Consider the following 55,999-nt stretch of genomic DNA (forward strand, 5'->3'; position numbering starts at 1 on the left):
GCGTCCATACGCCGGATCGTAATGACGGTCGATCAGTTCGGCGAAAAGCTCCGCGCGCGCGTTGTCATCGATCAGCCGATGCCAGTGCGCGACGCGCTCCCGGCTATGCAGCGCGACGAGCTTCGACAATTGCGCCTTGAAAAACGCGGGATCGTCGAAAAGATGCGCGTAATCCTGCAGCAAGAACGCGATGCGGTCCTCGCGCCGCGCCTCGACTTCCACGCACGACGCCGCGTGCAGATTGTCGAGGATGGCGTCGGGCATCGTGATCGATCCGATGCGCCGCCCTTCCGCTTCGACAAAAACCGGTTTCGCCGGATCGAAGCCCGAAAGCGTCTTCAGGAGCGCCGAATCGAACGCTTTTTGCGTCGGCTGCGGGCGTCCCGGCAGCGCGCCGAGCAAGGAACCGCGATGCGCGGCGAGTCCTTCGAGATCGAGCGTCTGCGCGCCCGCCGCGTCGAGCGCCTTCAGCAGCCGCGTCTTGCCGCTGCCCGTATGGCCGATCAGCGCGACATAGCGAAAACGTCCGGGCAGCGTGCCGAGCCGCTCGATCACGTCGCGCCGATAGCTCTTGTAGCCGCCGTCGAGTTGCCGGGCCTGCCAGCCGATCATGTTGAGCCACGTCGTCATTGAGCCGGAGCGCTTGCCGCCGCGCCAGCAATAGACGAGCGGACGCCAGTTGCGCGGCTTGTCGGCGAAGATCGTGTCCAGATGCATCGCGATATTGCGCGCGACCATCGCCGCGCCGACGCGCGTCGCCTCGAACGGCGAGACCTGCTTGTACATCGTCCCGACGATCACGCGCTCTTCGTTGCTGAGCACGGGCGCGTTGATCGCGCCGGGAATGTGATCCTCGGCGAATTCGAGCGGTGTGCGGACGTCGACGATTTCATCGAACTCGCTCAGGCGATCGATGGGAACGAGCAGGTTTTTCACGGGCTTGCGGGCGGGTTTTGGCTGAATCGAGCGAAAAATTATCGCATGCGGGCGGATTTCGGCCCGGACGCGCTTTTTTTGACCGACGCGCGATGCCCGCGAAAGCGGCTAAAGTGCATGAATCGATGCTTCCGAGAGGAAAGCAATGAGCTTTCACGAGACGATTGGCGCGCGCCGCTACCGCTTCGACGATCTGAAGACGCTGCTCGCGCGCGCCAGCCCGCGGCGCTCCGGCGACGAACTCGCGGGCATCGCGGCCGCCACCGAGGAAGAACGCGTGGCCGCGAAAATGGCGCTCGCGCAGGTGCCGCTCGCCGCGTTTCTCGACGAGCCGCTCATTCCCTACGAGGACGACGAAGTCACGCGCCTCATCGTCGATACGCATTCGCGCGAAGCGTTCGCGCCGATCGCGCACCTGACGGTCGGCGAATTCCGCGAGTGGCTGCTCGCCGATACCACCGACACCGCCGCGCTCGAACGCATCACGATGGGCGTGACGCCGGAGATGGCCGCCGCCGTTTCCAAGCTGATGCGCAATCAGGATCTGATCCTCGCTGCCAGAAAACGCCCGGTCGTCACGCGCTTTCGCACGACGATCGGCCTGCCGGGGCATCTCTCGGTGCGCCTGCAGCCGAATCATCCGACCGACGATCCGAAGGGCATCGCCGCATCGATGCTCGACGGCCTGTTGTACGGCTGCGGCGATGCCGTCATCGGCGTGAATCCCGCATCGGATTCGCCCGCCGCCATCGGCAAGCTGCTCGCGATGATGGACGATTTCCGCCAGCGCTACGACGTGCCGATGCAGTCGTGCATCCTCACGCACGTCACCAACACGCTCGCCGCCATCGAGCAAGGCGCGCCCGTCGATCTCGTGTTCCAGTCCGTCGCGGGCACGGAGCGCGCGAACGCGAGCTTCGGCGTGTCGCTCGCGTTGCTGGAGGAAGCGCGCGACGCGGCGCTCTCGCTCAAACGCGGGACCGTCGGCGATAACGTCATGTACTTCGAGACGGGGCAAGGCAGCGCGCTGTCGGCGAACGCGCATCACGGCGTCGATCAGCAGACCTGCGAAGCGCGCGCGTACGCGGTCGCGCGCCGCTTCCAACCGCTTCTGACGAACACGGTGGTCGGCTTCATCGGCCCGGAATATCTCTATGACGGACGGCAGATCATCCGCGCGGGACTCGAAGACCACTTCTGCGGCAAGCTGCTCGGCGTGCCGATGGGCTGCGACATCTGCTACACGAATCACGCCGAAGCCGATCAGGACGACATGGACACGCTCCTCACGCTGCTCGGCGTGGCGAACGTCAACTTCATCATGGGCGTGCCGGGCGCGGACGACGTGATGCTCAACTATCAAAGCACGTCGTTCCATGACGCGCTCTATATCCGCCGCGCGCTGAACCTGAAACGCGCGCCGGAATTCGAAGCGTGGCTCGCGAAGATGCGCGTCACCGATGGCCGCGGCAATCTGCTCGCCGCGCCCACGCAACCTTTGCTCGACTGGATCGACTCATGACGAACGCCGATGCCTGGGACGCGCTGCGGCGCTTCACCAACGCGCGCATCGCGCTCGGCCGCGCGGGCAGCAGCCTGCCGACCGCGCCCTTGCTCGCATTCGAACTCGCGCATGCGCAAGCGCGCGACGCGGTGCATCAGCCGCTCGATACCGTCGCGTTGCGCGAAGCCGTTCGCGCCGCCGGCTTCGATACGCTCGATGCGCAAAGCGCCGCGCCCGATCGCGATCGCTATCTGCGTCGGCCGGATCTGGGCCGCGTGCTGAACGATGAAAGCGCGCAACGGCTTGCAGCGCACGCATCCGAAAGCGATATCGTTTTCGTCGCCGCCGATGGCTTGTCGGCCTTCGCCGCGCAACGTCACGTCGCGCCCTTGCTCGCGACATTGCGTGCGCGGCTCGACGGCTGGAACGTCGGTCCCGTCGTGATCGCGACGCAGGCGCGCGTCGCCCTCGGCGATCGCATCGGTGAGCTTTTGCGGGCGCAGATCGTCGTCGTAATGATCGGCGAACGGCCGGGGCTCAGTTCGCCCGACAGCCTCGGTCTTTACGTGACCTACGCGCCGCGCGCCGGACGCAACGACGCCGAGCGCAACTGCATATCGAATGTGCGGCCCGAAGGACTCGACTACGAAATCGCCGCATTCAAGCTGATGTGGCTGCTGAACGAAGCGCGCCGCCTGAAGCTCACCGGCGTCGGGCTGAAGGATCACAGCGGCGCGTTGCCCGCGTCCGACGCGAAATTGCCAGCCGATTAAACGCGCAACTTCCGATACAGCGTCGTGCGCGATATGCCGAGCGCGCGCGCCGTCGCGGATACATTGCCGCCGTGCGCCTTGAGCGCGGCGCTCACCGCGCTCGCTTCGATGTCGACAAGACGCGCGCCGTTCGCGGGCGGCGTTGCGTTATCGAATGTGGGCTGTTCGCCGAGTTCATCGACGAAATCGTGCGGAAGATGTTCGATGCGGATATGCGTGTCGTGATCGTCGAGCATCGCGGACGCCGTGCGCAGGACGTTGCTCAACTGCCGTATGTTGCCCGGCCACGGATGACGCGCGAAGAGCGCGAGCACGTCGTCGTCGACGTGCACGACGCGCCCGGCGAAACGCTCGTGCCGCAGAATCTTGTCGACGACCGCGCGCAGGTCGGAGCGCGCGGCAAGCGGCGGCAGCGTCACCGAAAGACCGTTGATCCGGTAATACAAATCTTCGCGGAATTCGCCCTGCGCGACGCGCTCGCGCAGCTTGCGATTGCTCGCGCAGACGAGCATGAAATCGACCGGCACCGCGCGCGCGGCGCCGAGCGGCTCGACGACGCGTTCCTGCAGCACGCGCAGCAGACGGCTTTGCATCGCGAGCGGCATGTCGCCGATTTCATCGAGAAAGAGCGTGCCGCCGTTCGCCTGCACGATCTTGCCGATCGCGCCGCGCTTCGCCGCGCCCGTGAACGCGCCCTGCGCATAGCCGAAAAGCTCCGATTCGATCAGCGTCTCCGGCAGCGATGCGCAGTTCACCGCAACGAACGGCCCCGCGCGGCGCGGCGAATCGTCGTGGATCGCGCGCGCGAGCATTTCCTTGCCCGCGCCCGTTTCACCGCCGATCAGAATCGGTATGTTCTTGCCGATGACCTTGCGCACGCGCGCGACGATGTCGTTCATCTGCGCATCGCCGGTACAGAGATCGGCGAGGCTCGAACCGGCGCGCTCGCGTGCGGGGATCGTGCTCGTCGTGCTCGGGACGCTCGACATGTTCCGCGCGTGAAAATCGACGCTCGCGAACACCGCGACGCCGCTATGCAGTTCGAGCCGGCAAGGCGCATCGCCCGCGCGCGCGATGAGTTCATCGACGCGCTCGCCGAACAGCGCATCGAGCGTCTGCGAACGCAAAGCGCCGAGTTCGAGACCGAGCTGAAACTGCGCGCTGCGGTTCGCGCAGAGCAGGCGCCCGTCGAGATCGAATACGGCGATGCCTTCCATCAACGTGCCGATGAACTCGGGCCGGCTATGGAAACGGATGCGCAGGCCGTCGCTGAAGCCGCTCGCGATCAGGCGGTTCTCGATCATCTGCGCGGACATTTTCACGAGCGCCATCGTGTGCTGGTGATAGCCGCGTCGGTCGCCGGTGACATCGAGCACGCCGGAGAGATTGCCGTGCGGATCGAGGATCGGCACGCTGGAACACGTCAGAAAGTGATTGGCGCGCAGGTAGTGCTGGTCGCCGTGCACGGTGACGGCCGTGCGCTCGGCGATCGTCGTGCCGATCGCGTTCGTGCCCTGATGCTCCTCGCTCCAGAGCGCGCCCGCGCGCAGCGCGACTTTTTCGGCGCGCGCGAGGAAGTCGTCGTCGCCGAGTGAATGCAGGATCAATCCGCTCGCGTCGGTGAGCGCGATCATGCTGTGCGTATTGGCGATCTGCGCGTACAGCGTTTCCATCACCGGCAGCGCGTGAGCGAAGAGCGCACGGCTTTCATCGAGCTTGACGGCGAACTCCGTGCCCGACAGCACGGCGTAATCCGGGCGCATCCTCTCGCACAGCCCGAACGTGGCCGAGCGCTCGTGCGAATGACGGATGACGTCGCGTTGCGCCGGCTGCAAGGCCGCGCCGATGGCATGCTGCATCGCCTCCTCCTTTTCGATTCACGGTCGCGTGAATGTCTTCTCGGGGCAATGTAACACCGTCGCCGCACGCGGGTCGATGCGAGGAACCACGCGGTACGGCGCCCGGCGCTTTCCCGCGCTACAGCACGAGCGAGCCCGCCGAAATCGCGACGACGAGGAATATGACGAACAGAATCAGGAAGATGAAGAAGCAGATCTTCGCGATGCCCGCCGCACCCGACGATACGCGCGTAAAGCCGAAGAATCCGGCGACGACAGAAATAATCGCGAAAAGAATGGCGAGCTTGAGCATGGCAGGTCCGATTTTTGTGTTGTGTTCGGTGACTGCTTGCAAGACCTGTGCCTCGGTTCTTCGCGGGCGGTGCTTATCGGAGTCGGCGGCAAAATCAGACCGTTAGTTGCAATGAAAGCGCGATAAAAAAGCGGGCAGTTCGACTGCCCGCTTCGAAGAGATCACCGTATGCCGCGCCCCCGATTGTCGGCTGCGGCGACCGTCGCGGGTGCGGCGGCGGCCGTCGCCGGGACAGGCTGACGGGTGCCGAGCCAGTTCGAGATCCGCTGATGCACATGCGGCACGGCAAGCAGCGCGCCGATCGCGATGGCGTCGGCGGCGAGTCCGGCAGGCACGTTGATGAGGCCATCGGTCAACGTGAACAGGATCGAATCGACGACGAGCGAAATCACCGTTCCCGCCACGAATGACACCATGCCCGCGCGTCCCAATGCGCCGACCCACGGCAGGCGCGTCGCCACCGCCTTGACGACGCCGTAGCGCGCCAGATTCGCCGCGATCCACGCGATGGCGAGGAAATTCACGACGCGCGGACCAGCAAGGTCGCGCTTGAAGGCGCTGTCCAGCACCGGCGGCAGCACGAGCAGCTTGTAATACGCCATGCCGGCGATCAGCGCCACGGCGCCCGCGCTCACGATCCAGCCGAAGCGGTTCGCGCTCACGCGTTGATAGATCGGCTGGCAGCGCGCCAGCACGCCGAGCACGAACATCAACTGCCAGGCGGCGGGATTGAAGTCCCACAGATTGTCGTCGACGGACGGCATGAATTCGCCGATCTGCGCCGCGAACGCCCACACCGCGAGGCTTAGACCGAGCAGCAGCCAAGGCTTGCTGCGCGCGAGCGGCAGCATGAGCGGCACGGCGAGTGCGAAGAGCGCGTACATCGGCAGGACGGCCGAGAGATAAGGCTGGCGCTCGAATGTGAGAATTTCCGCGATCGAGGAAACCGGCTGCGACATCAGCGTGTCCAGATCATGCAGCGCGAGATTCGGCGCGTGGCCAAAAAAGGGCCGCAGCAGGAACGATGCGACGAGCATCAGCGCCGCCGTGACGAGAAACGCCCGATAAAGCTCGAACGCGCGTTTCACGAAGCGCCTGCGCGCCGCGCTTTCGGAGCGGCGCTCCGCGAGCGACGCGTAGGCCGTCGCCGTGGCGAAGCCGCCGAGGAACACGAAGACTTCGGCGGCGTCATTGAGCGCGAAGGCATGCAGCGTGAAACGCGACACCATGCTGCCGCCGATATGATCGACGACGATGATCAGCAGTACCAGTCCCCGGAAGAAGTCCAGCTCGACGAGACGTTTTGATTTTTGCTGCATGCGGCTTGCTCAGTGTCCTTGCGGCGACAGTTAAACACGGCCGCGAACACGCGGCGCGAAAGCATTGGAGTTTACCCGTATTTGCGGCAGTGCATCACGCGAACAGATGCAAATAAGCGTTTCAAATCCGATATTTGTCGGTTTGAACAACATCTCGCGTCGGGGATTGTCACCGGCTGGTTTCGATCAGGCGCAAGCTTTCAAGTTCATTTCATTTTTCCCGCCGAACAGGCTAATATCTCGCCCTCATCTCGAACGCTCCCGAACCATGGACTATCTCGTTGCCCTTCTCGCCGATCCCGCCGCCTGGGCCGCACTCGCGACGCTCGTCGTCATGGAAGTCGTGCTCGGCATCGACAACCTGATCTTCATTTCGATCCTGACCAACAAGCTGCCCGCGGCGCACCGCGAACGCACGCAGCGCATCGGCATCGCGCTCGCGCTCGTGATGCGGCTCGGCCTGCTCGGCACGGTCGCGCTGATCGTCCGCCTCACCACGCCGATCTTCGAAGCGTTCGGGCACGGCTTTTCCTGGCGCGACCTGATTCTCATCGCGGGCGGCGTGTTTCTCGTCTGGAAGGCGACGACGGAAATCCGCCATCACGTCACGCACGACGCCGACGAACACGCCGGCCCCGCGTCGGGCAAGAGCCTGACGCCGCTGTCGGCGATCGGCCAGATCCTGCTGCTCGATCTCGTGTTTTCCATCGACAGCATCGTGACGGCGGTCGGCATGACCGAGCACATTCCGATCATGTTCGTCGCGGTGATCGCCGCCGTCACCGTGATGCTGTTCGCGGCCGGTCCGCTGTCGCGCTTCATCGAGCGCAATCCGACGATCGTCATGCTCGCGCTCGGCTTCCTGCTCGTGATCGGGATGACGCTGATCGCCGAAGGCTTCGGAACACACGTGCCGAAGGGCTACATCTATGCGGCGATGGCGTTCTCGGCGCTGGTCGAGGGCCTGAACATGCTCGCGCGGCGCGCCAAGGGACGCGTTCGCGAGTAGAGCGCGCGGGCGGACGTTCGCTAAAGTTTCGGCGCCATCCGGCCGATATCGGACGGATGAGCACCCAACCCGCTTCCACCGAACGCGCGCCCGGTCGGCGCTGGCTCAACGGCTCGCGCGTGAGCGCTTATTGCGCGACGATCCTCGTCGTGCTCCAGTGTTACGGGCTCGTTCTCGCCGTGCGCAGTGCCGTGGCGGAGAAAGGTCATCCGGCCGGCTGGGACTTTCTGACGTTCTGGTCGGCTGCGCGCCTCGCGCTCGCGGGGCATCCGCTCGACGCCTATTCGGCGGACGCGATCAAGCACGTCGCGCAGCAACTGGGGCCGCACATCATCCTGCCGGGGCCGTGGTTCTATCCGCCGAACTTTCTGCTGCTGGTGCAGCCGTTGGGCTTCCTGTCGGCGCCGCTTGCCTACGCGCTGTTCGCTTCGATTTCGTCGGTCGTCTTCGTGCTGCTGGCCCGCCGCGCGCTGCCGATCCCCGACATGATCATGTGGATCGTCGCGTTTCCCGGCATCTGGCTCAACGCGGCCCAGGGACAGAATGCCGCGCTCACCGCGAGTCTCGCGCTCGCCGCATTTCTCTCGATGCCAAAACGGCCGATGCTCGCGGGCGTCTTCATCGGCCTGCTTTCGATCAAGCCGCATCTGGCCATCCTGTTTCCGCTCGCGCTGGCGTGCGCGGGCATGTGGACGACCTTCATCGCCGCCGCGCTGACGACGATCCTGTTCACCACGGTTTCGGTCGCCGTCTTCGGCCTCGACATCCTGCCGGTCTTTCTCCACGGACTGCACGATGCCAACGGTTTCACCGCGAGCGGCAGTCTTCCTTGGTTCCAGATGGCGAGCCTCTTCGCGAGCCTGCGCATGGCGCACGTCGCGACCGGTCCCGCCTATGTCGCGCAGGCGTGTCAGGCGATCGTGGCGATCTGCGCCGTCGCGTGGGTATGGCGCAATGCGAAAGGACTGGAAGTTCGCGCGACGGCGCTCGTCGCCGCGACGTTCATGATCAGCCCCTACATCTATAACTACGACGGCGTGTGGCTCGGCATCCCGCTGGCACTCATCGCCGCGCGCGCGCTGCGCGACGGATGGCTGCGCGGCGAGCCCGCGATCCTGTTTTTCGCGTGGATCTATCCGCAGTTGGGAAATCAGTTGGCCAAGGACTGCGGCGTAGGTGTAGGACCGCTGGTTTTCGCGTTGCTGATTTTCGTGGCGGTGCGGCGCGCGCGTCTCGAAGCCGCGGGCGCCGATCCGTCGCGTTAAAGCGCGTCAGAAAGGCAGTTCGCGCTGCGGATTGTCGGGCGCGGGCTGGTTCGACGCCGCCGGCAGCGGTTGCGCGCGCAGCCAGCGTTCGATGGCATCGACGACATGTTGGCGCTCGGCGTCGTCGAGCGCTTTTCCCGCCGCGATGCCGTGCCATTTCGCGAGACACGAGCGGCAGCACGTCGCCGTCGCGTGCTGCGCGATGAAGACAGGATGCCCGCGAAACGGTGTCTGCTTGCCGTCGTTCAGCGGCGCTTGCGGCGCAAGCCGCTTGCCGATCAGCTCATGCGCCTGCGCGACGACCGTGTCGACGCCCTTCTCCCTTAAAACTTTCCCCTCACGCACGCCGAGCGCGAAACGGCGCCGGAATGCCGATTTCGCGAGCGCATCGAAGACGGCGTCGAGGTCGCGCATCGCGTCATCGATCCTTCGCGTAGAGCGTGGACTCCGCGAAGCCGTCGGCGGCCAGCACGCGTCCGACGAGAATCATCGCCGTGCGTTCCATGCCCGCCTCGCGCACTTTCGGCGCGATGTTCGCGAGCGTCCCTTCGACGCGCGTTTCGTCCGGCCAGCTCGCGCGAAATACGACCGCGACGGGACAGTCCGCGCCGTAATGCGGCACGAGCTCCGCGACGATGCGCTCGATATGCCGCACGCCCAGATGAATCGCGAGCGTCGCGCGATGACGCGCGAGATCGGCGAGGCTCTCGCCTTCGGGCATCGACGTCTTCGTCGCGTAGCGCGTGAAGATCACGGTCTGCGAGATGCCGGGCAGCGTCAGTTCGCGCTTTAGCGCCGCCGCCGATGCCGCCGTCGCCGTGACACCCGGCACCACTTCGTAGGGAATCGCGAGCGCGTCGAGCCGGCGAATCTGCTCGCCGATCGCGCCGTACAGCGACGGATCGCCCGAATGCACGCGCGCCACGTCGTGCCCGTTCGCGTGCGCTTCCTGCAGGAGCGCGACGATCGCGTCGAGATCGAGCTCGGCCGTGTCGATGCATTTCAGCGCGCGATGTCCGTCGAGGACTTGCGTCGGCACGAGCGAGCCGGCGTAGAGAATCACGGGACATGCGCGGATCAGCCGCTGCCCCTTTACTGTGATGAGTTCGGGATCGCCCGGTCCGGCGCCGATGAAATAAACGGTCATGGTCTGGTGAGCCAGTGTTGAAGCGCGTCGCGGGCGCTGGCGGCGTCGTCGAAAATACGGTCGGCGTCGGGAAGCGCGGGCCGCGTGAGCATGACGACGGCGATACCGCGTTCCCGCGCGACCGCGAGCTTCGCCTCGGTCGCCCGCCCGCCGCTGTTCTTGCTGACGACGACATCGATACGCGCCGCGTCGAACAAGGCGCGCTCGCCGGCGAGATCGAACGGACCGCGCGCATCGACAATGCTCGCGCGCGCGTTGCCCGGATGCGCGTCGAGACAGCGAATCGTCCAGTGCTGCGACGCGGGAATGTCGTGCAGATGCGCGAGCGCCTCGCGCCCGAGCGTGAAAAGCGGCCGATGAAACGGCGCGATGCATTCGACGATCTCGCGCCAGTCCGACGCCTCGCGCCAGTCGTCGCCCGCCTGCGGTTGCCATGCGGGACGGCGCACCGCCCAGAGCGGCACGTCGGCGAGCGCGCAGGCATCGAACGCGTGGCGGCTCATCTGCGCGGCATAGGGATGCGTCGCATCGACGACGAGCGTGATGTGCTCGTCGCGCAGATATCGCACGAGCCCGTCGATGCCGCCGAAACCGCCGACGCGCACCGTGCACGCCAGATCGCCCGGCACGCGCCCGAGGCCCGCGAGACTGTAGACGTGCGTCGCAGGAAGCGCACGCGCGATCGCGAGCGCATCGCCGGTGCCGCCGAGCAGCAGCACGCGCGTCATGCCGCGCTCCCGACGATATTGCCCTGCCGGTCGATCGCGAAGGTCTCGACTTCGATGCCTGGCGGCAGCGCGTCGAGCGCGACATCGCGCGCGCGTCGGCAGACGATATCGCCGAGCGCGATGCCTTCGGCGCGTGCGAGCTTGAGCGCTTCCTGACTCGTGTTGGCCGCGCGCATCGACGCCAGCAGTTCGGCGTTCGCGCCCGCATCGGCGGCCCAGACGGCGAGCAGCGGCAAGTCGATGCTCGAACTGCGGCTGTGCAGATCCATATGCCCCGCCGCGAGCTTGGACAGCTTGCCGAAGCCGCCGCACAGGCTCAGCTTGTCGACGCTCGCGCGGCGCAAATGCTTGAGCACCGCGCCCACGAAATCGCCCATTTCGATCAATGCGATGTCGGGCAGGCCGTAGCGCGCGCGCATCGCGTCCTCGCTCTGGTTGCCGGTGCACGCGGCGATATGCCGATACCCGTTCGCCCGCGCCACATCGATGCCCTGATGAATCGACGCGATGTACGCCGAGCACGAAAACGGTCTGACGATGCCGGTCGTGCCGAGTATCGACAATCCGCCGACGATGCCGAGGCGCGGATTCATCGTCTTCTGCGCGAGGGCTTCGCCGTTCTCCACGCCGATGGTCACGTCGAAACCGCCGCGATAGCCGACGCTTTTTGCGAGCGCGTCGAGATGCTCGGTCATCATCTTGCGCGGCATCGGATTGATCGCCGGTTCGCCGACGGCGAGCGCGAGGCCCGCGCGCGTCACCGTGCCGACGCCCGCGCCCGCATGAAAACGCACGCCCGGTTCCTCCGACAGTCGCACGCGCGCGAACACGAGCGCACCGTGCGTGACGTCGGGATCGTCGCCCGCATCCTTGATGACGCCGGCTTCGGCGGCGGCGCTTTCATCGGGTAAACGGCGGCAGAACGAAAGCATCATCGTCACGCGCTGGCCCTTCGGCAGGACGATCTCCGCGCGCTCGCTCGTCTCGCCGAGCAGCAAGAGGCGCGCGGCCGCGAGACTCGTCGCGGTCGCGCAGCTTCCTGTCGTGTAGCCGCTGCGCAGCGGCGCGGCTTTCTCCGGCGTCTCTTCACGCATGACGCATCACGGTTTGCTCGCGTGCAGGACGGTGATCGGCAGCGCCTGACGCCACGTGTCGAAGCTGCCGAGCGGTTCCGCCTGCGCGACGCCGATGCGCGTCAGCTCGCCGCCGTGGCGCGCGCGCCATTCGACGAGCGCCGCCTCGCTTTGCAGCGTCACCGCATTGGCGACGAGCCGCCCGCCCTGACGCAGACGCGCCCAGCACGCATCGAGCAGGCCCGGCACCGTCAATCCACCGCCGATGAACACCGCGTCCGGCGCGGGAAGGCCGTCGAGCGCGGCGGGCGCTTCGCCTCTGACGAGTTGCAGCGCGGGCACGCCGAGCGCATCGCGGTTGTATTCGATGAGACGCTGACGGCTCTCGTTCGCTTCGATCGCGATCGCCCGACACGCGCCATGCGCGCGCATCCATTCGATGCCGATCGAGCCGCAGCCCGCGCCGACGTCCCACAGCAGTTCGCCGGGCTGCGGCGCGAGGCGCGCGAGCGTCACGGCGCGCACGTCGCGCTTCGTCAACTGGCCGTCGTGGCGGTAGGCGTCGTCGGCGAGACCGGGCGTGAGCGGCGGCCCGGCGTGGCCGGCGTGCGTCCGGCACTCGATCGCGATGAGATTGAGCGCGGCAACGACGGGCTCGCGCCAGTCGTCGGCACGCTCGTCGATGCGGCGTTCGTCGCTGCCGCCGAGATGCTCGAAGACGGTCATGCGGCTCGCGCCGAAACCATGCGCGGTCAGAAGCGTGGCGACGGCGGCGGGCGTCGTGCCGTCCGCGCTCAGCACGATGAGGCGCACGCCGCGATGCAGATTCGCGAGCAGCGACGCCGCCGGCCGCCCGACGAGCGATACGCAGACGGCGTCTTGGAGCGCCCAGCACAGGCGCGCCGCCGCGAGCGACAGCGACGACGGCGCGGGAATGACGCGCATTTCGCCGTTGGCGACTTCGCGCGCGAGCGTCGCGCCGACGCCGAAGCACATCGGATCGCCGCTCGCGAGCACGCAGATGCGCGTCTTGCCGTCGCCGCGGTCGGCGAGCACGGCATCGAGCGAGAAGGGTTTCGGCCACGGCATGCGGCGCGCGGCGATGCGATCCGGCAGCAACGCGAGATGACGTTCGCCGCCGTGAATCGACTGGGCGTCGAGAAGCGCGCGACGCGCGGCGCGGGAAAGTCCGTGCCAGCCGTCTTCGCCGATGCCCACCACGGTCAGCCAGTTCGACATGCGCGGTCTCCTTGCTGCGATTCCGATCGCGTTCCCGGATACATGCCGGAAGCGCTCGGAGGGTCGATAAAAGCGGGCATAATACAGGTCCGTCGGCGCCCGGGGTCGTGAGACCGAGGGCTTAAAAGGGAACACAGCAAAACTGTGGCTGCCCCCGCAATTGTACGCAGCGAGTCCGCGCTCCACTGCCACTGGTTTTTACCGGGAAGGCCGGCGCGAATGTCGACCTGCCAGCCAAGAGACCTGCCGACCCAACGCATTCGCGCGACGCCGACCGGGCGGGGTGTACCGGTTCGCTCATCACGCGCGAAGCCCAACGGGTCACGCTTTTGAATTCTTTCGACCGCTCATCGCTCAACGCAACGCCGCGTGCTTCCGCATGCCCGGGCCTGATGCGCATCGTGCCCGCGTGCGATGGCGGCCTTGCGCGTCTGCGTCTCGCGGGCGGCGTGTTGAGCACGCGGGCGGCGCGGGCCGTCGCGCGCGCGGCTCGCGAGTGCGGCTCGGGCGTGATCGAAGTGACCAATCGCGCGAATCTGCAACTGCGCGGCATTCGCGACGATGCCCACGCCGCGCTCGTCGACATCGCCCTCGACGCGGGCCTCGGCCCGTCGACGGCGGGCGCAGACGACATCCGCAACGTAATGCTGAGCCCGCTCGCGGACCACGGCACGCGCGCGCTCGCCGCGCGGATCGTCGATGCGATGCAGGCCGATGCGTCGCTGCATGCGCTGTCGCCGAAATTCGCGCTCCAGCTCGACGCCGGCGAGCGCATCGCGATGCTCGATCATCCGCACGATCTTTGGCTTTCCGCCATCGAGGATGGCGCGCGCTTCGCATTCGGCCTCGCCGGAACGATGCGCGATCCGGCGCTCGGCGCGATCTCGCGCGACGATCTCGTGATGTTCGTCCTGAACGTGTTGCGCAGCTTTCTCGCGCTGGCGACGCCTGAAGAACATCGCATGCGCGATCTGCTTGCGCGTATCGGCGTTGCGCGCTTTCTCGACGCCTTGCGTTTCGACGCCGATATCGCGACATGGACACGCGCACCCGCCGATGCATCGCTGCGTCTCGGCGCGCACGAGGAGCCGCATCGCGCGACGTGGTACGCGGGTGCGCAAACGCCGCTGGGCCGTCTCGATGCGACGACGCTCGAAGCGCTCGCCAATCTCGCCGACGCACACGGCGCAAGCCGCCTGACGATGACGCCGTGGCAAAGCGTGCTGATTCCCGGCCTCGCGGCGCATTCAGCGCATGACGTGCTGCAAGGGCTGCACGCGCTCGGCCTTGCAACCGGCGCGCACGAACCGCTCGCGCGCCTCATCGCGTGCGCGGGTTCGGAAGGCTGCGCAAAGAGCCGTGCCGATACCAAAGCCGATGCTCACCGGCTCGCCGCGCTCCTGCCTTCGGATGACGGGACGCAGGTGCATCTGAGCGGCTGCGAGCGTTCGTGCGCGGCGGCGCATCCGGTTCCGGTCACGCTCTACGCAGTCGCGCCCGGACGATACGACTTACATCGCGACGCACGAGCCGTCGCGCGCAATCTGACCATCGAAGAGGCGGCCGAACGGCTCGCCCGGAGCCATGCCGATGCTTGACTACATCCGCGACGGCGCGGAGATTTATCGTCAGTCCTTTGCGACGATCCGCGCCGAAGCCGACCTCGCCGCCATTCCCGCCGATCTGGAGAAGCTCGCCGTGCGGCTGATCCATGCGTGCGGCATGGTGGATATCGTGAGCGATCTGCGCTTCTCGCCCGGCGCGGGCAGCATCGGAAGAAAGGCGCTTGCAGCAGGCGCGCCGATCCTGTGCGATGCGCGCATGGTCGCCGAGGGCATCACGCGCGCGCGCTTGCCCGCCGACAACCGCGTGATCTGCACCTTGAGCGATCCCTCGATTCCCGAGCGCGCCCGCGCGATGCGCAACACGCGCTCGGCCGCCGCGCTCGAACTATGGCGTGCGCAACTCGAAGGCGCGATCGTCGCGATAGGCAACGCGCCGACCGCGCTCTTCCATCTGCTCGACATGATCGATGCCGGCGCGCCGAAGCCCGCGCTCATTCTCGGCTTTCCGGTCGGTTTCATCGGCGCGGCGGAATCGAAAGCGATGCTCGCCGCCGATAGCCGCGGCGTGCCCTTCGTCGCGCTGCTCGGCCGGCGCGGGGGCAGCGCGATGGCAGCGGCCGCAGTGAACGCACTTGCTTCGGAGGCCGAATGATGCGCGGACGTCTCTTTGGATTAGGCGTCGGCCCGGGCGATCCGGAGCTGATCACCGTGAAGGCGCTGCGGCTTTTGAAGACCGCGCCGGTGGTCGCGTATTTCGTCGCAAAGGGCAAGAAGGGTAATGCGTTCGGCATCATCGAATCGCATCTCGACGATACGCAGATGCGCCTGCCGCTCGTCTATCCGGTGACGACCGAAGCGCTCGAACCGCCGCTCTGCTACGAGACGATCATCAGCGCGTTCTACGACGAAGCCGCGCTCACGATATCCGGTCATCTCGAATCCGGCCGCGATGTCGCCGTGATCTGCGAGGGCGATCCGTTTTTCTACGGCTCGTACATGTATCTGCACGATCGTCTCGCAGCACGCTTCGATGCAGAGGTCGTGCCGGGCGTGTGCTCGATGCTCGGCGGCGTGGCCGTGCTCGGCGTGCCGCTCGTGTATCGCAATCAGAGTCTGTCGGTGCTGTCGGGCGTGCTGCCTGAAGACGATCTGAAGCGCCGTCTCGAAGCAGCCGATGCGGCCGTCATCATGAAGCTCGGCCGCAACTTCGAGAAAGTGCGGCGCGTGCTGGGCGAACTCGGCCTCGACGATCGCGCGTTGTATGTCGAGCGCGCGACGATGGCCAACCAGCGCATCGTGCCGCTCGATGAAGTCGATCCGATGGCATCGCCGTATTTCTCGCTGCTCGTCGTGCCGGGGAAAAAATGGCGTGCATGAAGGCTTCCATGCCGATGGCGATCGTCGTGCTCGGCGCGGGCGCGCTCGATACCGCGCGTCGCATTCAGGCGCGCTTTCCGCAATCGCGCGTGCATGGACTGGCGAGCCGCGTGAGCGCGGACATCGCGTATGACGACTTCGGCGCGCACGTGCGTGGTCTGTATGCGTCGGGCGCGGCGATCGTCGCGCTGTGTTCCGCGGGCATCGTGATTCGCGCGCTTGCATCCTGTCTCGCCGACAAAGGCAACGAACCGCCCGTGCTCGCCATCGCGCAGGATGGCAGCGCCATCGTGCCGCTGCTCGGCGGCATGAGCGGCGTGAATGTGCTTGCGCGCGAGATCGGCGACGCCTTGCAAGTCGCACCCGCGATCACGACGAGCGGCGAATTGCGCTTCGGGAAATGTCTGCTGGCGCCGCCCGAAGGTTATGCACTTGCGGATATCGAGCAAGGCAAGCGTTTCGTGTCCGACCTGCTGGCGGGCGCGACGACGCGCATCGAAGGCCACGCGCCCTGGCTCGACGATGCCGCGCTGCCTCGCAACGACGATGCGCGTCTTGCCGTTCGCATCACGCCGCTTGCCACGCGCGATGAAAACAGCCTCGTGATTCATCCGCGTTGCGTGCTTGCGTGGATCGAAGATATTTCACACGACGATGACGTCGCCGAACGCGTGCGAGCTGCCTTGAACGAACGTGGTCTCGCACCGCTTGCGCTCGCGGCGTTGACCGCGCCCGCTCGCTACATGGCTTCGCGTCCGCTCGAAGATGCGGCGCGTGCGCTCGATGTGCCGTTGCGCTTCTGCGATGCCCCGCCATTCGCTCGCAACGATGCGCGAGGCGTTGCGCTGCACGTCAGCGATACGCCGATCGATGCGGGATCGATCGGCCATGCGCGCGGCACGCTGACGGTGATCGGCCTTGGTCCCGGCAAGGCGGAACTGATGACGCCCGCCGCAAGAAGCGCGCTTCACGACGCACAAGACGTGCTCGGTTACGAGACGTATGTGCGTATGGCGGGACCGTTTCGCGACGACCAGCGCGTGCACATCACCGACAATCGCGAGGAACTGCAGCGCGCGCGACACGCGTTCGAACTCGCGAGTGAAGGCCGACGCGTGATCGTGGTGTCATCGGGCGATCCCGGCGTGTTCGCGATGGCCGCAGCGGTGCTCGAAGCACTCGACGAAGGACGCGCCACGCATCCCGAATGGAATGCGGTGAAGCTTCAGATCGTGCCGGGCGTGTCGGCCTCGCTCGCGACGGCCGCGCGCGCGGGTGCGCCGCTCGGCCATGACTTCTGCGTGTTGTCGTTGTCGGATAACTTGAAGCCGTGGAGCGTGATCGAGAAGCGCATCGCGCATGCAGGCGAAGCGGATCTTGTGATGGCCTTCTATAACCCGCTGTCGAAGGCGCGGCCGTGGCAGTTCGATCGTGCGATCGACGTCGTGAAGCGATATCGGGACTCGGACACGCCGGTCGTGCTGGGAAGAGATATCGGACGTCCGGCGGAGGCTTTGCGCGTCATTGAGCTCGGTGAACTGAAGAGTGAGCTCGTCGACATGAGGACGATGGTCATCGTCGGATCATCGATGACGCGTGTCGTCGGGGATTGGGTTTATACGCCGCGGTGGTATGACTGAGGATGCGTCGAGAGTCAATGCTTGCCCGCTTTTGAACGCGAACGTACCGTCCAGTCAGGGTGCGCTACCCGTCGTTTGACCAGCCGCTCCAATTCCTTGCTGTGGTACAGGTCGAGGCACTTGAGAAAATCGAAGCGAATGTCCGTTCCCTTCGCTTCGGCCTCGACAAGCGGATTATAGTAATCGCGCCGTAGATACTTGCGCACTAGCGCCTCCACTTCCGCGGGACTTTTATCGAGGTCGTAATAAGTCCAGTCTCTCAGTGCGCTCGCGCTACTTCCGGCATCGACGGCTGCGTCGTTACTGCCTTTGTACGCTGTGGCGACGCATATGGCCAAGACCATGTCCTTGTAATTCTGGGCGTAGGTGCGCGATGGCGCTTCCGGAGAGTTTTCGTTGGGGGGAATGGTCTGTCCGCTTGCCGTAGCGCACGCCAGCGCGAGAATCACCAGGCTGGTCCATCGCTTCATGACAGGCTCCAAAAATGCGCCTGGTCGGTCCTGTTTCGAACCGCAGGTTCGTTGAAGTAACAACTGTCGTAGCAAACGATACCGTTGTACAAGGTGGCATGGCCTTGTGCGTCTCGCCATCCCGACGTTTCAAAGAGAATCACACCTTTTTTGCCTGCGAGCCTGCCGCCTCCCGAGGGCGGATATTCAATCGTTTCCGGCTTGCCCCAACGCTGTTTGAGAAATTCGATGAGGTCCACCACGCGAAAGAAGTAGCGTCGACGATCAGCGCCTGAAACCGTCTTCCCATCGATGGCTGGAATGGTCACGCCCGAGTGATTCAAGATATAGCTCATGCGAACCGCGCATGTGTTCTTCCACCTCGCTTCCGCACCCACCTCGTTGATGTTGGCGGCTACCTTCCCACCGATTACCGTCGCGATCTTCCCCTCGGATTCGATGGATCGAAGATTTCCATGGATGCCGACCACGCGGCCGCAAAGCTTGGTCTGTACATTTGTTATCCTAATTATTCATAGCCAAACAACTCCGAAACATGCAGGCGACTATAAAGTCGATATGGCTCGCTGAATCGCTGCAAGCCTGATCGCGCAAAATTCGGACAATCACCGTGGCAGTCGGCAATATTCGAATCGATTGCTCAACAATCCGAGATTCTTATCAGCGCATCCGCAAGCACATATCTCGCGCTCCACTCGCGCGCGAGCGCCTCGCCGCGCCCGACCCGAATCGCGCCTTCCTCGAAATCGACGACGACGATCTCATCCGCTGCGTGAGGTGCTTGCGGTTGCTCGTTCGTTCGCCCGTCGGTGAGCACCCACAAGCAGCGCCGTTGCACTGGTCTGCGCCGAGCCGCCCTTTCAAGCACCGTTCCCGCGCTCGCCAGCCCAAGCGCGAGGGGCGTGCCGCCACCGCCGCCGATCGGCGCGACCCACCGCTCATTGAACCAATGCGCCGCGCCCGGCTGACGACGCACTTCCGCGCGTGCACCGCCGAAACATATCAGCGCAATCTCCGCCCGCTCACGATAAGCGCGATCGAACAGCGCGACGAGCATGCCCTTCGCGCGCGCAAGGCGCTCGCCGGCGAGCATCGAGCCGGAGCAATCGAGCAGAAAACAATGCAGCACCGCACCGTCGCCCTGCGTGCGCCGATATCGCAAATGCTCCGTAGCAAAACGCGCGGAACGCTTTGCGCGCAATGTCGCCATCCAGTCGATCGACGCGCTGACTTCGCCCTCGCGCGTCGCGCTGCGGCTTTTCGCGAACGCTTCGTTCCATCGAAGACGATGCCTTGTGTCGAAGGCATTCGCGTCGCGCCTTCGATGGTTCAGGCTTTTTTTGCGGCGAGCGGCCTCACTTGCTTGACCTTCGCGGTTCCCGTCGGCTCCGGCGGCATGTAGCCCCAATCCGCTTGGTTCGAGCCTGCATCGGGCGACGTCGACTCGCGGCCTGCCGGTTCGCGTGAAGGCGCTTCCCCTTCTCTTCGCCGATGCTTAAGCACCGCATCGGCGACGCGTTCGACGTGCGTGACGTTCACGCCCGCTGCTTCCTCCAACGCAGCCAGCGCTCGCGCCGCGCGCAGCATGACGATGTCCGCACGCAAGCCGTCGACATGCGCCTCGATGCAAAGCTCGCTCACGCGCGCATGAACCGCATCATCGAAATCGAATGACGACAATGCCGCGCGCGCCGCGTGAATGCGCAATTCCAGCGAAGCCTGCTCGTCGCGATGCCGCGCGCGAAACGCATCAGGATCGGCATCGAATGCAAGACGCGCCTTGACGATACGTTGCCGCACGAGCGCATCGAAGCAATTGTTCATCTCCACGGCAAGACCGAAACGATCGAGCAATTGCGGCCGCAACTCGCCCTCTTCCGGATTCATCGTGCCGATCAGCACGAAGCGCGCGTCGTGCCGATGCGAAATGCCATCGCGCTCGACGATGTTCACGCCGCTCGCCGCGACATCGAGCAACTGATCGACGAGCGGATTCGGCAGGAGATTCACTTCATCGACATACAGCACGCCCCGATGCGCCTTCGCAAGCAGGCCCGGAGAAAACTTCACACCGCCGTCGCGCAATGCGCTTTGGATGTCGAGCGTGCCGATCAACTGTTCCTCGCTCGCGCCGAGCGGCAAGGTCACGAGCTTCCCTTCGGGCAGCAACTCCGCGAGTGCGCGCGTCGCGGTGGATTTCGCGGTGCCGCGCGGCCCGCTCACGAGCACGCCGCCGATCGAAGGATCGACGGCCGCGAGCAAAAGCGCCTGCTGCAAGGGCGCCTGTGCGACGAGCGCCGAAAAAGGAAACACGGCAGATGTGATGGATTCGTTCAAGAATGTCGGCCTTCGATGTGCTGTTCGACATCGAGCAGATGCCGTTCGACCTGCTCGCGATAGCCAGCGGGTTGCTGCCACAGACCGCGTTGCATCGCTTCGAGCAGACGCTCGCAGATCGATTGCAACGCGTGCGGATTGTGCTGCGCAATGAACTCGCGCGTGTCGGCATCGTTCACATAGGCATCGGTGACCAGCGCGTACTGATGATCCGACACGACGCGCGCGGTGGCGTCGTAGCCGAACAGGTAATCGACGGTCGCCGCGAGTTCGGACGCGCCCTTGTAACCGTGCCGCTTCACGCCATCGATCCACTTCGGATTGACCACGCGTGAACGCACCACGCGCGCAATCTCTTCGTTCAGCGTGCGAACGCGCGGCGCAGCGGGATTGCTGTGATCGGCGTTATACGTCTGCGGCTGCACGCCCGACAGATAGCGCACGGCCGCGACCATGCCGCCCTGGAACTGGTGATAGTCGTTCGAATCGAGCAGATCGTGTTCGCGATTGTCCTGGTTCTGCACGACGACATCGAGCGTCGATAGCCGCGCGCCGAAGCTCGCGCGTGCTTCGACGCCGTCGCCCGATTGCGAATACGCGTAGCCGCCCGCGCTTTGATACGCGGCGGAAAGATCCGCATCGGTCTGCCATTGCTTTGCGTCGATCAGTTCCTGCAGACCCGCGCCGTATGCGCCCGGCTTCGTGCTGAACACGCGCCAGCCCGCTCGACGCCGCGCGTCCTTCGTCTCGATGCCGCGCGCGATCAGCTCGTCGCGCTCACGAAGGATGCGCGCGCGGATCGGGTTGACATCGGCGGGCTCGTCGTCCAATTCGGCGACGGCCTGCACCGCCGCATCGAAGAGATGAATGAGATTCGCGAACGCATCGCGGAAGAAGCCCGATACGCGCAATGTCACATCGATGCGCGGCCGGTTGAAGATCGAGATCGGCAGAATCTCGAAGTCGGTCACGCGATGACTGCCCGCCGCCCACTTGGGCCGCACGCCGATCAACGCGAATGCCTGCGCGATATCGTCGCCGCCGGTCCGCATCGTCGCCGTGCCCCACACCGACAAGCCGATTGCCCGCGGAAAATCGCCGTGATCCTGCACATGGCGTTCGACCAAGGCGTTCGCCGACTTTACGCCGAGCGACCATGCGGCTTGCGTCGGCAATGCGCGCGTATCGACGGAATAGAAGTTGCGGCCGGTGGGCAGCACGTCCGGTCTGCCGCGCGAAGGCGAGCCGCTCGGACCCGGCGGCACGAAACGGCCTTCGAGACCTCGCTTCAGTTGCGTCAGCTCTTGCGGGCCGCACGCATCGAGCCGCGCGAGCACATCGCCACGCAGACGTTCGAGCACGAGCGATGCACGCGGTCCGGGCGCGGCTGCGTCAGCATCGGACAATAGTTGCATCGCTAACGATTCGAGGCGCTCGCGCGTATCGCCTTGATGACGCCACGGCGCTTCACTCACATCGGCAAGTGCTTGCGGACGCGGGCCGGTCCACGGCGCGGCCCAATCCGCATCGAGCGGATCAAAGATATCGGGCAATTGCAGATCCCGTGCGATCGCGACGATCAGGCTCGCGTTCGCGCCCTGGCCGTCGCCGATCGGAAAGCGGCCGAGCGCGAGCAGCGTGTCGCGTCGTTGCACGCCTTGCGGCGAGACACCGAATACATGCAGGCCGTCGCGAATCTGCGCTTCCTTCAGTTCGCAGAGATAGGCATCGGCGCGCGTGAGCAACGCGTCTTCACCCACGGTATCGCGTGGCGCATCCAGCCCGAGTTCCTCGTGCAGCCGGTTCTCGACGATGTTCGCGAGAATCGTCTTGCGCAGCAGCTTCGCGCGGCGCACATCGACCATCAACGCTTCGTAGTATTCGTCGACCTGACGCTCGAGATCCTGCAATGGCCCATAGTTCTCGGCGCGCGTGAGCGGCGGCATCAGATGATCGATGATCACGGCCTGCGCGCGGCGCTTCGCCTGACTGCCTTCGCCCGGATCGTTGACGATGAACGGATAGAGATGCGGCATCGGTCCGAGAATCGCATCCGGCCAGCACGATGACGACAACGCGACGCTCTTTCCCGGCAGCCATTCGAGATTGCCGTGCTTGCCGACATGCACGAGCGCATCCGCCTGAAAGCGCAGACGCAGCCAGAAGTAGAACGCGAGATAGGAATGCGGCGGCACGAGTTCGGCATCGTGATAGCTCGCGTAATCGTTGCGCTGCCGCGAACGCGAGGGCTGGATGCCGATGAACACTTCCCCGCAGCGATAGCCCGCGATCATGAAACGGCCGCGTCTGATCGTCGGGTCGTCTTCGGGTGCGCCCCAGGTTTTTTCGAGCGCGGCGCGCGCATCGGCGGGCAGCGTGCGATACGCGTCGAGATAGTCATCGAGCGAAAGACTCTGCAACGCAGGGCGCATATCGCGGACGACGGGATCGTTGGTCACGCCTTCCGTCAACGCGGCGATGAGCGCATCGCCGTTCGGCGGCATCGTGCCGACGCGATAGCCTTCTCGCGCGAGCATCGACAGAATGTTGATCGCGGATGCGGGCGTATCGAGTCCCACGCCATTGCCGATGCGCCCTTCGCTCGCCGGGTAGTTCGCCAGCACGAGCGCGATGCGCTTCTGCGCGTTCGGCGTATGACGCAGCTTGGTCCACCGCCGGCTCAGTTCGGCGACGAAGCGCACGCGCTCCGCGTCGGCCTGATAGCGCACGACATCCACCTGCGTATGCTTGCAGTGATATGCGAGCCCCTTGAAACTCACGGCGCGCGTGATGATGCGGCCATCGACTTCGGGAAGCGCGACATGCATGGCGACGTCGCGCGAATTCAGGCCGTGATTGTCCTTCTGCCAGTCATCGCGATTGCCGCCGCTCAGGATGACTTGCAGCACGGGCGCATCGCCCGCGACTTCGAACGCTTCGTCCTCGCCGATCACGCTCGCCGCAAAAGCCGTCGTGTTCAATACAAGCGATGCGCGATGCTGCGCGCACAAACGCTCGACCACTTCGCGGCTCACGCTTTCCTTGAGCGACGAAATCGCGATCGGCAACGGATTCATGCCTTCTTTTTCGAGCGCTTCGATGAGCGCATCGAACACGGCCGTATTGCCCGATTGCAAATGCGCGCGGTAAAACAGAATCGCGGCGACGCTCGCGCCTTCGGTCCAGCGCGCCTGCCAGTCGTCGATGACCGCGATTTCGCGCTCGGGATGATAGATCGCGACGGCGGGCAGCGGACTCGGCGGCTGCGGCTCGCGCCCGAAGCCGAACGCGCGATGCGCGATCGCGCGTAGAAACTCCTCGGCATTGCGCGCGCCGCCTTCGCGCAGATAGCGCGACAGCTCGCGGCAAAACGCTGCATCGGCCGTGCTCTTGCCGATAAGATTCGGGTCCTCGGTGAGATCGCCCGAAAACATCGCGAGCATCTGCTTGCGCTCTTTCGCGAGCGCGACGAGCCGCTCGATGCCGTACGGCCAGTACGATTCGCCGCCGAGATGATCGACGATCACGACCTTCGCGTGACGCAATACATCGTCGACATAGAAATCGACCGATGCGGGCTGACGCAGAAACGATTGATTCGCGAGCCGCACGTCGGGAAAGCCGGGCTCGAGACGCGGAAACGCGCTCGCGAGCAACGCGAGCGTCGTATCGGCGGAGCTGAGCACGACGATCGGCGCGCTCGTCTGATCGATACGCATGACGCCCTGCGCGTCGTCGACGAAGCCTCCCGGCGTCGTGCGGAGCAGATGCATCGCGGTTACGCCTGCACGGGCGCGCTCGCGAGCGCGGCGTCGAACGCGCGTTGCAGCGTCGCGCGTTCGAGGTCTTCGCCGATCAGCACGAAGCGGCTTTGGGTCTTCGCTTCGCCCGCTTCCCAGCGGCGGTCGAAGTAACTGTCGAAGCGTCGTCCGACGCCTTGCACGACGAGCCGCATCGCCGCGCCCGGCAACGCAGCGAAACCCTTCACGCGATAGATCGTGTGCTGCTCGACGAGCGCATGCAGCGCGGCCAGCGCCTGCTCGCGCGATTCGACGTTGCCATGCACGACGACCGAATCGAACTCGTCATGATGATGATCGGCGTGGCCTGCTTCATCGGGCGAACCGTGATGATCGTGCCGCAAATGAATCGTCTCTTCCGATGCCGATTCGAGACCGAGCAATGTATGCACATCGAGCCTGCCCATCTGCGCGGGCACGATCTTCACTTCGGGCGGAATCTCGGGCCGCACGAGCGCTTCGACCTTTCGCAGCGCTTCATCATCCATGAGATCGGTCTTGTTGACGATGACGAGGTCGGCAGACGAAAGCTGGTCCTCGAACAGTTCATGCAGCGGCGATTCGTGATCGAGATTGGGATCGGCCTTGCGTTGCGCATCGACGGCGACGGGATTCGCCGCGAACTGACCGCTCGCGGCAGCGGGTCCATCGACCACGGTCACGACGGCATCGACGGTGAATGCGTTCTTGATCGACGGCCAGTTGAACGCCTGCACGAGCGGCTTCGGCAAAGCGAGACCGGACGTTTCGATCAGCACGTGATCGATGCTCTCGCGCCGCTCGACGAGTTGTTCCATGACCGGATAGAACTCTTCCTGCACGGTGCAGCAGAGACAACCGTTCGCGAGCTCGTACAGATTGCGGTCTTTGGAGCCGGCTTCATCGTCGCAACCGATGCCGCAACCCTTCAAAATCTCCCCGTCGATGCCGAGCTCGCCGAACTCGTTGACGATCACCGCGATGCGCTTGCCTTGCGCATTGGAGAGGATATGCCGCATCAGTGTGGTCTTGCCGCTGCCGAGAAAGCCGGTCACGACCGTGACGGGAATCTTGCGGGTTTGCATCGTCGCTCCGTGGCTTCGGTTGCATGCGCTTCATGTCGCGCGATGCCTGGCAACGCGGCTGGATGAAAGGGAAACGCACGCTTTTATGGATCATGGGCCGCGCCGCATCCCCGCGACAGCAAGCCCCGCTCAAAGTCTGGCCGGTATCCGGGCTGACGACGACGCCGCTTCGCCTTCCCGCGCGTTTCTCACGCGCAGTGGCTTCGAAGCCGGCTTCCCGTACACGCGATGAAAATGCCGTGCGCGGTGAATCGCTTACCGTTGCGGGGGCAGCGCAGGTTGACGTGCGTTCGACGAATCGAAAGGAACGCGCCCTGCTTCCCGTTTAACTGCGCACGAGAGAATCCGCGCGCGAGCACCAAAACTGCGTGAAAGTCTAGGCCCGGCGGGCGCGAGCGTCAAGAAAGGTGGTAAGGTCGGCGCACATGGAATTCGTCATCGCCCACATGAATCAGCCCGCTGTCACGCGTCTTGCCGTGGGGATCGGCTGCACGCGGGGCGCGAGCGCCGACGCAATCGAGCACGCCGTGCGCGGCGCTTTGGGCACGCTTGCGTTCGGCGACATCGCCATCATCGCGAGCATCGACGCGAAACGGCACGAGGCGGGACTGCTCGCGTTCTGCGAGCGTCATCGTCTGACATTGCGCTTCTACGGCGCCGATGAAATCGCGCAAGCGCCGCGCACGGCGATATCGCATCATGCAATGGCGCATATGAACGTCGATGGCGTATGCGAGCCTTGCGCGCTGCTCGCGGGCAACGCGCGAACGCTCATCGTGCCAAAGACGATCGATTGTGGCGTAACCGTCGCGATCGCAGCGATGCATGCGCCCCGCGCGAACGGAACATGAATACCGGTCTTGCGGTCGTGCGCGGACGCGGCGTTTCGGCGAGCGGCTTCGCCACGACCGGTTTGAACTTGTCGCGGCAAAGCCAGACGAGAACGCCAAGCGCGACGAGTTCCAGATAGAGATAGAGCGCGTCCATTTGCTTGCTCCTCGAGTCGGTGATTACGTTGATTGCATGATGCCTGCCGTCTGTTAGCGCAGAATTAAGCCGCCGCCTGTTGTACGATACGGCCGTCTTTCTCTGGAGCTCCCGTGAAAACCGATACCGAATCGCATCTGCGCATGACCCAGCGCCGCAAGGAAGGCCACGAGAAAAAGCAGGCCGCCGCCGATCACGAGAAAGGCCTTTTGATCGTGAATACCGGCAACGGCAAGGGCAAGACAACGGCCGCGTTCGGCATGGCGGTGCGCGTGCTCGGACACGGCATGAAGCTCGGCGTCGTGCAGTTCATCAAGGGCGCGCTGCATACATCGGAGCGCGATTTCCTCGGCGCAATCGCGCATTGCGATTTCGTCACCATGGGAGATGGCTACACCTGGAACACGCAGAATCGCGAAGCCGACATGGCCACCGCGCGCAAGGGCTGGAACGAAGCGCGCCGCATGATCGAGAGCGGCGAATATCAGATGGTCGTGCTCGACGAACTCAACACCGTGCTCAAGTACGAGTATCTGCCGCTCGATGAAGTGCTCGACGTGCTGAAGGCGCGGCCCGCGATGCTGCATGTCGTCGTGACCGGTCGCCACGCGCCCGATGCGTTGATCGAACTTGCCGATCTCGTCACGGAAATGCGGCTCGTGAAGCATCCGTATCGCGAGCAAGGCGTGAAAGCGCAACGCGGCGTCGAGTTCTGAGCGATGCCCGACTGCCCCGCTCTCTTCATCGGCGCGAGTGCGTCGCATCAAGGCAAGACCACGGTGACGGCGGCGCTTGCGCGTCATCACGCGCGCCGAGGCCTGACGGTACGCGTGTTCAAGACCGGCCCGGATTTTCTCGATCCGATGATTCTCGAACGCGCATGCGGCGCGCCCGTTTATTCGCTGCATCTGTCGATGGTCGGGCTCGATGCGTGCCGCGCGTTGCTCGCCAAGGCCGCGCGCGAGGCCGATCTCATTCTCATCGAAGGCGTGATGGGTCTCTTCGACGGCACGCCGAGCAGCGCCGATCTGGCCGCCACGTTCAACGTACCGGTGCTCGCGGTGATCGGCGCGCACGGCATGGCGCAGACGTTCGGCGCCATCGCGTTCGGGCTCGCGCGTTATCGCGAAGATGTGCCCTTTCATGGCGTGCTCGCGAATCGCGTTGCATCGGCGCGTCATGCGCAGATGTTGTCGGAGACTATCCCCGTCGACTTGCGTTATTGCGGCCATCTGTCGAATGCGGACGATATCGCCTTGCCCGAGCGTCATCTCGGTCTCACGCAGCCCGATGAAATCGCGGGCCTCGACGCACGGCTCGACCGCGCCGCCGATGCAATCGCGCAAACGACGCTCGCCGATCTTCCGCCGCCCGTTCATTTCGACGATGCGACGCTGCCCGCGCCGCCGCGTCTGCTCGACGGCGCGCATATCGCCATCGCTCGCGATGCGGCGTTCTCGTTCGTGTATCCGGCGAATGTCGATGTGCTCATCGCCATGGGCGCGCGCATCAGCACGTTTTCTCCGCTCGCCGACGAACCCGCGCCGCACGATGCCGACGCGCTCTATCTTCCCGGCGGCTATCCCGAGCTGCATGCCGCGGCGCTCGCTTCGAACGAACGCGCGCGTGCATCGATCGTTGCGCACGTCGAGCGAGCGAAGCCCGTGGTCGCGGAATGCGGCGGCATGCTGTATCTGCTCGACACGCTGACCGACATCGAAGGCACGCGGCATGCGATGCTCGGCATCCTTCCCGGCGACGCGGCGATGCAACGCAAGCTGTCGCGCCTCGCGATGCAGCGCATCGACACGACGCATGGCGCGATGACCGGTCACACATTCCACTACTCGACGCTCGACACGCCGATGCAGCCGGCACTCAAGGCCGCTCATGCCACGACCGGCACCGAAGGCGAAGCGCTCTATCGGCATGGTTCGGTGTCGGCCACTTACATGCACGCTTACTGGCCGTCGAATCCGGCCGCGGCCGCTGCGCTCTTTCGCGGCGAATCACTATGACAACGACGCAAGACGATCTCGCTTTCACCATCGAACGCGCGAAAGCGCAGGAACCCATCGGCTCGCCATGCACCGATGTCTGCAAGCTCGATCAGGAAACGGGCCTGTGCCTCGGCTGCTTCCGAAGCCGCGAGGAAATCAAGACCTTCAGATCGATGGACGATGCCGCGAAGCTCGATCTGTTCGATGAATTGCTCAAGCGTCGTGCGGCGAAAGAGCAAACGAAAAGCCCGCGTTCCTGACGAAGCGCGGGCTTCATGAGCGACGCCGAACCGCTTACGCCGCAGCCATTCTTCTCACCGCCGGCCGCTCGAGTTCACGCGCTGCGAGCGCACCGAACACGAGACCGAGCGTCGTCCATAACAGCGCCTGCATGCCGATAGCGGCCACGCGGAAATTCCACAGCAGCGAAGCGGAGAAATCCGCGGGCACTTCATCGACGGACGGCAGCGCGACCTGCGCCGCCACGATCACGACGATATACGCAGCCGCCGCGATGAGCGTCGCGTTCCACCCGCCATGCCGCGCCACCATGCGCCGCTGCAAGCGCACGGCGAAGACGGCAGCCGCGATGGAAATCGCCACCATGCCGAAGAAAAGCGCCGTGCGCGGCCCGATGGTCTCGGCATTGCCGACAGCGGGCGGATTGGGCGGGTACTTCAGGAACGGCACGATGGCGACGCTCACGAAGCCGAACAGCGCGAGCAATGCCGACGTGCCGCGCGCGCGCAACGCGCCGAGCCGTCCATAAGCAAACGCGAACACGAGCGAGAAGAGACCGCCGAGCGCGGTGCCGAACACGGCGACGCCGGTCAGAAGGCCGAGGCCCGCTTGCGTATCGCGAGACACGAGCGCTTCGTCGCCGTGATCGTGCGAATGCGCTGGCGTGGCAGCCGCATCGGCATGACCGTGCTCATGTTCGTGTTCATGCTCGTGCTGTTCCTCGAACGCGATGGCGCGTGCCACCGACGGTTCACCGAACGCACGCGCGAAGCCGAAGCCGATCAGGCCCGCGACCAGTCCCGCGATCATGCCGCGTATCAGCAAAGTGCGAATCATGATGCTTCCTCAGTGGCACGGAAAGCCGAGCAAATGCCGGCCGTCATGCACGAATTCGTGGACGTACGTGCCCGAGAAAATCGACGTCGCGCCCTGTTCGGCGCCGACGAAATAGATTGCGATCAGCAGAATGAGGCCGATGAAGACGGCCCACGGCAACACTTCACGCACCGGAATGGGCACGGGTGCATCGAGTGACGGGGAAACCGGAGCGGAAAGGACCGGCGCGTTGGAAGCATTCATGGTGGTTCTCCAGGGAAAAGCGCGTCCCGATTGACGAAGAGCATGCAGCGGGGTCTGACTCGCGGCGCCGCGCTTTCGCGTTGACGTACCGCACACAGTGGCGCGACCGTGCCGGGTTTGCACCGGCTTCCTCGCACTGCAAGCTTGCCATTCTATGATGATCCGCTGCAAAGTAAAACGATTCCGATTCGACCGCCACCTGCCTTGGAACTCATTCTTCTCTGTCACGCCGCCACGCGCGCGATGAAAACCGGGCACTTTCCCACCGGCGACGAACCTCCCGAGCGCGATGCGCGCGCGCAGCTCGCGTCATTGCACGCCTTGCCCGACACGCGCGTGATTGCGAGTCCCGCGCGCGTCGCGCGTGAAACGGCGGCGTGGATCGCGGATGCATTCGAGATCGTTCCCGCGTTCGACGACATCGACTATGGCCGCTGGCGCGGGCATTCGATACGCGAAACGGGCGAGCGCGAACCGGAACATGTCGCTGCATGGCTCGCGGGTCCCGATGCGCGTTCGCACGGCGGCGAAAGCGTCGCCATGCTCGCTGCGCGCGTCGCCGAGGGCTTCGCTTCGATCGACCGGCTCGACGCGGGGCGCTGCATCGTCGTCACGCATGCGATCGTCGTGAAAGCGGCGCTCGCGCATGCGCTTCGCCTGCCGCTCGCATCGATCTATGGGATGAACTTCGCGCCGCTCTCGTCCACGGTGCTGGAACGCGCCTCGCCCGCCGATACGTGGACCGCCCTGAACTTCGCTGCATACGAATAGCTCAAAGCAGACAGCGCATCGCGTGCGCGGTGCGCGTTCGACTCAACCAGGAGACTCAGATGGCGCACTACGTGGATGGATTCGTCGTACCCGTACCGATCGACAAGGTCGACGCTTATCGCCGCATGGCCGAAGCCGCCGGCAAGATCTGGCTGGAACACGGCGCACTGGAGTTCGTGGAAACCATCGCCGACGACGTGAAGCCCGGCAAGCTCACATCGTTTCCACAGAGCGTGCAGATGAAGGAAGGCGAGACCGTCGCGTTCTCGTATATCGTCTACGAATCGCGCGAGCAGCGCGATAGCGTCAACGCCAAAGTGATGGAAGACCCGCGCCTCAAAACGATGATGGAATCCGGCGAGACGCCGTTCGATCCTCAACGCATGTTCTTCGGCGGCTTCACGACCATCGTCGAACTCGGGCGCGACTGATCGTTCTTATCCGCTCAATCGAGTCACTACTTCGAAGGAACCGCATCGACATGTATATCGCCATGAACCGCTTCAAGATCGTGCCCGGCGCCGAAGCCGACTTCGAACGTCGGTGGACGAGCCGCGATACGCATCTGAAGGATGTGCCCGGGTTCGTCGAGTTTCATCTGCTCAAAGGGCCGGTGAAAGACGATCACGTTCTGTATTCGAGCCATACGATATGGGCGAATCAGGCAGCCTTCGAAGACTGGACGCGTTCGGACGCGTTTCGCGCCGCGCATCGCAATGCCGGCGGCGAGACGCGCCAGCTTTATCTCGGTCATCCGGAATTCGAGGGCTTCGAAGTCATTCAGACCGTCAAATAGAGCGGTCAAGGCGCAACCGAACGTTCGCGCACTTTTCAGCGAGCACGCGCGTTTTACACACGTGTGAAAAAACGCGCTTCGCCGAAGCTGTCTTTTCAGACGTGTTTTCTAGGCCTTTGCGCCGCGCGCCATGCGCTGCAGCGTCGATGAATCGATCGCCGCCGCACAGATTCGCACCGCTTCCTTCAGCGTGCGCGGACGCCCCGCACCGAATTGCGATTCCAGCATCGCGACGGCGCGCAGACGCTCGTCATTGCCGAGTTTCTCGCCCGTCGCAAGCTCAAGAACCGAGATGAAATAAGCCGCAGGCGGCGCCGCGCTCGCATGCGGAGTCGTCTGGCGTTCCCCGTCCGCCGCGCCACCCGCGCCCTCACGTCCGTCGTCGCGCGCCGGAATCCACGGGTGCCACTTGCTGTCGTATCGACTTTTCATGGGTTAGTTCGCTGGCTCGATTGCTGTGGCGCACCTTGGCGCCGTTTGTCATGTGACGCTTATGGCGTCTCTGTCATTAAAGAGACTTACAGCAAGTACCGTTCCAAGCTGGCGTTCCCCTTGCACGGCCTAGCGCGCCGCGATGCTTTCCTCCGACAAAACCGCACGCGCGACGCGACATGCCGCAAGATCCCAAGCCGCGCAGCCGACCGATTTGAACATCACCGGTTGCAATGCATCAACGGCTTTGGACGGCGCCGCGAGCGCGAGCGCCAATGCGTGCACATCGTTCCATTCGACGCCCGCGAGAATGAAATCGCCTGCTTCGTGACGCGCGCCCGCAGGGTCGTCGACGTAAAGCGCGCTTGCATGCACGGTCGCGGCGGCGATCTCGGCGGCATCGGCGGTGAATGCGCCCACGCCGATCACGAGGCGGCCCGCGCGCGCGGGCAACGTATAGACCGGCGTCTTGCTCGTGGTCGCGGCGATGACGACATCGATCGAATCGGGAATCGTGGTCTCGTCGAGCGCGGCAAGCTGCTTCGAAAGCGATGCATGCGCCGCACAGAACTCGCGCGCGCGCCCGGGACGCGAGCCTTGCACGACGATGTGCGCATCGGGATAAATAGCGGCGAGCGCCTCGACGTGATACGCAGCCTGCTTGCCCGTACCGATGACGAGCACCTCGCGCGGCGCGGCATCGTGAAGCGCGCGGATCGCGAGCATCGATACCGCCGCCGTGCGCCGGCCCGTCACCGTCGGGCCATCGAGCATGAATTGCGGCACGCCCGTCATGGCATCGTAGGCGGTCACCTGACCGTGGATCGTCGGCAGGCCGAGCGCGCCGTTGCCCGCGCAAACGTTCACGAGCTTGTGCATCGCGAGATCGGCGGCGCTCGCGGGCATCGACAACATCACGCCGCCTTCGATCGGCACCACCATGCGCTCTGGACTCACGATGCGTCCCGCCGCGTAATCGAGCATCGTCGCGGCGAGGGTGTCGACGAGCCGATCATACGGCACGAGGCGCGCGGTTTGAGCTTCGTCGAAACTATGGATCGTTGCGGTCATCGCGTTCGCTCGCTTGATATGGGGAAGATGAAATCGAACTTCAAAATGCCATCGAAGTGCCGGAACATTCTAACGGCGCGCGACGCCGCGTCATAAAGCAGCGAATCGCTCGCTAGAATGAACGAATCAGCCGCTGTCATGTGACTGCCATCGAATGTCGTCACAATCGGCCGTCCCGCGCCGCGACCGTCATCGCGACGGCGGCAGCCCAAGAACGCCACGGAGCCCCTCATGAACACGACGGAAAAGCAGCGCCGTTTCCACGCCGACATCATCGACAGCTACGACGAAGAGTTCGAGATGGAGATCGACGATCGCTTCCTGGACGGCGAATCGACTTTCTCCGATGAAGAGCGTCAGTTACGCAAGACCTATTTTCGCGAGCTGTTTCGCTTGCAAGGCGAACTCGTGAAGCTGCAGGACTGGGTCGTGCACGAGGGGCATCGGCTCGTGGTGCTGTTCGAGGGACGCGATGCGGCGGGCAAAGGCGGCGCGATCAAGCGCATCACGCAACGGCTGAATCCGCGCGTGTGCCGCGTGGCCGCCCTGCCCGCGCCGAACAATCGCGAGCGCACGCAATGGTATTTCCAGCGCTACGTGTCGCATTTGCCGGCGGCGGGCGAGATCGTGCTGTTCGATCGAAGCTGGTATAACCGCGCGGGCGTCGAGCGCGTGATGAACTTCTGCACGGACGAAGAGTATGAGGAATTCTTTCGCTCGGTTCCCGAGTTCGAGAAGATGCTCGTGCGAAGCGGCATTCAGATCGTGAAGTACTGGTTCTCGATCACCGACGACGAACAGGAAGTGCGCTTCCAGGCGCGTATCGAAGATCCTTTGAAGCAGTGGAAACTGAGCCCGATGGACCTGGAGAGCCGCCGCCGATGGGAGGCCTACACGGCGGCCAAGGAAGTGATGCTTCAGCGCACGCACATTCCCGAAGCGCCGTGGTGGGTCGTGCATGCCGTCGACAAGAAACGTGCGCGCCTGAACTGCATTCATCACTTGCTGAGTCAGGTGCCGTATCACGATGTCGAGCATCCGCCGATCGAACTGCCCGACCGCGTGTTCAATCCCGATTATTTGCGCCAGCCCGTGCCGGATGAGATGTACGTTCCCGAAGTGTATTGAGGTCGATAGCGCGGCGCGCGTCAGCAGCAGTTGTTGCAGGGCAGATGCTTCACGCTCGCGCCATTGCGCTGACGCGAAACCGCATGACGCAGCGCGAACTGATATGCGTGCTGCGAACCTCTCAATACCATCACGAACATTACTTGCGCGAGATTGAAGTCGAGCGTGACCATCAGGCGCGTCAACAGTAGCAGTGGCAACACCACCGCCGGCTGATACAGTTGTTTTGCGATCAAGTCTTTCATCATCGGCTCCCTATCCCATGATTGAAATTCTATGGATTCGAGCCGTGCGGATAAACGCCCCGCAGGTGAAGACATATGTTCCGGGAGGCGAACAATCGAGCTGTCATCGATGCGCGCCCCGAGAAAAAATGGCCCTGCGCGATGCAGGGCCATCTTCATGCTACTTCTGCGCGAGACTCGGCTCGGGCACCGGCGTGGGCTTCGCATCGCCCCAGCCGCCGCCCAGTGCGCGGATCAAATTCACCGTCGATACCGCCTGCGTGCCCCGCAACTGCACCGAGGCGCGCTGCGTCTGCAATACGGTGCGCTCCGCATCGATCACGTCGAGGTAATTCACCGCGCCTTCGGTGTACTGCGTGCGCGACAACTGCGCGGCACGCACCGACGCCTTCACTGCATCGTCCTGCGTCGCGGTCTGATCTTCGAGGATGCGCAGATCCGACAGATTGTCCTCGACCTCGCGGAACGCAACGAGCACCTGCTGACGATAGTTCGCCGAATCCTCTTCATATATCGCGCGCGCATTCGCGAGATTGCCCTTGCGACGGCCGCCATCGAAGATCGGGATATTCAGCGCCGTACCCGCGAACGGCCCGAGCAGGAACGTGCGGCTCGACCACTTGAAGAGATCGCCGAGCGTCGCGGATTCGAAGCCGCCCGAGCCCGTCAACGTGAGCGACGGGAAGAACGCCGCCTTCGCCACGCCGATACGCGCGTTGGCCGCAGCCATCGCGCGTTCCGCCGCCGCGACATCGGGACGACGTTCGAGCAGCGCCGAAGGCAAACCGGGCGGCACGCGCACCGTTACCGGCTTGAGCGGATTCGCGGCCATCGTGAATTCGGCGGGCGACTTGCCGAGCAATACCGCGAGACTATGTTCCGATGCCGCGCGCAGACGTTGCACCGTCATCGCATCCGAACGCGCTGTCGCGAGCTCGGACTTCGCGCGGGCCACGTCGAGTTCGCTGATATCGCCTTCGGTGTAGCGGCGTTGCACGAGCTTCAACGCTTCCTCGCGTAGCTGCACGGTGCGCGTGAAGACATCGCTTTCCGCATCGAGCTCGCGCAGATTGAAGTAGTTCTGCGCGACGTCAGCCTGCAATGCCAACTGCACCGAACGGAACAACGCCTCGCTTTGCTGCGTGTCCGCGTTCGCGGCTTGCACCGAGTTCGACACGCGGCCGAACAGATCGACTTCATACGACACGCTCGCCTGCGCGCGCCACAGCGTTTGCGCAGGCACGTTGCCATCGGCGGGCAGGAACTGCGATGCCGGCGAGAACTTCTCGCGCGTCGGGCCGAAGCCCGCATCGAGCGTCGGGAACAAGCCCGCCCGCGCCGTCTGGTTGATCGCGCGCGCTTCCTTCACGCGCGCGGCCGCCGCCTTCAGGTTCTGGTTCGCGTCCTGCGCCTGCTTTTCCAGATCGTTGAGCGTGGCGTCGTCGAAGATCGTCCACCATTCGCCGCGCATCATCTCTTCGGACGGCTGCGCGGTCTTCCACGTACCCGCTTCCGATGCATCGAGCGTCTTTTGCGGCGTTTCCTTGTAGGCGGACGGCGCATTGACGTCGGGCTTCTCGTAGGTCGGCGCGAGCGAGCAGCCCGCGACCAGCAACAACGACGCCATCAGACTCGATAAAACATGCAGCTTATTCATCATTCCCCTCACTGCGCTTCGACCGAAGCACCAATACCGCGCATCTGCGGATGCGTGCCGTGCTTGTCCGTTACGTGCTCGGTGCGCGAGAGCTTGCGCAGGATCACGTAGAACACCGGCGTCAGCATCAGGCCGAAGAGCGTCACGCCCAACATGCCGAAGAACACCGCCACGCCCATTGCATGACGCATTTCCGAACCCGCGCCCGTCGACAGCACGAGCGGCACCACACCCATGATGAACGCGATGGACGTCATCAGAATCGGGCGCAAACGCAGGCGGCTCGCTTCGATCGCGGCCTGCACGATCGTGCGTCCTTGCATCTCCAGTTCGCGTGCGAACTCGACGATCAGAATCGCGTTCTTCGCCGACAAGCCCACGAGCACCATCAAACCGATCTGCGTGAAGATGTTGTTGTCGCCATCGGTGAGCCATACGCCGACCAGCGCGGACAAAATACTCATCGGCACGATCAGAATGACCGCGAGCGGCAGCGTCAGGCTTTCATACAACGCGGCGAGCACGAGGAACACGAGCAGCACGCTGATCGGGAAGACCCACAGCGCAGCGTTGCCCGCGAGGATCTGCTGATACGTGAGATCGGTCCATTCGAACTTGATCCCGCGCGGCAGCACTTCGGCCGCGATGCGTTCCGCCGCCGCCTGCGCCTGGCCCGATGAATAGCCGGGCGCAGGACCGCCGTTGATATCGGCGGCGGTATAGCCGTTGTAGCGCACGACCATCTCCGGACCATACGTCGGCGTCACCTTCACGAGCGACGACAAGGGCACCATGTCGCCATTCGCGTTACGCGTCTTCAGCAAGCCGATGTCTTCCGGATTCGCGCGGAACGGCGCATCCGCCTGCACGCGCACCTGATACACGCGTCCGAAGCGATTGAAGTCGTTCACGTAGAGCGAGCCGAGATACACCTGCATCGTGTCGAAGACGTCCGTCACCGAGACGCCCAGCTGCTTCGCCTTCACGCGATCCAGATCGACGTTCAATTGCGGCACGTTGATCTGATAGCTCGAGAACGTCGGTCCAAGCTCGGGCGTTTGCGATGCGCGCTTGATGAACGCCTGGGTCGCATCGGCGAGTGCCGCATAGCCGAGCGCGCCGCGATCCTCGAGCTGCATCTTGAAGCCGCCGAGCGTGCCGAGACCGAGCACCGGCGGCGGCGGGAACACGGCGATGAACGAGCCCTTGATGCCCGCGTACTTCTGATTCAGCGCGCCGGCAATCGCGCCTGCGGACAGCGCCTTGTCATGCACGCGCTCCTTGAAGGGCTTCAGCGTGACGAACACGATGCCCGCGCTCGACGAGTTCGTGAAGCCATTCACCGACAAGCCCGGAAACTCCACCGCGCTTTCCACGCCCGGCTGCTTCAGCGCGATATCCGACATCTGACGGATCACGCCTTCCGTGCGATCGAGCGATGCGCCGTTCGGCAACTGCGCGAAGCTGATGAGGTACTCCTTGTCCTGCGCGGGCACGAAGCCGCCCGGCACGATCTTGCCCATCAGCACCGCGCCGCCGAGCAGCACGGCATACACGACCATCATCAATGCCTTGCGGTTGATGACGCTCTTCACGCCCTTGCCGTACGCATCCGAACCGCGATGAAAGACCTTGTTGAAGCCGCGGAAGAAGCCGCCGAACACGCGGTCCATGCCTCGCGTGAGCCAGTCCTTCGGCTCGTCGTGGCCTTTCAGCAGCAGCGCGGCGAGCGCCGGCGACAGCGTCAGCGAGTTGAAGGCCGAGATCACCGTCGAGATGGCGATGGTCATCGCGAACTGCTTGTAGAACTGGCCCGTGAGACCCGACATGAACGCGAGCGGCACGAACACGGCAACGAGCGTCAATGCAATCGCGATGATCGGCCCGCTCACTTCGCGCATCGCCTGATACGTCGCTTCTCTCGCCGATAACCCCGCTTCGATGTTGCGCTCGACGTTCTCGACGACCACGATCGCATCGTCGACGACGATACCGATCGCAAGCACCATCCCGAACAATGACAACGCGTTGATCGAGAATCCGAATGCAAGCAGCAGCGAGAATGTGCCGACGATCGACACCGGCACCGCGAGCAGCGGGATGATCGACGCGCGCCACGTTTGCAGGAACACGATCACGACGAGCACCACCAGCGCGATCGCCTCAGCGAGCGTGTGAATCACGGCTTCGATACTGGAGCGCACGAACTGTGTCGGGTCATAGACGATCTCGTATTCGAGACCCGCGGGCATGTCCGCCTTCAGTTCCTTCATCGTCTTGCGGACTTCGTCGGAAATCTGCAGCGAGTTCGCGCCCGGTTGCTGATTGATTGCGATTGCAACTGCCGACTTGTTGTCGAGCAACGAACGCAGACCATATTCCGATGCAGCCAGCTCGACGCGCGCGACATCGGAGAGATGCGTGACCGCGCCATCGGGCGACGTCTTCAGCACGATGTCGCGAAACTCCGACTCGTTCTGCAAGCGGCCGCGCGCATTCACGTTCAGTTGCAGCGGCACGTTCGGCAGCGTCGGCGATCCGCCGATCACGCCCGCCGCGACCTGCACGTTCTGCTCGCGGATCGCGTTGACGACATCGGTCGCGGTCATGCCGCGCTGCGCGACCTTTTGCGGATCGAGCCACACGCGCATCGAGTAATCGCCCGAGCCCCACAGCTGCACTTCGCCCACGCCCGCGATGCGTTCGAGCCGGTCCTTCACGTTGATCAGCGCGTAATTGCGCAGATACGTCATGTCGTAACGACCGTTGGGCGAATTGAGGTGAACGACCATCGTCAGCGTCGGCGACGATTTGATCGTCGTCACGCCGAGACGCTGCACGTCCTGCGGCAGACGCGGCAATGCCTGGTTCACGCGGTTCTGCACGAGCTGCGTGTTCTTGTCCGGATCGGTGCCGAGCTTGAACGTTACGGTCGTCGTGAGATTGCCGTCGCTGTTCGCTTGCGACTGCATGTAGAGCATGTCCTCGACGCCGTTGATCTGCTCTTCGAGCGGCGAGGCCACGGTCTCCGCGATCACCTTCGGGTTTGCGCCGGGATACTGCGCATGCACGACGACCGAAGGCGGCACGACTTCCGGATATTCGGAGATCGGCAGCTTGAACATCGCGATGACGCCCGCCAACAGCACGACCACCGATAGCACGCCCGCAAAGATCGGGCGATCGATGAAAAATTTGGATATGTTCATGACGAGTTCTGTCTGTTGCGGATGACGCGCATCACTGTGCGGATGCCGTCTTCACGGCGGGCGCTTTGTCGTCGTCATTCATCGCGACGTTGTTGGCCTTGATCACATCGTTGGGACGCACGCGCTGCAGGCCGTTGACGACGATGCGCTCGCCCGGCTGCAAACCCTTCGAGATCACGCGCAGGCCTTCATGCGTCTGACCCAGCGTGACTTCGCGATACTGCACGCGGTTGTCCTTGTCGACGACCATCACGTACTTCTTGTCCTGATCGGTGCCGATCGCTTCGTCTTCCACGAGCACGGCCGGATGCGGCGAGCCGCCGCCGACCTTCACGCGTGCATAGAGCCCGGGCACGAGCGTGCCGTCGGGATTGTTGAAGCGGGCACGCACGCGGATGGTGCCGGACGTCGTATCGAGCCGGTTATCGACGGAATCGACGACGCCTTCGCGCGAATAGCCATCTTCGTTCGCGAGACCGAGCGACACCGGCACCGTGCTGCCCGCATCGCGGCCGAGATAGCGCAGATACGTTTGTTCATCGACATCGAAGGATGCGTAGATCGGCGATACGGAAACAAGCGTCGTGAGCAAAGGCGCATTCGCCCCCGTCGACACGATGTTGCCCACAGTAAGTTCCGCGCGCGACACGCGGCCCGACACTGGCGCGACGATATGCGTGTACGCGAGATTGATCTTCGCGGCTTCGAGCGCAGCCTGCGCGGCCTTCAGGTTGGCGACGGCCTCGCGCGCAGCGTTCTGTTTCTCGTCGTAGTCGCGCTTGGCGATCGCGTTGTCGGCGAGCAGGCGTTCGGCGCGCGCCGCATCCGTCGACGTATAACCATTGCGCGCCTGCGCCGCCGCGAGCTGCGCCTGAGCGCGGTCCACTTCGGCTTCGTAAGGACGCGGATCGATCGTAAAGAGCGCATCGCCCTTCTTCACGAGCTGGCCGTCCTTGAAATGCACCGCGACGATCGTGCCGGGAACGAGCGGACGAATGTCGACGTGATCGACCGCTTCGAGCCTGCCCGAATAGCTTTGCCAGTCGGTGATTGTCTTCGACACGACCGCTGCGACGTCCACTTCCGTTGCAGTCGGGCTGTGCGCGGCGGCTTTGGCTTCGTTGATCGCCGAATCGCCGTGGCCGCGCAAGGCGGTATAACCGCCCGCGCCGGCGACGATCAGCACCGCGCCTAGCGCGGCGTAGATGCGTTTGCGAGTGAATGACATGGTGAAGGCTCCGGTTAGCGTTGAGATTGTTGTTGTGTGATGCGTGGCTGGCGTGCCGAATCTTGCGGTTATCTTTCGCGCTTACTTCGCGCGTGCGAGGCGCTTCCTGAAGAACGCGACGACATCCGCGAGCGCTTCGGGATGCGCGGCGAGCGCCTGATGCGAGGTCTTGCAATGACGCGTGACTTCGGTCGGCACACCCGCTGCGATCAATTCGCCCGCGTATTTCTCGGCCTCGATATGCAGCAGATCGTGCTCGGCGCTCGCGATCATCGCGGGCGGCAATCCGCCCAGACGTCGCGATTCGAGCGGCGCGGCGTACGGATGCAGACGTTGCGACGGATTCGGCAGATACGCGCGATACCACTGCGCGCATTCGCATGCTTCGAAATCGGGGCACAGCACTTTGCGTTCGTCGGCGAGGCGCGTCATGCTCGGGTCGAGCAACGGCGCGAGCAGCGCTTGCGCGGACATGCGAATATCGCCGCGATCGCGCGCGATGGCCGCGACGCAGGTCGCGAGATTGCCGCCCGCGTCATGGCCCACGACGCCGATGCGCTGCGGGTCCGCGCGCTGCGAACGCGCATGCGCGACGGCCCATTGCGCGGCGCGATAGCCGTCTTCGGGCGCGGCGGGAAACGGAAACTTCGGCGCGAGCGAATAGCCGACAGACACGACCCACGCGGGCGTATCGCGCGCGATCGTCGCTGCTGCGATATCCGCGTCGTCGAGTCCGCCGCGAATGAATCCGCCGCCGTGGAAGTAAAGAACGATGGGCAGGATCGTGCCGTCCGATGCGGGACGATAGCTGCGCAGCGTGATCGGCTGCGCGTGTCCCGTGATGTGCACATCTTCGATGCACAAGCGCGGACTCGACTCCAGATCCAACAGTGTTGCCATGGTTATTCTCGGTGCGAGGCCCATGCTGCAAGGCCTTCACGCATAAGTTGCGATGCTGCGAATTCTGGAGGCCGCGCCTTTTTTAATAAATGCCTATAATCCGGCAACACAATTCGGTCGCACCGAACAATCGTGGTTATCCCTCGCGATTGTTCTTCCGTCATTCTTTAGCGCGCGCTTAAATAGTTGCATCGCTAAGTAAAGAAGGTGAGAGAACATGGATCGGCTTCAGGCAATGCAGGTCTTCACTCGCGTCGTCGACACCAACAGCTTTTCCCGCGCAGCGGACACGCTCAATCTGCCGCGCGCCTCGGTCACGACGATCATCCAGAATCTGGAAGCGCATCTGAACGTGCGGCTGCTTCAGCGCACGACGCGCAGGCTCAATCTCACGCCGGACGGCGCAGCGTATTACGAGCGCTGCGTACGCATCCTCGCGGACATCGAAGAAGCGGAAGGCTCGTTTTCGAACAACGGGAAAGGCCCGCACGGCAAGTTGCGCGTGGACATGCCCGGCGCGATCGGGCGGCTCATCGTGATGCCGCAGCTATGCGATTTCCACACGCGCTATCCGGAAGTCGAACTGATGATGGGCTTCGGCGACAAGCCGGTCGATCTGATTCAGGAAGGCGTCGATTGCGTGATTCGCGTGGGCACGCTGCAGGATTCGAGTCTCGTCGCGCGCCGCATCGGCGTGTTTCAGGGCGTGACGGTGGCCGCGCCCCAATATCTGGAACGCAACGGCACGCCGAAAACCATCGACGATTTGCAGAATCACACGGCGGTGAATTATTTTTCGAGCCGCACGGGCCGCATCACGGACATGGATTTCGTCGTCGACGATGAAACCATCGAAGTGAAGATGCGCGGCATGATCGCGGTGAACGACGCCGAAGCGTATCTGAGCTGCGGCCTGAAGGGCGTCGGCATCATCCAGGTGCCGCGCTTCATGGCGCTGCCGCATCTGCGCGCGGGCGAGCTCATCGAAGTGCTGCCGCAATGGAATCCGCTGCCGATGCCTATTTCCGCGGTGTATCCGCATAACCGGCATCTGTCGCCGAAGGTGCGCGTGTTCGTCGACTGGGCCGCGGAGTTGTTCGAGCGCTGCCCGTTGCTGCAAGGTCAGAAGGATGCAGAGGAACGCTGCCTGCCGACGAGCACGCCGTCGCCGACCATCGTGCGGCATGGCACGCCGGAAGTCGCGGGCACCGAGGACATAGTTGCATAGCTAAGCATCTGCCGAGAGGCGGCCACGGAAAACAAATCATGAACAATGAGATTACCGTGCGCCGCCTCGGCGCGAATGAAGTCACGCGGTATATCGAAGCGCTGGCGGACGTGCTCATCGATTGCGTCGAAGGCGGTGCGTCGGTCAGTTTCATGTTGCCTATTTCGCGCGCGACCGCCGTCGAATTCTGGACGCGCGTCGCCAATGGCGTCGTGCGCAACGAACGCATCCTGCTCGTTGCAGAGAGCGCGGACGGGCATGTGCTCGGCACGGTGCAGGTCGTCATCGATCAGCCGGAAAATCAGCCGCATCGCGCCGATATCGCGAAGATGCTCGTCGCGCGCCGCGCGCGACGCCGTGGCATTGCACAGCATCTGATGAGCGCCGCCGACGATGCCGCGCGTGCAGCCGGCAAGTCCGTTCTCGTGCTCGATACCGTCACCGGCGGCGATGCAGAACGTCTCTACCAACGCGCCGGATGGCAGCGTGTCGGCGTCGTGCCGAACTACGCCTTGATGCCCGACGGCACGCTCTGCGGGACTACGTTCTTCCATAAGCAGCTTGCCTAGCGCGCCCTGCAAACGCCCACGCATCAAGCCTCTGCGCGATTATTCGCCGAAATCGATAAATCTATTCGCTGATACGGCATTTATCCGCCGGTATCGCGCGGCTACATTCAATCCCAACGCAGCACGCTCAACGCCGAATGCAATCCGCATTTGCCCGCACGCTGCATCGGAATGAAAGGAGTCGCAAGCATGAAACAACTCATCACGGGGTTTTCTCTCGCAGCCATCTCCGCCGTCGTCACGACGACCGCTTTCGCGGAGAGCGGCCAGGGCATCGGCCACGCAGGCACATATCAGGTTCAGACGCAAACTCAGGCCAATGCGAGCGATACGCCCAAGACACGAGCGCAAGTGCGTGCCGAACTCGCGGCCGCGTACTCGAACGGCTCGTTGCCGGCATTGAATCGCAACACGTATCCGGATCGCAGCATGTGGGGCGATGCCATCGCCGCGCAAAGCGATCAACGCGCACGCGATGCGGCGCAAGCGGAAGCGCGCAATCGCGGGATCGTCGAATACGCCAATGGCTCGGCGACGCAAGGCAACGTGATCGCGCGTTGATTGCGCGATCGGCAAAAGAATCAAGAGGTCGTCATGTTCGAAAACACGTCGCTCGATCAGTTCTCGCTTCTCGACGAACTGCCAACGCTCACGCCGGTGTGGCATCCGTTCACGCAGCACAGCGCGCATGAACCGGGCGTTGCACAAGATACGAAGCAGGACAGCACTGAACGCTCGCATTGAGCGTGACAGGAAGGCGCGGACGAATGCCCGCGCCTTTTTTTCAACTCAACCGCACGCGCCGATTTCGCCGCATGCCGTGCAGAAGTCGCAGCCGTCCTTGCGGATCACTGCATTGGCGCCGCATGTCGCACATTTACGGCCGTGCATCAGGGGCAGGCTATGTGGATCGATTTCGCCTTGCGCGGCACCTTCGGATATGTCATCGCGTTCATCGGCTACAGCTACCGGATGCGGCGCGCGATCGGCGCCCTTGCGCGCAAGCACGCGCGACGGTACCTGGTTGCCTTCTGCATCGAGAAAACCGCGTCGATGAAGAATCTGCTGGATCGCATACGCTAGCGCGGCCACTTCCGAATCGTGCCAGCGCGGACTGCGATGTCCGTCGAGCCTTTCGACATCGCCGAGACGCACTTGTCCGCGATCCCACGACACTTTACGCATGTCCTGAAGCGTGCGCGCCGCGAAGCCGCCGCGCGCGGCCAGCGAGATCGAACGCATCGTCGCCGTGATCCATTGCTGTGATTCGTCGCGCTGCCCGGTGGGAATGAAGAACTCGATGGGCCGTTCGATCGTCACGTCCTCGCCGCCGATGCGCCCCGTCACTTCGATGAACGACACCGCCAGATAGAGCGACTTCTTGCCCGCCTGCGTCAGATACTCGACCTTCTCGATGATCGCAGGCAGCTCTCCTTTGGGCCGATGATCGATCGCGATGCGCAACGGATCGAGATCGAGCTCGGGGTCCGGCGAATCGCTCGGCGTTTCCGCAGGCGCGACGGACAGCACCGCGCCCAGCGTCTCGTTGGGCCGATACGTTGCAAGCCCTTTCAAGCCGCGCCGCCACGCTTCGAAATAGAGATCCTGAAACTTGTCGAACGGATAATCGGCGGGCACATTGACGGTCTTCGAGATCGACGTATCGACGAAAGGCTGCACCGCCGCCATCATTTCCATGTGATCGTGCGCGGACATGTCCAGCGCGCTCACGAAGTAGTCGGGCAACGCATTCACATCGCCGCCCATCTCGCGATACAGCCGGTATGCGTGATCTTCGACAGCGAAGGTCTGACGCGAACCGTCGGCCATGCGCTTCGTGCGCTGATACGTCCACGAGAACGCGGGCTCGATGCCATTCGATGCGTTGTCCGCGAACGCGAGGCTCACGGTGCCTGTCGGCGCGATCGAAAGCAGATGGCTGTTGCGAATGCCGTGCTCGCGAATCGCACGCTTGATGTCGTCCGGCAAGCGCGAGGCGAACGTGCCCTCTTGCAGATAATGCTTCGCATCGAAAAGCGGAAACTTGCCGCGCTCCTTCGCGAGCTCGACGGATGCGCGATATGCTTCGTCGCGCATCGTGCGTGCGACGCGCGTAGCGAAATCGCGGCCTTCCTGCGCGTCATAGCGCAAACCGAGCATCACGAGCGTATCGCCGAGGCCCGTAAAGCCCACGCCGATGCGCCGCTTCGCCGCCGCTTCGCGCGCCTGTTCTTCGAGCGGCCAGAGCGTGACGTCGAGCACGTCGTCGAGAAAACGCACTTGGGTGCGCGTCGTGCGCGCGAGGCCGTCCCAGTCGAACGACGGCGCGCCGCCACGGATCTGCGCAAACGGATCGTGCACGAAGCGCGTGAGATTGAGCGGGCCGAGATTGCAGCAACCGTATGCGGGCAGCGGCTGCTCGCCGCATGGATTGGTCGCGCGGATCGACTCGATCGCGCGCAGGTTGTTGTCATCGTTCATGCGCGACATGAACACGACGCCCGGCTCCGCGACATCGTAGGTCGAGCGCATGATCGTGTTCCACACTTCGCGCGCCTGCACTTCGCGATAGACCCACAAGCCATCATCGCGCTGATGCATGTCCGCGGCTGCGCGTTGCGCGGGCGATGGCTCGGCCTTGTGCACGAGCTGCCACGACGCGTCGTCGGCGACGGCCTGCATGAACTCGTCCGTCACCGCGATCGATACGTTGAAATTGTTCCAGCGCCCTTTCGTGTGCTTCGCCGCGATGAATTCGAGCAGATCGGGATGCGTGCAGTCGAGAATGCCCATTTGCGCACCGCGCCGCGCGCCGGCGCTTTCGACCGTGCGGCACGATGCATCGAATACATCCATGTAGCTGCATGGGCCTGACGCCGCCGATCCGGTTGAATGCACACGCGCGCCTCGCGGACGTATGGCGGAAAAGTTATAGCCGACGCCGCCGCCGCGACGCATCGTCTCGGCCGCTTGCAACAGCGCGACGTAGATGCCCGGCAAGCCGTTGCTATCGACGCCCTGTATCGCATCGCCGACCGGCTGCACGAAACAGTTGATGAGGGTCGCATCGATGCCCGCGCCCGCCGCGCTCATGATGCGCCCCGCGCCTAGCGCGCCGCGCTTGAAGTTATCGACGAACTCCGCTTCGATCTTCGCGCGCGTTTCTTCAGGCTCGGCCCGCGCGACACCGCGCGCCACGCGGCGATAAATATCGTCGACGCGAGTCTCGTCGCCCTTGGCGTATTTTTCGAGCATCACGTCGATGGAAAACTGCTGCGGTGCGATAGCGGTGCTGGGATTGTCTTCGGCCATGTCGGTTCCTTGAATCACTGAGGCGGCAGGCGTCGGGGTCGGAAACCCGCTATGCGCCGACGCGTTCCGCCGCAAAGGCAATGCCCGACGATAGCGCGATTTCTCCCCGCTCGCCATCGAGCCGTTAAACTCGCTTGATCGAAACCAGAACAATCAGCCGACCATTCGCATGAACTCGCGTCATCCGCCGCTCTTCGGCATCTCGGGCCGCTCGGGCCAAGGCAAGACCACGTTGATCGAAGCGCTTCTGCCGTGGCTGCGCGCACGCGGCGTCACCGTCAACGTCATCAAGCACAGTCATCATTCGATCGAGCTCGAACCGCCCGGCAAGGACAGCGCGCGCTTTCGTCGCGCGGGCGCGGGAGAAGTGTTGATCGCATCGCCGTACCGCTATGCGATCGTGCGCGAGTTGAATGGCGACGCAGAGCCGCCGCTGAGCGAACTGGCCGCGCGACTCAGTGACGCGGACCTCGTGATCGTCGAAGGATTCGCGCGCGAAACAATGCCGCGCCTCGAAGTCGTGCGGCCCTCGGCGGGCCGCGATCCGCTTTACAAGAGCGATGTGAAGATAGTTGCAATCGCAACCGATGATGCCGCCGCCCTCGATTCAAACTTGCCGAAGCTCGATCTGAACGACATCGCGAGCATCGGCGCGTTCATTTGCGAGCGCATGGGCATCGCGCTGAACGACTAGTTCGCGGCGAGGCCCTGACGCGCCACGGCGAGCGCTTCTTTCAACACTTCGTTATCGCCGATGTGATTCGCGAGCAGCAACACGAGCTTCGCGTTGAGCATGTGGCTGGCTTCGTCGGAGAGGCCGTTGTGCGTGTCGATGAGGCGCTCGTAGAACGCATCGTGATCGGCGATATTCAGTTCGAGATTGAGCTTCATACGATTCATCATCCGTTGCAGGTTGCACGCTTGACCGCAGCCGTCACCGATGCGGCATCGAAGGCACGCCAGCGCGCGCATACGTGCTGATCGGGACGCAGCAGATAGAACGTGCCGGGACGCGCGTCGAAGCGATGCGCGACCATGCCTTCCACATCTTCCACGACCGTCACGCCGGGCACGGTACACATCATGCCTCGCGGCACGACGACGAGCGCATGAACCGGAAGCCGCCCGTTCGACAAAGCAGCCAGGCTTTGCGCGCAGACTTCCGGGCCGTGTCCGAGCCCGCAGAAATAGATGCCCGTGAATGCGCTGCCGTGCGTCTGCGGCAACAGCCATGCGTCGCGGTCATCGACGCGCACGGGCGCATCGACGCACGGGGCGCCGGGAATCATCGCGCAATTGAAGGCGTCGCCTTCCTTGTCGGGCGTATTGAGTGTCGAGTCGCGCAGCACCGCGGGCACCGAGAGCCGTCCACTGTTCGCCATGCGTCTTGCGAACGCGCAGTCCCTCGCGAGATTGAGCGTCGCATCGCGAAAGAGCCTCGAAACCGCGCTCTTCGGCGTGATGAAGTCGGTGGCGCGCGTCGAGTTGAGGATGTTTTCGTCGGCGGCGTATTCGCGCTCGGATGCGTAGGTGTCGAGCAGCGTATGCGGCGCATCGCCGTTCACGACCAGCTTCAGTTTCCAAGCGAGATTGTCCGCATCCTGCACGCCGCTGTTGGCGCCGCGCGCACCGAACGGCGACACGCCATGCGCGGAATCGCCCGCGAAGATGATGCGTCCGTGCCTGAAGTCGTCCATACGCAAACAGGAGAACGTGTAGACGCTCACCCATTCGAGTTCGAATTCGGCGTCTTCGCCAAGCAACGCCTTCACGCGCGGAATCACACGCTCGGGCTCTTTTTCCGCGACCGGGTCCGCGTCCCAGCCGAGCTGAAAATCGATGCGCCATACATTGTCCGGCTGACGATGCAGCAGCACCGACTGATTGCGATGGAACGGCGGATCGAACCAGAACCAGCGTTCGGTCGGGAACGGCGCCTTCATCTTCACGTCGGCGATCAGGAAGCGGTCCTTGAACGTGCGGCCGTGGCTGTCCAGACCGAGAAGCTTGCGCATCGCGCTGCGAGAACCATCGGCGGCCACCACGTAGCGCGCCTTGAGCGGATACGCGCCATCCGGCGTTTCGACTTGCAGCTCGACGTGATCCTCGTGCTGCGTCACGCCGGTCACGTTGCTCTTCCAGCGCAGTTGCAATGGCTCCAGTTGCATCGCGCGTTCGGCGAGAAAGCCTTCGACGTAGTACTGCTGCAGGTTGATGAACGCGGGTCGCGAATGGCCGGTTTCCGGCAGAAGATTGAACGTGTAGACAAGCTCGTCCTGCAGAAAAACCTTGCCGACATTCCAGCTCACGCCCTTCTCGATCATCCTGTCGCCGCAGCCCAGACGATCGAAGATTTCCAGCGTGCGCTTGGCGAAGCAGATCGCGCGCGAGCCGCTCGACACGGTGTCGTCGTTATCGAGCAGCACGGTACGCACGCCCTGCTGCGCGAGATCGATGGCCGTGGCCAGTCCGACCGGACCTGCGCCGACTATCGCAACGGGATAAGGCGACGACGCGGGCGCATCGTGATCGGGCGCGCGTTCATATTCGAAGCGCAGAGAGGCGTAGTTCACGGACATTCGGTCGTCTCCATCGTCGAGTCGCTTTCGTCTGACAGGACTCGGTCGGCTCGGGCGCGAATCGCTTCGCTTTCGGTTAGTTGTTCATCATTGTACAAGCCGTTTTACAGTGTTGAATTTAGGTTTACCCGAATGCCACGGACGAGCGCTTGCATCCGCTTACGGTTTCTTCAAGGTACGCCCGTTCACGGGAATGCGGCGTGCAAACGCAGCAAAGCCCATATGGACTTCAGAGGATGAAAAGTGGATGCCGGGGCACTGGCGCCCCGTTTGATCGCGCGACTTCGATCAGACCGCGACGAAGCCGAGCATCTTCGATACGCGTTGCGCGCACGCGTGCAGCGCCGTCGCGATGTCGCCGTTCCACGCGCCGTCGAACGATCCGCTCGGGCCGATCGCCGTGATCGCGAGCACGATATTGCGCGTGTGATCGAAGACCGGCGCGCTCATCGCGCTGATGCCCGCGACGGGCTCGTCGATCGCCCGCGCGATGCCGTGCTCGCGCACTTCGGCGAGCATCGCGTCGGTTTGCGCACGCGTGTAGTCGCGCCGTTGCGCGCCGACCTGCAACGCGCCCGCACGCTCGATGGCGACGAGCGCTTCGACGGTCATCGGCGGCAGATAAGCCGCGAATGCGCGGCCCGTCGCCGTCTGCAGCAACGACATCACCGTGCCCGTACGCATCGTGACGTGGATGGGCACGCTCGCCTGCTGGATGTGAACGATGGTCGGTCCATAGCTGCCCGCAGTCGCGAGCGCGACGGTATGCTCGATGCGGGGCGTCACGTTCGCTACTTCCGCAATCGCGAGGCGCACCGGATCGACGCGCTGCAGACTGATCAGACCCATTTGCAGCGCGAACGGCCCGAGTTCATAGCGGCCCGTCGCGGGATCCTGCTGAATCAGGCCGAGATTGCCGTAAGACACGAGATAAGGATGCGCCTTCGCCGACGGCATGCCGGCTTTCTTCGCGAGATCGCCGAGCAGCATCGGGCCGCCGTGGTCCACGAGCGCGCGCAAAAGCGCTCCGCCTACTTCGATCGATTGAATCCCGCGGCGCACTGCGCTCATGCCTGACCTTGTGTTGTTGTCCACGATGCGCGCGATGATAACCGCACTCGCGTGCGTACCGTCATACTTCGGGGTTCAGGCGCTGTATCAATTCGCGATGTTGCGGATAGCGCGCCTCCAGCGTGCCCGGCACGGCCAGTTCGAACTCGCTGAACTCGAAACCCGGCGCCACCGTGCAGCCGACGAGCGATACGCCTTCTCTATCGTGACATTCCGCCGCGAACCAGTCGCCCGCTTCGACGACGGTCTGAAACACGGCATCGGCACGATCGAGCGCATTGCCGAGCCGATGCGTGACTAGCGTTCCGTTCGCTTTGAGCACATGCACGTCGATCGGATCGCCTGCGTAGAAGTGCCAGACTTCATCGGAGCGAATGCGATGCCATGCCGAATGCGCGCCATCGCAAAGCAAAAAGTAGATCGCGGTGGACGCCGAACGCGTTTCGCGTTCGTCCTCGCGCACGACGTTGCCGCTCGCGCGATACGTCTCGCGAAAGAAGCCGCCTTCGGGATGCGGCTCGAGCTTCAGACGCCGAATGATTTCGCTGCTGTCGATGCGTTCGCGTTGCATGTCGTTCCTTTGGCAGAGCGGTTGCGGTTCGCGTATTCTGCATCGGATTGCTCGTATCGCCATGCTCTTCAACTCATCGACCAACACCATGACTCTTTCTTCTTCCTTGCTCAACGCTTTCGCGCCGACCGGCACGCTGCGCGCGTCGATCAATCTCGGCAATCCGATCCTCGCGCATCGCACCGACAGCGGCGAGCCGGGCGGCGTATCGGTGGACATCGCGCGCGAGCTGGCGTCGCGGCTCGGCGTGCCTGTCGCCTTCACGTCGTTCGACCGGGCCGCCGAATCGGTCGAAGCCGTCACGAACGAAAGCGCGGACGTCGGCTTCTTCGCGATCGATCCGCTGCGCGGTGCGGGCATCGCGTTCACCGCGCCGTACGTGCTGATCGAAGGCTGTTATCTCGTGCGCGAGGCATCGCCGCTCACGCGCAATGAAGATGTGGATCGCGAAGGCAATCGCATCATGGTCGGCAAGGGCAGCGCGTATGACCTCTTTCTCACGCGCGAGATCAGGCATGCGCAGATCGTACGCACGGCGTCGTCGCAGGCCGTCGTCGAAGCCTTCCTGCGTGACGGCCTCGAAGTCGCCGCGGGCGTGAAGCAGCAACTCGAAGCCGACGCGTCACGCACGCCCGGACTGCGCCTGCTCGACGGACGCTTCATGGTGATCCAGCAGGCGATGGGCTTGCCGAAGCGCCGCGGCGACGAAGCCGCGCTTTATCTGCGCGACTTCGTGGAGGATTTGAAGCGCTCGGGCTTCGTCGCCGCTGCGCTTGCACGGCACGGTATCAAGGGGGCATCGGTTGCCCCGGCAGCGTAATCGCTCACGCGTCGATGAACGCCGGCGTCACGCTCGCCATCACCGACTGGATCGACGCGACGTTCGAGCGCGACGTCGCGGGCGGGCTTGCCGCGTTCAATCGCGCGCAACTCGGGCCGAGCCATCAACGCGATCTGGCGGTGTCGCTCTATCGCGATGACGACTTTCTGGGCGGGCTCGCAGGCTACACGGCGTGGGACTGGCTCTTCGTGAAATGGCTGTGGATACGCGAGGACGCGCGCGGCGCCGGACTCGGCGCACGCGCGCTCGAAGCCGCCGAAAGCGAAGCGAAAAAACGAGGATGCCGCGCCGCGTGGCTCGATACGGTCAACCCCGCAGCGCGCGCCCTCTACGCGCGCTGTGGTTACGAGCTTTTCGGCGAACTCGCGGATTTTCACGCCGGTCAGCCGCGCTACTTCATGCAAAAGCGCTTCTAGTCATTTGGCGTTTTGCATTTCGGATGCATTAGACCAAAGCGCATTTTGAATTAAACATGCGATTTCAGCCGTTCCGCGACACGCGCCGTGATCGCACTGCGCGCGGCCAGCGACGGCGCGCAACGCTCGCGCACATCGTTCACGACCGCGGCGGGCGCGCGCGCCGGATCGCCCGAGTCGAACGGCGGCGCCGGCGCGTATTCCATCTGCAATTGAATCGCCTGCGCTTCGTGCTCGCCGACGAGTTCGGCCGCGAGCGTCAGCGCGAAATCGATGCCCGCCGTGATGCCGCCGCCCGTGAACAGGTTGCCGTCGCGCACCACGCGCTCGTGCACCGGAATCGCGCCCAAATCCGGGAGCAGATCGTGATACGCCCAGTGCGTCGTCGCGCGCTTGCCGCGCAAAAGCCCCGCCGCGCCGAGCACGAGCGAGCCGGTGCAAACCGAGGTCACGTAGCGCGCGCCCGCCGCCTGTTCGCGGAGGAAGGCGAGCGTTTCCTCGTCTTCCATCAGATCGCCGACGCCTGAACCGCCCGGCACGCACAGCACATCGAGCGCGGGGCAATCCGCGTAGGTCACGTCGGGCGTCAGGATCATGCCGGCGCTCGACCGGACGGGCTCGCGCGTCTTCCAGACGAGATGCACCTTCGTGTCGGCCATGTGCGCGAACACGTCGTAGGGGCCGGTCATGTCGAGTTGCTGCACGCGAGGAAACAGCAACAGGCCGATATGTAGCGTCATCGTTTCTCCTTGATCGAGAGTGTTTTTCGTGTGGACGAACCGATGCTACGCCGCTACGCTATGGCGAATTCGACACATAACCCACGTTTTACGCCAACTTGTCTTTCGTGGAAAACGCCATGCGAACCATCGACGTGCTCGCCTTCTCCAATGTGCAGTTGCTCGACGTCGCCGGCCCGTTGCAGGTGTTCGCGTCCGCCAATGACCTCGCGGTCGCGGCGGGCTTGCAGCGGCCGTATCAGCCGCGCGTGGTTGCGCGGGGCGGCACGGTGAACGCGTCGGCGGGACTGGGGCTCGTCGGCGAGGCATTGCCCGATGCGAGCGAAGCGTGCGACACGCTGATCGTCGCGGGCGGCTGGGGCGTGCACGAAGCGGTGCACGACCGCGAACTGGTCGATTGGGTGCGCGCGCGTTCGGCGCACGCGCGGCGCACGGCGTCCGTTTGCACGGGCGCGTTTCTGCTTGCCGCCGCCGGCCTTCTCGACGAACGCCGCGCCGTGACGCACTGGACGCGCTGCGGGGAACTCGCCACGCGCTTCCCGGCGATCCACGTCGAGCCCGATCCGATCTTCATCCGCGACGGCGACGTATGGACATCCGCGGGCGTCACGGCGGGCATCGACCTGTCGCTTGCGCTCGTCGAAGACGATCTCGGCCGCGCGCTCGCGCTCGACGTCGCGCGCCATCTCGTCGTGTTCCTCAAGCGCCCCGGCGGGCAGGCGCAGTTCAGCGCGGCGCTGTCGTTGCAGAAGTCGGGCGAACGTTTCGGCGAGCTGCATGCGTGGATCGCTGAAAATCTCGCGGCGGATCTTTCGGTCGGCGTGCTTGCCGCGCGTGTCGGCATGAGCGAGCGCAGCTTCGTGCGCCATTACCGCGCGCAAACCGGCATGACGCCCGCGCGCTCGATCGAACGCATGCGCCTCGAAGCCGCGCGCCGCCTGCTCGGCGATACGGCGCTTCCCGTAAAGCGCATCGCCGCGCGCTGCGGATTCGGCACCGAGGAAACGATGCGGCGCGGTTTTCTGCGTTCGCTGGGCGTGTCGCCGCAGGCGTATCGCGAGAGATTTACCGGGCACGATCGCGTCGAAACCGCGCATCCGGCATGAATGCCCGTATGCATTGCGGCACGAGCGGCTTTTTTTGAACCGCATGCTCAAGGCTGTATGCTCCGTGCCGTTACCCATATAGAGCCTTTGCTTGTTACGCGCGCCCGGAGCAGCGTGCGAGCGCAGTCGCTGAACGAGACCCGCCCGACGTGGCGGCAATATGGCCTGGAGCGCCGATGAGTGTGTTTCCCGCGTACGACGCGCAGGTTGCCCGCGCAACCGCGGTCGAGCCTGCAACCGTGGCGGCGACCGATGAAAAGATTTTCGCGAGCGTGGCGTCATCGATCGACGCATTGCTGCGCGAGGCCGCCGCGATGGGCTGCCCGCAGCAATGGGCGTGGTATCGCGCGGGCGAGCAGTTGCATCTCGAGCGGCGCGGCGATGCAGCGCTTCCCGATGCGCAGGAATGGCCGCATGGCATCGCCGAGGAACGCCTGACGGAGGTGTGCATCGATAACGGCTGGCACTGCTGGCCGACCGGACGCGGCGAGAGCGTGCTCGGCTGGCTGCTCGCGCCGGTCACGCATCGCGACGACGCGCATCTCGCCGAACTCGCGCGCACGCTCGGCGAGCGCGTGCAGGCCGATGCCCTCGCACGCGCGCAACTCACGCAGCGCGTGCTTTATGAAATCGCCTATCTGGCGAGTTCCGTGCCCGAGCGCGCCGATTTTCTGCGCGGCGTGCATGAACGGCTCGGCACGCTCATCGACGCGGAGAACTTCTATCTCGCACTCTACGATCGCAAGACGGGCAAGATCACGTATCCGTATTATGTCGACGTCATCGATACCGACGTCGTCGCGGCCGAAAACTACGACATCCTGAATCCGGAACGTCTTTCGATGACGGGTCGCGTGCTCACGAGCGCGCAGCCACTTTTCATCACCGCCGCGGATATTTGCGCGGCGGAGCGCGCGGGCCATTTCTATTGCATCGGCGACCGCCCCGAGTTCTGGATGGGCGCGCCGCTCAAGAATGCGAGCGACGAGGTATTCGGCATGCTCGCGATGCAGGTCTATGACGTATCGCGCATTTATACCGTCGAGGACCGCGCGCTCTTTCTGGTCGTCGCACGACATGTGGCGATGGCGCTCGACCGCATCCTGCATCGCGCCGATCTCGAAGAGCAGGTCGCGCACCGCACGTCCGAACTGTCGAAGCTCAACGCGGCGCTGCGTCACGGCATCGCCGAGCGCGAACGATCCGAGCATCTGCAAGCTGCGCTCTACCAGATCGCAGAATTGTCGAGCCGTCCCGGCGACATGATGGAGTTCTTGCGCAGCCTGCATGGGATCGTCGGCGAATTGCTTTACGCGCGCAATTTTTATATCGCACTCATCGAACCGGAAACGGACGAAGTGTCGTTCCCGTATTACGTCGATGAAATCGTGCAGGAGCGCCCCGCGCCGCGACGCGGACAACGCGGCCTCACCGAATATGTGATCCGCGAGCGGCGCGCGCGGCTGATCGATCATGCGGAGGCGCTGCGTCTCATCGAAGAAGGCGCGTTCGAGATCGAGCATAGCGAAGTGCGTCTGCGATCGTGGCTCGGCATTCCGCTCTTCGATGGCGATGTCGTGCGCGGCGTGCTCGCCGTGCAAAGCTATTCGCCGCTCGTGCGCTATTCGCTGCGCGATCAGGAACTGCTCACCTTCGTGTCGCGGCATATCGATACGGCGCTTTCGCGTCGGCGCGATGCCGAAGCGCTGCATGCCGCGAACCTCGAACTTGAAGCGCGGGTCCAGGCGCGCACGCGCGAACTCGACGATGTCAACGCACGCCTGCTTTATGAGAACTCGCACGATTCATTGACGGGCTTGCCGAATCGAAGCCATCTGATGCACAAGCTGCGCTGCGCATGGCAGGACTATCAGACGCGCGGCGACCAACTCTCGGTGATGTTCATCGACCTCGACCGATTCAAGGTCGTGAACGACAGCCTCGGCCATCACTTCGGCGACATGCTGCTGGTTCAGGCCGCGGCGCGCTTGCGCGATTGCCTGCGTTCGACGGATCTGCTCGCGCGCCTCGGCGGGGACGAATTCGCCGTGCTCTCCCCGGATGCACACGTTCGCGATGCGGTATCGATCGCCAAGCGTATTCTGGCCGCGTTCGATCTGCCCTTTCACATCGAAGAGCATGTCGTGTTTTCGTCGTGCAGCATTGGCATCGTGAGCGCGGACAGCCAGTTCCATACCGAGCCCGCCGACCTGTTGCGCGACGCCGATACCGCGATGTATCGCGTGAAAAACGCGGGACGCGACAGCTTCGTCGTGTTCAATCAGGAACTGCGACGTCAGGTGTCGGACCAGGTGGAACGTGAGGGCGCATTGCGCAATGCGATCAAGCGCGATGACGAACTGCTGCCTTATTTCCAGCCTATCGTCGACGTAAAGAGCGGTGAGATCGTCGCGCTCGAAGCGTT

General features: G+C 64.1%; 55 protein-coding genes and 3 riboswitches (2 of these 58 running past the window's edge). Of the genes, 25 read left to right on the forward strand and 30 right to left on the reverse strand.

The window, feature by feature from the left end; genetic code table 11:
• Positions 1–936, reverse strand: the 5' portion of a protein-coding gene (mnmH, locus tag NCS67_RS17595; RefSeq protein WP_008353138.1) for a tRNA 2-selenouridine(34) synthase MnmH. It extends 129 nt beyond the left edge of the window; 936 of the gene's 1,065 nt are visible here — the first part of the coding sequence; it begins with the start codon at positions 934–936; the stop codon falls past the left edge of the window.
• Between the two features lie 145 nt (positions 937–1,081).
• On the opposite strand from mnmH, the gene NCS67_RS17600 reads away from it, so the two are divergent.
• Together NCS67_RS17600 and eutC are read left to right on the forward strand one after the other, a co-directional pair.
• Positions 1,082–2,458, forward strand: a complete 1,377-nt coding sequence (locus tag NCS67_RS17600; RefSeq protein ID WP_008353137.1) for an ethanolamine ammonia-lyase subunit EutB — start codon at positions 1,082–1,084, stop codon at positions 2,456–2,458.
• A complete protein-coding gene (eutC, locus tag NCS67_RS17605) occupies positions 2,455–3,213 on the forward strand; it encodes an ethanolamine ammonia-lyase subunit EutC (RefSeq protein WP_008353135.1) in 759 nt (252 codons plus the stop codon). The genes NCS67_RS17600 and eutC overlap by 4 nt, the downstream gene beginning before the upstream one ends.
• Here the strand turns inward: eutC and NCS67_RS17610 are convergent.
• The 3 genes from NCS67_RS17610 to NCS67_RS17620 all read right to left on the reverse strand — a co-directional run bounded on the left by NCS67_RS17610 (position 3,210) and on the right by NCS67_RS17620 (position 6,683).
• On the reverse strand, positions 3,210–5,072 hold the full coding sequence (locus tag NCS67_RS17610; protein WP_250435915.1) for a sigma-54-dependent Fis family transcriptional regulator: 1,863 nt from the start codon (positions 5,070–5,072) through the stop codon (positions 3,210–3,212). The two genes, eutC and NCS67_RS17610, sit on opposite strands and share 4 nt — an antisense overlap.
• 118 nt (positions 5,073–5,190) lie before the next feature.
• A complete protein-coding gene (locus NCS67_RS17615) occupies positions 5,191–5,364 on the reverse strand; it encodes a DUF1328 domain-containing protein (RefSeq protein ID WP_008353131.1) in 174 nt (57 codons plus the stop codon).
• Between the two features lie 161 nt (positions 5,365–5,525).
• The gene (locus tag NCS67_RS17620; RefSeq protein ID WP_250435917.1) at positions 5,526–6,683 is read right to left on the reverse strand and encodes an OpgC domain-containing protein; all 1,158 of its coding nucleotides are present in this window, start codon (positions 6,681–6,683) and stop codon (positions 5,526–5,528) included.
• A gap of 268 nt (positions 6,684–6,951) precedes the next feature.
• Here NCS67_RS17620 and NCS67_RS17625 point away from each other — a divergent pair, with 268 nt between their 5' ends.
• Entirely contained in the window at positions 6,952–7,692 is a 741-nt protein-coding gene (locus NCS67_RS17625; protein ID WP_008353127.1) for a TerC family protein, read from the forward strand.
• 56 nt (positions 7,693–7,748) lie between these two features.
• Positions 7,749–8,957 (forward strand): glycosyltransferase family 87 protein, encoded by a 1,209-nt coding sequence (locus NCS67_RS17630; protein ID WP_250435919.1) that lies wholly within the window; start codon positions 7,749–7,751, stop codon positions 8,955–8,957.
• Positions 8,958–8,963: 6 nt separating this feature from the next.
• On the opposite strand, the gene NCS67_RS17635 is transcribed toward NCS67_RS17630, so the two are convergent.
• From NCS67_RS17635 to cbiE, 5 genes are read right to left on the reverse strand one after another with little or no spacing between them, the layout of a single operon-like run.
• Entirely contained in the window at positions 8,964–9,371 is a 408-nt protein-coding gene (locus NCS67_RS17635; RefSeq protein WP_008353123.1) for a DUF4186 domain-containing protein, read from the reverse strand.
• A gap of 4 nt (positions 9,372–9,375) precedes the next feature.
• On the reverse strand, positions 9,376–10,104 hold the full coding sequence (cobM, locus tag NCS67_RS17640; RefSeq protein WP_175979431.1) for a precorrin-4 C(11)-methyltransferase: 729 nt from the start codon (positions 10,102–10,104) through the stop codon (positions 9,376–9,378).
• On the reverse strand, positions 10,101–10,832 hold the full coding sequence (locus NCS67_RS17645) for a cobalt-precorrin-6A reductase (RefSeq protein ID WP_175979432.1): 732 nt from the start codon (positions 10,830–10,832) through the stop codon (positions 10,101–10,103). Before NCS67_RS17645 ends, cobM begins: the two co-directional genes overlap by 4 nt.
• On the reverse strand, positions 10,829–11,926 hold the full coding sequence (locus NCS67_RS17650) for a cobalt-precorrin-5B (C(1))-methyltransferase (RefSeq protein ID WP_175979433.1): 1,098 nt from the start codon (positions 11,924–11,926) through the stop codon (positions 10,829–10,831). The genes NCS67_RS17645 and NCS67_RS17650 overlap by 4 nt, the downstream gene beginning before the upstream one ends.
• A 6-nt stretch (positions 11,927–11,932) precedes the next feature.
• Positions 11,933–13,144 (reverse strand): precorrin-6y C5,15-methyltransferase (decarboxylating) subunit CbiE, encoded by a 1,212-nt coding sequence (gene cbiE, locus NCS67_RS17655; RefSeq protein WP_175979434.1) that lies wholly within the window; start codon positions 13,142–13,144, stop codon positions 11,933–11,935.
• 76 nt (positions 13,145–13,220) lie between these two features.
• Positions 13,221–13,409, forward strand: a riboswitch (cobalamin riboswitch).
• A gap of 64 nt (positions 13,410–13,473) precedes the next feature.
• Between cbiE and cobG the strand changes: the two genes are divergently transcribed.
• The 4 genes from cobG to cobJ are packed head-to-tail and all read left to right on the forward strand — an operon-like array spanning position 13,474 to position 17,726.
• Positions 13,474–14,742, forward strand: a complete 1,269-nt coding sequence (gene cobG / locus NCS67_RS17660) for a precorrin-3B synthase (protein WP_250435920.1) — start codon at positions 13,474–13,476, stop codon at positions 14,740–14,742.
• Complete coding sequence (locus tag NCS67_RS17665) at positions 14,735–15,361, forward strand: precorrin-8X methylmutase (protein WP_008353117.1); 627 nt, start codon at positions 14,735–14,737, stop codon at positions 15,359–15,361. The genes cobG and NCS67_RS17665 overlap by 8 nt, the downstream gene beginning before the upstream one ends.
• Entirely contained in the window at positions 15,358–16,086 is a 729-nt protein-coding gene (locus NCS67_RS17670; protein WP_250435921.1) for a precorrin-2 C(20)-methyltransferase, read from the forward strand. Before NCS67_RS17665 ends, NCS67_RS17670 begins: the two co-directional genes overlap by 4 nt.
• A complete protein-coding gene (cobJ, locus tag NCS67_RS17675; protein ID WP_250435922.1) occupies positions 16,074–17,726 on the forward strand; it encodes a precorrin-3B C(17)-methyltransferase in 1,653 nt (550 codons plus the stop codon). Before NCS67_RS17670 ends, cobJ begins: the two co-directional genes overlap by 13 nt.
• A 14-nt stretch (positions 17,727–17,740) precedes the next feature.
• On the opposite strand, the gene NCS67_RS17680 is transcribed toward cobJ, so the two are convergent.
• The 6 genes from NCS67_RS17680 to cobW all read right to left on the reverse strand — a co-directional run bounded on the left by NCS67_RS17680 (position 17,741) and on the right by cobW (position 25,397).
• Complete coding sequence (locus tag NCS67_RS17680; protein WP_250435923.1) at positions 17,741–18,196, reverse strand: type VI secretion system amidase immunity protein Tai4; 456 nt, start codon at positions 18,194–18,196, stop codon at positions 17,741–17,743.
• Positions 18,193–18,531, reverse strand: a complete 339-nt coding sequence (locus tag NCS67_RS17685) for a type VI secretion system amidase effector protein Tae4 (protein ID WP_250435924.1) — start codon at positions 18,529–18,531, stop codon at positions 18,193–18,195. Before NCS67_RS17685 ends, NCS67_RS17680 begins: the two co-directional genes overlap by 4 nt.
• Positions 18,532–18,836: 305 nt before the next feature.
• The gene (locus tag NCS67_RS17690; RefSeq protein ID WP_250435925.1) at positions 18,837–19,406 is read right to left on the reverse strand and encodes a vWA domain-containing protein; all 570 of its coding nucleotides are present in this window, start codon (positions 19,404–19,406) and stop codon (positions 18,837–18,839) included.
• 119 nt (positions 19,407–19,525) lie between these two features.
• A complete protein-coding gene (locus NCS67_RS17695) occupies positions 19,526–20,533 on the reverse strand; it encodes a magnesium chelatase ATPase subunit I (protein WP_250435926.1) in 1,008 nt (335 codons plus the stop codon).
• Positions 20,530–24,306: a cobaltochelatase subunit CobN gene (gene cobN, locus NCS67_RS17700; protein ID WP_250435928.1), complete on the reverse strand. Its 3,777-nt coding sequence runs from the start codon at positions 24,304–24,306 to the stop codon at positions 20,530–20,532. The genes NCS67_RS17695 and cobN overlap by 4 nt, the downstream gene beginning before the upstream one ends.
• A 5-nt stretch (positions 24,307–24,311) precedes the next feature.
• Positions 24,312–25,397, reverse strand: a complete 1,086-nt coding sequence (gene cobW / locus NCS67_RS17705; protein ID WP_250435930.1) for a cobalamin biosynthesis protein CobW — start codon at positions 25,395–25,397, stop codon at positions 24,312–24,314.
• Positions 25,398–25,518: 121 nt separating this feature from the next.
• A riboswitch (cobalamin riboswitch) is annotated at positions 25,519–25,776 on the reverse strand.
• A gap of 46 nt (positions 25,777–25,822) precedes the next feature.
• On the opposite strand from cobW, the gene NCS67_RS17710 reads away from it, so the two are divergent.
• From NCS67_RS17710 to NCS67_RS17725, 4 genes are all read left to right on the forward strand, one after another.
• Positions 25,823–26,248 (forward strand): cobalamin biosynthesis protein, encoded by a 426-nt coding sequence (locus NCS67_RS17710; RefSeq protein WP_250435932.1) that lies wholly within the window; start codon positions 25,823–25,825, stop codon positions 26,246–26,248.
• A 249-nt stretch (positions 26,249–26,497) separates the two neighbouring features.
• The gene (cobO, locus tag NCS67_RS17715) at positions 26,498–27,100 is read left to right on the forward strand and encodes a cob(I)yrinic acid a,c-diamide adenosyltransferase (RefSeq protein ID WP_175979443.1); all 603 of its coding nucleotides are present in this window, start codon (positions 26,498–26,500) and stop codon (positions 27,098–27,100) included.
• 3 nt (positions 27,101–27,103) lie between these two features.
• Positions 27,104–28,402, forward strand: coding sequence for a cobyrinic acid a,c-diamide synthase CobB (locus NCS67_RS17720; protein ID WP_175979444.1), 1,299 nt, complete (start codon positions 27,104–27,106; stop codon positions 28,400–28,402).
• Positions 28,399–28,644, forward strand: coding sequence for a DUF1289 domain-containing protein (locus tag NCS67_RS17725; protein ID WP_008353096.1), 246 nt, complete (start codon positions 28,399–28,401; stop codon positions 28,642–28,644). Before NCS67_RS17720 ends, NCS67_RS17725 begins: the two co-directional genes overlap by 4 nt.
• Positions 28,645–28,678: 34 nt before the next feature.
• Here NCS67_RS17725 and NCS67_RS17730 read toward each other — a convergent pair whose 3' ends face one another.
• Both NCS67_RS17730 and NCS67_RS17735 read right to left on the reverse strand, forming a co-directional pair.
• Positions 28,679–29,461, reverse strand: coding sequence for a CbtA family protein (locus NCS67_RS17730; RefSeq protein ID WP_175979445.1), 783 nt, complete (start codon positions 29,459–29,461; stop codon positions 28,679–28,681).
• Positions 29,462–29,470: 9 nt separating this feature from the next.
• Positions 29,471–29,704, reverse strand: a complete 234-nt coding sequence (locus NCS67_RS17735) for a CbtB domain-containing protein (protein WP_250435934.1) — start codon at positions 29,702–29,704, stop codon at positions 29,471–29,473.
• Positions 29,705–29,733: 29 nt separating this feature from the next.
• Positions 29,734–29,860, reverse strand: a riboswitch (cobalamin riboswitch).
• 48 nt (positions 29,861–29,908) lie between these two features.
• Here NCS67_RS17735 and NCS67_RS17740 point away from each other — a divergent pair.
• Genes NCS67_RS17740 through hmuQ form a run of 3 tightly spaced genes read left to right on the forward strand, consistent with a single transcriptional unit; the run spans position 29,909 to position 31,271 of the window.
• Positions 29,909–30,475: a histidine phosphatase family protein gene (locus tag NCS67_RS17740; RefSeq protein ID WP_250435936.1), complete on the forward strand. Its 567-nt coding sequence runs from the start codon at positions 29,909–29,911 to the stop codon at positions 30,473–30,475.
• 59 nt (positions 30,476–30,534) lie between these two features.
• Positions 30,535–30,906 carry a DUF1428 domain-containing protein gene (locus tag NCS67_RS17745; RefSeq protein WP_034471935.1) on the forward strand — a complete coding sequence of 124 codons (372 nt, stop codon included), beginning with the start codon at positions 30,535–30,537 and terminating at the stop codon, positions 30,904–30,906.
• Between the two features lie 50 nt (positions 30,907–30,956).
• Positions 30,957–31,271: a heme-degrading protein HmuQ gene (gene hmuQ / locus NCS67_RS17750; protein ID WP_250435938.1), complete on the forward strand. Its 315-nt coding sequence runs from the start codon at positions 30,957–30,959 to the stop codon at positions 31,269–31,271.
• 108 nt (positions 31,272–31,379) lie between these two features.
• Here the strand turns inward: hmuQ and NCS67_RS17755 are convergent, their stop codons facing one another.
• Positions 31,380–31,703, reverse strand: a complete 324-nt coding sequence (locus NCS67_RS17755; RefSeq protein WP_008353089.1) for a hypothetical protein — start codon at positions 31,701–31,703, stop codon at positions 31,380–31,382.
• Between the two features lie 129 nt (positions 31,704–31,832).
• Complete coding sequence (gene lhpI, locus NCS67_RS17760) at positions 31,833–32,774, reverse strand: bifunctional Delta(1)-pyrroline-2-carboxylate/Delta(1)-piperideine-2-carboxylate reductase (protein ID WP_250435940.1); 942 nt, start codon at positions 32,772–32,774, stop codon at positions 31,833–31,835.
• A 231-nt stretch (positions 32,775–33,005) separates the two neighbouring features.
• On the opposite strand from lhpI, the gene ppk2 reads away from it, so the two are divergent.
• A complete protein-coding gene (gene ppk2 / locus NCS67_RS17765) occupies positions 33,006–33,902 on the forward strand; it encodes a polyphosphate kinase 2 (RefSeq protein WP_008353084.1) in 897 nt (298 codons plus the stop codon).
• Positions 33,903–33,922: 20 nt separating this feature from the next.
• Here ppk2 and NCS67_RS32025 read toward each other — a convergent pair whose 3' ends face one another.
• The 5 genes from NCS67_RS32025 to NCS67_RS17790 all read right to left on the reverse strand — a co-directional run bounded on the left by NCS67_RS32025 (position 33,923) and on the right by NCS67_RS17790 (position 41,141).
• Entirely contained in the window at positions 33,923–34,306 is a 384-nt protein-coding gene (locus tag NCS67_RS32025) for a hypothetical protein (RefSeq protein WP_308196618.1), read from the reverse strand.
• Position 34,307: 1 nt separating this feature from the next.
• The gene (locus NCS67_RS17775; RefSeq protein ID WP_033537058.1) at positions 34,308–35,807 is read right to left on the reverse strand and encodes an efflux transporter outer membrane subunit; all 1,500 of its coding nucleotides are present in this window, start codon (positions 35,805–35,807) and stop codon (positions 34,308–34,310) included.
• 5 nt (positions 35,808–35,812) lie between these two features.
• Entirely contained in the window at positions 35,813–39,013 is a 3,201-nt protein-coding gene (locus NCS67_RS17780; RefSeq protein WP_008353078.1) for an efflux RND transporter permease subunit, read from the reverse strand.
• Between the two features lie 31 nt (positions 39,014–39,044).
• Positions 39,045–40,241, reverse strand: a complete 1,197-nt coding sequence (locus NCS67_RS17785; protein ID WP_175979449.1) for an efflux RND transporter periplasmic adaptor subunit — start codon at positions 40,239–40,241, stop codon at positions 39,045–39,047.
• A gap of 81 nt (positions 40,242–40,322) precedes the next feature.
• Positions 40,323–41,141: an alpha/beta hydrolase gene (locus tag NCS67_RS17790; protein ID WP_008353075.1), complete on the reverse strand. Its 819-nt coding sequence runs from the start codon at positions 41,139–41,141 to the stop codon at positions 40,323–40,325.
• Positions 41,142–41,358: 217 nt separating this feature from the next.
• On the opposite strand from NCS67_RS17790, the gene NCS67_RS17795 reads away from it, so the two are divergent.
• The 4 genes from NCS67_RS17795 to NCS67_RS17810 all read left to right on the forward strand — a co-directional run bounded on the left by NCS67_RS17795 (position 41,359) and on the right by NCS67_RS17810 (position 43,682).
• Positions 41,359–42,369, forward strand: coding sequence for a LysR family transcriptional regulator (locus NCS67_RS17795; protein WP_250435942.1), 1,011 nt, complete (start codon positions 41,359–41,361; stop codon positions 42,367–42,369).
• A gap of 38 nt (positions 42,370–42,407) precedes the next feature.
• Complete coding sequence (locus NCS67_RS17800) at positions 42,408–42,938, forward strand: GNAT family N-acetyltransferase (protein ID WP_008353072.1); 531 nt, start codon at positions 42,408–42,410, stop codon at positions 42,936–42,938.
• Between the two features lie 189 nt (positions 42,939–43,127).
• Positions 43,128–43,499: a DUF4148 domain-containing protein gene (locus NCS67_RS17805; RefSeq protein WP_008353071.1), complete on the forward strand. Its 372-nt coding sequence runs from the start codon at positions 43,128–43,130 to the stop codon at positions 43,497–43,499.
• Between the two features lie 33 nt (positions 43,500–43,532).
• Complete coding sequence (locus NCS67_RS17810) at positions 43,533–43,682, forward strand: hypothetical protein (RefSeq protein ID WP_239294398.1); 150 nt, start codon at positions 43,533–43,535, stop codon at positions 43,680–43,682.
• A gap of 45 nt (positions 43,683–43,727) precedes the next feature.
• On the opposite strand, the gene NCS67_RS17815 is transcribed toward NCS67_RS17810, so the two are convergent.
• A complete protein-coding gene (locus tag NCS67_RS17815) occupies positions 43,728–46,250 on the reverse strand; it encodes an adenosylcobalamin-dependent ribonucleoside-diphosphate reductase (RefSeq protein WP_250435943.1) in 2,523 nt (840 codons plus the stop codon).
• A 169-nt stretch (positions 46,251–46,419) separates the two neighbouring features.
• Here NCS67_RS17815 and mobB point away from each other — a divergent pair, with 169 nt between their 5' ends.
• Complete coding sequence (gene mobB, locus NCS67_RS17820) at positions 46,420–46,944, forward strand: molybdopterin-guanine dinucleotide biosynthesis protein B (protein ID WP_175979574.1); 525 nt, start codon at positions 46,420–46,422, stop codon at positions 46,942–46,944.
• Here mobB and NCS67_RS17825 read toward each other — a convergent pair.
• The 4 genes from NCS67_RS17825 to NCS67_RS17840 form a co-directional block, all read right to left on the reverse strand.
• The gene (locus NCS67_RS17825) at positions 46,941–47,141 is read right to left on the reverse strand and encodes a DUF2783 domain-containing protein (protein WP_175979452.1); all 201 of its coding nucleotides are present in this window, start codon (positions 47,139–47,141) and stop codon (positions 46,941–46,943) included. The two genes, mobB and NCS67_RS17825, sit on opposite strands and share 4 nt — an antisense overlap.
• 8 nt (positions 47,142–47,149) lie before the next feature.
• On the reverse strand, positions 47,150–48,829 hold the full coding sequence (locus NCS67_RS17830; protein WP_175979453.1) for an FAD-dependent oxidoreductase: 1,680 nt from the start codon (positions 48,827–48,829) through the stop codon (positions 47,150–47,152).
• 288 nt (positions 48,830–49,117) lie between these two features.
• Positions 49,118–49,900 (reverse strand): IclR family transcriptional regulator, encoded by a 783-nt coding sequence (locus NCS67_RS17835; RefSeq protein WP_250435944.1) that lies wholly within the window; start codon positions 49,898–49,900, stop codon positions 49,118–49,120.
• A gap of 61 nt (positions 49,901–49,961) precedes the next feature.
• Complete coding sequence (locus tag NCS67_RS17840) at positions 49,962–50,471, reverse strand: cupin domain-containing protein (RefSeq protein ID WP_008353063.1); 510 nt, start codon at positions 50,469–50,471, stop codon at positions 49,962–49,964.
• 88 nt (positions 50,472–50,559) lie between these two features.
• On the opposite strand from NCS67_RS17840, the gene NCS67_RS17845 reads away from it, so the two are divergent.
• Together NCS67_RS17845 and NCS67_RS17850 are read left to right on the forward strand one after the other, a co-directional pair.
• Positions 50,560–51,291: an ABC transporter substrate-binding protein gene (locus NCS67_RS17845; protein WP_175979455.1), complete on the forward strand. Its 732-nt coding sequence runs from the start codon at positions 50,560–50,562 to the stop codon at positions 51,289–51,291.
• Positions 51,292–51,305: 14 nt separating this feature from the next.
• Positions 51,306–51,728, forward strand: coding sequence for a GNAT family N-acetyltransferase (locus tag NCS67_RS17850; protein WP_008353060.1), 423 nt, complete (start codon positions 51,306–51,308; stop codon positions 51,726–51,728).
• 50 nt (positions 51,729–51,778) lie between these two features.
• Here the strand turns inward: NCS67_RS17850 and NCS67_RS17855 are convergent, their stop codons facing one another.
• The gene (locus NCS67_RS17855) at positions 51,779–52,468 is read right to left on the reverse strand and encodes a DJ-1/PfpI family protein (protein WP_250435945.1); all 690 of its coding nucleotides are present in this window, start codon (positions 52,466–52,468) and stop codon (positions 51,779–51,781) included.
• 119 nt (positions 52,469–52,587) lie between these two features.
• Between NCS67_RS17855 and NCS67_RS17860 the strand changes: the two genes are divergently transcribed.
• Both NCS67_RS17860 and NCS67_RS17865 read left to right on the forward strand, forming a co-directional pair.
• Positions 52,588–53,574 (forward strand): GlxA family transcriptional regulator, encoded by a 987-nt coding sequence (locus NCS67_RS17860; protein WP_250435946.1) that lies wholly within the window; start codon positions 52,588–52,590, stop codon positions 53,572–53,574.
• Positions 53,575–53,750: 176 nt separating this feature from the next.
• Positions 53,751–55,999 carry the 5' portion of a bifunctional diguanylate cyclase/phosphodiesterase gene (locus NCS67_RS17865; protein WP_175979458.1) on the forward strand. 673 nt of this gene lie beyond the right edge of the window, so 2,249 of the gene's 2,922 nt are visible here — the first part of the coding sequence; the start codon lies at positions 53,751–53,753; its stop codon lies off the right edge, out of view.

It is taken from the genome of Caballeronia sp. ATUFL_F2_KS9A (genome assembly GCF_023630765.1).
In the GTDB taxonomy this organism is placed as follows: Bacteria; Pseudomonadota; Gammaproteobacteria; order Burkholderiales; family Burkholderiaceae; genus Caballeronia; species Caballeronia zhejiangensis.

Coding starts and splice junctions, on each gene's coding strand:
- NCS67_RS17600 (WP_008353137.1), top strand. CDS start 1,082: ATGAGCTTTCACGAGACGATTGGCGCGCGCCGCTACCGCTTCGACGAT.
- eutC (WP_008353135.1), top strand. CDS start 2,455: ATGACGAACGCCGATGCCTGGGACGCGCTGCGGCGCTTCACCAACGCG.
- NCS67_RS17610 (WP_250435915.1), bottom strand. CDS start 5,072: ATGCAGCATGCCATCGGCGCGGCCTTGCAGCCGGCGCAACGCGACGTC.
- NCS67_RS17615 (WP_008353131.1), bottom strand. CDS start 5,364: ATGCTCAAGCTCGCCATTCTTTTCGCGATTATTTCTGTCGTCGCCGGA.
- NCS67_RS17620 (WP_250435917.1), bottom strand. CDS start 6,683: ATGCAGCAAAAATCAAAACGTCTCGTCGAGCTGGACTTCTTCCGGGGA.
- NCS67_RS17625 (WP_008353127.1), top strand. CDS start 6,952: ATGGACTATCTCGTTGCCCTTCTCGCCGATCCCGCCGCCTGGGCCGCA.
- NCS67_RS17630 (WP_250435919.1), top strand. CDS start 7,749: ATGAGCACCCAACCCGCTTCCACCGAACGCGCGCCCGGTCGGCGCTGG.
- NCS67_RS17635 (WP_008353123.1), bottom strand. CDS start 9,371: ATGCGCGACCTCGACGCCGTCTTCGATGCGCTCGCGAAATCGGCATTC.
- cobM (WP_175979431.1), bottom strand. CDS start 10,104: ATGACCGTTTATTTCATCGGCGCCGGACCGGGCGATCCCGAACTCATC.
- NCS67_RS17645 (WP_175979432.1), bottom strand. CDS start 10,832: ATGACGCGCGTGCTGCTGCTCGGCGGCACCGGCGATGCGCTCGCGATC.
- NCS67_RS17650 (WP_175979433.1), bottom strand. CDS start 11,926: ATGCGTGAAGAGACGCCGGAGAAAGCCGCGCCGCTGCGCAGCGGCTAC.
- cbiE (WP_175979434.1), bottom strand. CDS start 13,144: ATGTCGAACTGGCTGACCGTGGTGGGCATCGGCGAAGACGGCTGGCAC.
- NCS67_RS17665 (WP_008353117.1), top strand. CDS start 14,735: ATGCTTGACTACATCCGCGACGGCGCGGAGATTTATCGTCAGTCCTTT.
- NCS67_RS17670 (WP_250435921.1), top strand. CDS start 15,358: ATGATGCGCGGACGTCTCTTTGGATTAGGCGTCGGCCCGGGCGATCCG.
- cobJ (WP_250435922.1), top strand. CDS start 16,074: ATGGCGTGCATGAAGGCTTCCATGCCGATGGCGATCGTCGTGCTCGGC.
- NCS67_RS17680 (WP_250435923.1), bottom strand. CDS start 18,196: ATGAAGCGATGGACCAGCCTGGTGATTCTCGCGCTGGCGTGCGCTACG.
- NCS67_RS17685 (WP_250435924.1), bottom strand. CDS start 18,531: ATGAGCTATATCTTGAATCACTCGGGCGTGACCATTCCAGCCATCGAT.
- NCS67_RS17690 (WP_250435925.1), bottom strand. CDS start 19,406: ATGGCGACATTGCGCGCAAAGCGTTCCGCGCGTTTTGCTACGGAGCAT.
- cobN (WP_250435928.1), bottom strand. CDS start 24,306: ATGCATCTGCTCCGCACGACGCCGGGAGGCTTCGTCGACGACGCGCAG.
- cobW (WP_250435930.1), bottom strand. CDS start 25,397: ATGCAAACCCGCAAGATTCCCGTCACGGTCGTGACCGGCTTTCTCGGC.
- NCS67_RS17710 (WP_250435932.1), top strand. CDS start 25,823: ATGGAATTCGTCATCGCCCACATGAATCAGCCCGCTGTCACGCGTCTT.
- NCS67_RS17720 (WP_175979444.1), top strand. CDS start 27,104: ATGCCCGACTGCCCCGCTCTCTTCATCGGCGCGAGTGCGTCGCATCAA.
- NCS67_RS17725 (WP_008353096.1), top strand. CDS start 28,399: ATGACAACGACGCAAGACGATCTCGCTTTCACCATCGAACGCGCGAAA.
- NCS67_RS17730 (WP_175979445.1), bottom strand. CDS start 29,461: ATGATTCGCACTTTGCTGATACGCGGCATGATCGCGGGACTGGTCGCG.
- NCS67_RS17735 (WP_250435934.1), bottom strand. CDS start 29,704: ATGAATGCTTCCAACGCGCCGGTCCTTTCCGCTCCGGTTTCCCCGTCA.
- NCS67_RS17745 (WP_034471935.1), top strand. CDS start 30,535: ATGGCGCACTACGTGGATGGATTCGTCGTACCCGTACCGATCGACAAG.
- hmuQ (WP_250435938.1), top strand. CDS start 30,957: ATGTATATCGCCATGAACCGCTTCAAGATCGTGCCCGGCGCCGAAGCC.
- NCS67_RS17755 (WP_008353089.1), bottom strand. CDS start 31,703: ATGAAAAGTCGATACGACAGCAAGTGGCACCCGTGGATTCCGGCGCGC.
- lhpI (WP_250435940.1), bottom strand. CDS start 32,774: ATGACCGCAACGATCCATAGTTTCGACGAAGCTCAAACCGCGCGCCTC.
- ppk2 (WP_008353084.1), top strand. CDS start 33,006: ATGAACACGACGGAAAAGCAGCGCCGTTTCCACGCCGACATCATCGAC.
- NCS67_RS32025 (WP_308196618.1), bottom strand. CDS start 34,306: ATGAAGATGGCCCTGCATCGCGCAGGGCCATTTTTTCTCGGGGCGCGC.
- NCS67_RS17775 (WP_033537058.1), bottom strand. CDS start 35,807: ATGATGAATAAGCTGCATGTTTTATCGAGTCTGATGGCGTCGTTGTTG.
- NCS67_RS17780 (WP_008353078.1), bottom strand. CDS start 39,013: ATGAACATATCCAAATTTTTCATCGATCGCCCGATCTTTGCGGGCGTG.
- NCS67_RS17785 (WP_175979449.1), bottom strand. CDS start 40,241: ATGTCATTCACTCGCAAACGCATCTACGCCGCGCTAGGCGCGGTGCTG.
- NCS67_RS17790 (WP_008353075.1), bottom strand. CDS start 41,141: ATGGCAACACTGTTGGATCTGGAGTCGAGTCCGCGCTTGTGCATCGAA.
- NCS67_RS17795 (WP_250435942.1), top strand. CDS start 41,359: ATGGATCGGCTTCAGGCAATGCAGGTCTTCACTCGCGTCGTCGACACC.
- NCS67_RS17800 (WP_008353072.1), top strand. CDS start 42,408: ATGAACAATGAGATTACCGTGCGCCGCCTCGGCGCGAATGAAGTCACG.
- NCS67_RS17805 (WP_008353071.1), top strand. CDS start 43,128: ATGAAACAACTCATCACGGGGTTTTCTCTCGCAGCCATCTCCGCCGTC.
- NCS67_RS17810 (WP_239294398.1), top strand. CDS start 43,533: ATGTTCGAAAACACGTCGCTCGATCAGTTCTCGCTTCTCGACGAACTG.
- NCS67_RS17815 (WP_250435943.1), bottom strand. CDS start 46,250: ATGGCCGAAGACAATCCCAGCACCGCTATCGCACCGCAGCAGTTTTCC.
- mobB (WP_175979574.1), top strand. CDS start 46,420: ATGAACTCGCGTCATCCGCCGCTCTTCGGCATCTCGGGCCGCTCGGGC.
- NCS67_RS17825 (WP_175979452.1), bottom strand. CDS start 47,141: ATGAAGCTCAATCTCGAACTGAATATCGCCGATCACGATGCGTTCTAC.
- NCS67_RS17830 (WP_175979453.1), bottom strand. CDS start 48,829: ATGTCCGTGAACTACGCCTCTCTGCGCTTCGAATATGAACGCGCGCCC.
- NCS67_RS17835 (WP_250435944.1), bottom strand. CDS start 49,900: ATGAGCGCAGTGCGCCGCGGGATTCAATCGATCGAAGTAGGCGGAGCG.
- NCS67_RS17840 (WP_008353063.1), bottom strand. CDS start 50,471: ATGCAACGCGAACGCATCGACAGCAGCGAAATCATTCGGCGTCTGAAG.
- NCS67_RS17845 (WP_175979455.1), top strand. CDS start 50,560: ATGACTCTTTCTTCTTCCTTGCTCAACGCTTTCGCGCCGACCGGCACG.
- NCS67_RS17850 (WP_008353060.1), top strand. CDS start 51,306: ATGAACGCCGGCGTCACGCTCGCCATCACCGACTGGATCGACGCGACG.
- NCS67_RS17855 (WP_250435945.1), bottom strand. CDS start 52,468: ATGACGCTACATATCGGCCTGTTGCTGTTTCCTCGCGTGCAGCAACTC.
- NCS67_RS17860 (WP_250435946.1), top strand. CDS start 52,588: ATGCGAACCATCGACGTGCTCGCCTTCTCCAATGTGCAGTTGCTCGAC.